Annotated in this window: 58 protein-coding genes, 6 tRNA genes and 1 other RNA gene (2 of these 65 cut by a window edge); 37 read left to right on the plus strand and 28 right to left on the minus strand. The window is 72.5% G+C overall.

The genetic code is table 11. The features are described 5' to 3' along the window. Both SGUI_RS12575 and SGUI_RS12580 read right to left on the minus strand, forming a co-directional pair. Positions 1-1,788, minus strand: partial view of an acyl-CoA dehydrogenase gene (locus SGUI_RS12575; protein ID WP_066640828.1) — the 5' portion only. It extends 114 nt beyond the left edge of the window; 1,788 of the gene's 1,902 nt are visible here — the first part of the coding sequence; it begins with the start codon at positions 1,786-1,788; the stop codon falls past the left edge of the window. 259 nt (positions 1,789-2,047) lie between these two features. Beyond that, positions 2,048-3,097, minus strand: a complete 1,050-nt coding sequence (locus SGUI_RS12580) for a glycerate kinase (protein ID WP_066640829.1) — start codon at positions 3,095-3,097, stop codon at positions 2,048-2,050. A 59-nt stretch (positions 3,098-3,156) separates the two neighbouring features. Here SGUI_RS12580 and SGUI_RS12585 point away from each other — a divergent pair, with 59 nt between their 5' ends. The 10 genes from SGUI_RS12585 to SGUI_RS12630 all read left to right on the plus strand — a co-directional run bounded on the left by SGUI_RS12585 (position 3,157) and on the right by SGUI_RS12630 (position 13,484). After that, complete coding sequence (locus SGUI_RS12585; RefSeq protein WP_066640830.1) at positions 3,157-4,746, plus strand: ABC transporter substrate-binding protein; 1,590 nt, start codon at positions 3,157-3,159, stop codon at positions 4,744-4,746. A 69-nt stretch (positions 4,747-4,815) separates the two neighbouring features. Next, positions 4,816-5,766 carry an ABC transporter permease gene (locus SGUI_RS12590; RefSeq protein ID WP_066640831.1) on the plus strand — a complete coding sequence of 317 codons (951 nt, stop codon included), beginning with the start codon at positions 4,816-4,818 and terminating at the stop codon, positions 5,764-5,766. Beyond that, positions 5,763-6,644, plus strand: coding sequence for an ABC transporter permease (locus tag SGUI_RS12595; RefSeq protein WP_191090906.1), 882 nt, complete (start codon positions 5,763-5,765; stop codon positions 6,642-6,644). The genes SGUI_RS12590 and SGUI_RS12595 overlap by 4 nt, the downstream gene beginning before the upstream one ends. A 71-nt stretch (positions 6,645-6,715) precedes the next feature. Beyond that, the gene (locus SGUI_RS12600; protein ID WP_066640833.1) at positions 6,716-6,964 is read left to right on the plus strand and encodes a hypothetical protein; all 249 of its coding nucleotides are present in this window, start codon (positions 6,716-6,718) and stop codon (positions 6,962-6,964) included. Beyond that, positions 6,957-7,307, plus strand: coding sequence for a type II toxin-antitoxin system PemK/MazF family toxin (locus SGUI_RS12605; protein WP_066640835.1), 351 nt, complete (start codon positions 6,957-6,959; stop codon positions 7,305-7,307). The genes SGUI_RS12600 and SGUI_RS12605 overlap by 8 nt, the downstream gene beginning before the upstream one ends. A 71-nt stretch (positions 7,308-7,378) precedes the next feature. Then, positions 7,379-8,413, plus strand: a complete 1,035-nt coding sequence (locus SGUI_RS18355) for an ABC transporter ATP-binding protein (RefSeq protein WP_066640837.1) — start codon at positions 7,379-7,381, stop codon at positions 8,411-8,413. Further along, positions 8,406-9,254 carry an ATP-binding cassette domain-containing protein gene (locus SGUI_RS18360; protein ID WP_066640840.1) on the plus strand — a complete coding sequence of 283 codons (849 nt, stop codon included), beginning with the start codon at positions 8,406-8,408 and terminating at the stop codon, positions 9,252-9,254. The genes SGUI_RS18355 and SGUI_RS18360 overlap by 8 nt, the downstream gene beginning before the upstream one ends. Before the next feature lie 167 nt (positions 9,255-9,421). Further along, positions 9,422-10,993: a Re/Si-specific NAD(P)(+) transhydrogenase subunit alpha gene (locus SGUI_RS12620; protein WP_066640845.1), complete on the plus strand. Its 1,572-nt coding sequence runs from the start codon at positions 9,422-9,424 to the stop codon at positions 10,991-10,993. After that, positions 10,990-12,393, plus strand: a complete 1,404-nt coding sequence (gene pntB / locus SGUI_RS12625) for a Re/Si-specific NAD(P)(+) transhydrogenase subunit beta (RefSeq protein ID WP_066640848.1) — start codon at positions 10,990-10,992, stop codon at positions 12,391-12,393. The genes SGUI_RS12620 and pntB overlap by 4 nt, the downstream gene beginning before the upstream one ends. A 5-nt stretch (positions 12,394-12,398) precedes the next feature. Further along, entirely contained in the window at positions 12,399-13,484 is a 1,086-nt protein-coding gene (locus SGUI_RS12630; RefSeq protein ID WP_066640850.1) for a P1 family peptidase, read from the plus strand. A gap of 42 nt (positions 13,485-13,526) precedes the next feature. Here the strand turns inward: SGUI_RS12630 and SGUI_RS12635 are convergent, their stop codons facing one another. Further along, positions 13,527-14,081 (minus strand): TetR/AcrR family transcriptional regulator, encoded by a 555-nt coding sequence (locus tag SGUI_RS12635; RefSeq protein WP_191090907.1) that lies wholly within the window; start codon positions 14,079-14,081, stop codon positions 13,527-13,529. Between the two features lie 52 nt (positions 14,082-14,133). Here SGUI_RS12635 and SGUI_RS12640 point away from each other — a divergent pair, with 52 nt between their 5' ends. After that, entirely contained in the window at positions 14,134-15,333 is a 1,200-nt protein-coding gene (locus SGUI_RS12640) for a DUF418 domain-containing protein (protein WP_066640853.1), read from the plus strand. Continuing rightward, entirely contained in the window at positions 15,323-16,189 is an 867-nt protein-coding gene (gene purU, locus SGUI_RS12645) for a formyltetrahydrofolate deformylase (RefSeq protein ID WP_066640855.1), read from the plus strand. The genes SGUI_RS12640 and purU overlap by 11 nt, the downstream gene beginning before the upstream one ends. A 60-nt stretch (positions 16,190-16,249) precedes the next feature. On the opposite strand, the gene SGUI_RS12650 is transcribed toward purU, so the two are convergent. Next, positions 16,250-17,020 (minus strand): SDR family NAD(P)-dependent oxidoreductase, encoded by a 771-nt coding sequence (locus tag SGUI_RS12650; RefSeq protein WP_066640857.1) that lies wholly within the window; start codon positions 17,018-17,020, stop codon positions 16,250-16,252. Beyond that, a complete protein-coding gene (locus SGUI_RS12655; RefSeq protein ID WP_066640858.1) occupies positions 17,017-18,654 on the minus strand; it encodes an AMP-binding protein in 1,638 nt (545 codons plus the stop codon). Before SGUI_RS12655 ends, SGUI_RS12650 begins: the two co-directional genes overlap by 4 nt. A 64-nt stretch (positions 18,655-18,718) precedes the next feature. Between SGUI_RS12655 and SGUI_RS12660 the strand changes: the two genes are divergently transcribed. Continuing rightward, positions 18,719-20,041 carry an aminotransferase class III-fold pyridoxal phosphate-dependent enzyme gene (locus SGUI_RS12660; protein WP_066640860.1) on the plus strand — a complete coding sequence of 441 codons (1,323 nt, stop codon included), beginning with the start codon at positions 18,719-18,721 and terminating at the stop codon, positions 20,039-20,041. Positions 20,042-20,065: 24 nt separating this feature from the next. Next, positions 20,066-20,431, plus strand: coding sequence for a divalent-cation tolerance protein CutA (gene cutA / locus SGUI_RS12665; RefSeq protein WP_066640862.1), 366 nt, complete (start codon positions 20,066-20,068; stop codon positions 20,429-20,431). A gap of 13 nt (positions 20,432-20,444) precedes the next feature. Here cutA and SGUI_RS12670 read toward each other — a convergent pair. After that, positions 20,445-20,515, minus strand: a tRNA-Gly gene (locus SGUI_RS12670). An 81-nt stretch (positions 20,516-20,596) separates the two neighbouring features. Here SGUI_RS12670 and dcd point away from each other — a divergent pair. Continuing rightward, a complete protein-coding gene (gene dcd, locus SGUI_RS12675; RefSeq protein WP_066640864.1) occupies positions 20,597-21,178 on the plus strand; it encodes a dCTP deaminase in 582 nt (193 codons plus the stop codon). 4 nt (positions 21,179-21,182) lie between these two features. On the opposite strand, the gene SGUI_RS12680 is transcribed toward dcd, so the two are convergent. Then, positions 21,183-23,504 (minus strand): (Fe-S)-binding protein, encoded by a 2,322-nt coding sequence (locus SGUI_RS12680; RefSeq protein ID WP_066640866.1) that lies wholly within the window; start codon positions 23,502-23,504, stop codon positions 21,183-21,185. A gap of 79 nt (positions 23,505-23,583) precedes the next feature. On the opposite strand from SGUI_RS12680, the gene cysK reads away from it, so the two are divergent. After that, positions 23,584-24,570: a cysteine synthase A gene (gene cysK / locus SGUI_RS12685; protein WP_066640868.1), complete on the plus strand. Its 987-nt coding sequence runs from the start codon at positions 23,584-23,586 to the stop codon at positions 24,568-24,570. 2 nt (positions 24,571-24,572) lie between these two features. Beyond that, positions 24,573-25,196, plus strand: coding sequence for a serine O-acetyltransferase EpsC (epsC, locus tag SGUI_RS12690; RefSeq protein WP_066640872.1), 624 nt, complete (start codon positions 24,573-24,575; stop codon positions 25,194-25,196). A gap of 88 nt (positions 25,197-25,284) precedes the next feature. Here the strand turns inward: epsC and SGUI_RS12695 are convergent, their stop codons facing one another. The 4 genes from SGUI_RS12695 to SGUI_RS12710 all read right to left on the minus strand — a co-directional run bounded on the left by SGUI_RS12695 (position 25,285) and on the right by SGUI_RS12710 (position 26,547). Continuing rightward, complete coding sequence (locus tag SGUI_RS12695) at positions 25,285-25,632, minus strand: YtxH domain-containing protein (protein ID WP_066640873.1); 348 nt, start codon at positions 25,630-25,632, stop codon at positions 25,285-25,287. Positions 25,633-25,726: 94 nt separating this feature from the next. After that, entirely contained in the window at positions 25,727-26,116 is a 390-nt protein-coding gene (locus tag SGUI_RS12700; RefSeq protein ID WP_066640874.1) for a type II toxin-antitoxin system VapC family toxin, read from the minus strand. 3 nt (positions 26,117-26,119) lie between these two features. Next, positions 26,120-26,383, minus strand: a complete 264-nt coding sequence (locus SGUI_RS12705; RefSeq protein WP_066640876.1) for a ribbon-helix-helix domain-containing protein — start codon at positions 26,381-26,383, stop codon at positions 26,120-26,122. An 81-nt stretch (positions 26,384-26,464) separates the two neighbouring features. Then, a tRNA-Ser gene (locus SGUI_RS12710) sits at positions 26,465-26,547 on the minus strand. A gap of 210 nt (positions 26,548-26,757) precedes the next feature. On the opposite strand from SGUI_RS12710, the gene SGUI_RS12715 reads away from it, so the two are divergent. Next, positions 26,758-26,961, plus strand: coding sequence for a cold-shock protein (locus tag SGUI_RS12715; RefSeq protein ID WP_066640880.1), 204 nt, complete (start codon positions 26,758-26,760; stop codon positions 26,959-26,961). 100 nt (positions 26,962-27,061) lie between these two features. Here the strand turns inward: SGUI_RS12715 and SGUI_RS12720 are convergent, their stop codons facing one another. Next, positions 27,062-28,660 carry an LCP family protein gene (locus tag SGUI_RS12720; RefSeq protein WP_066640882.1) on the minus strand — a complete coding sequence of 533 codons (1,599 nt, stop codon included), beginning with the start codon at positions 28,658-28,660 and terminating at the stop codon, positions 27,062-27,064. Between the two features lie 116 nt (positions 28,661-28,776). Here SGUI_RS12720 and SGUI_RS12725 point away from each other — a divergent pair. Then, positions 28,777-28,868 (plus strand) — tRNA-Ser (locus SGUI_RS12725). Between the two features lie 61 nt (positions 28,869-28,929). Here the strand turns inward: SGUI_RS12725 and SGUI_RS12730 are convergent. Further along, positions 28,930-29,145 (minus strand): hypothetical protein, encoded by a 216-nt coding sequence (locus tag SGUI_RS12730; RefSeq protein WP_066640883.1) that lies wholly within the window; start codon positions 29,143-29,145, stop codon positions 28,930-28,932. Between the two features lie 125 nt (positions 29,146-29,270). On the opposite strand from SGUI_RS12730, the gene SGUI_RS12735 reads away from it, so the two are divergent. Next, a tRNA-Arg gene (locus SGUI_RS12735) sits at positions 29,271-29,343 on the plus strand. A 79-nt stretch (positions 29,344-29,422) separates the two neighbouring features. Here the strand turns inward: SGUI_RS12735 and SGUI_RS12740 are convergent. Further along, positions 29,423-30,385: a 2-hydroxyacid dehydrogenase gene (locus SGUI_RS12740; RefSeq protein ID WP_066640888.1), complete on the minus strand. Its 963-nt coding sequence runs from the start codon at positions 30,383-30,385 to the stop codon at positions 29,423-29,425. Beyond that, positions 30,382-31,581: a pyridoxal phosphate-dependent aminotransferase gene (locus SGUI_RS12745; RefSeq protein WP_066640890.1), complete on the minus strand. Its 1,200-nt coding sequence runs from the start codon at positions 31,579-31,581 to the stop codon at positions 30,382-30,384. Before SGUI_RS12745 ends, SGUI_RS12740 begins: the two co-directional genes overlap by 4 nt. A gap of 143 nt (positions 31,582-31,724) precedes the next feature. Here SGUI_RS12745 and SGUI_RS12750 point away from each other — a divergent pair, with 143 nt between their 5' ends. The 3 genes from SGUI_RS12750 (at position 31,725) to SGUI_RS12760 (ending at position 34,358) form a co-directional block, all read left to right on the plus strand. Then, positions 31,725-33,131: a sugar porter family MFS transporter gene (locus SGUI_RS12750; RefSeq protein ID WP_066640892.1), complete on the plus strand. Its 1,407-nt coding sequence runs from the start codon at positions 31,725-31,727 to the stop codon at positions 33,129-33,131. A 209-nt stretch (positions 33,132-33,340) separates the two neighbouring features. Continuing rightward, positions 33,341-33,544 (plus strand): type IV toxin-antitoxin system AbiEi family antitoxin domain-containing protein, encoded by a 204-nt coding sequence (locus SGUI_RS12755; protein WP_066640894.1) that lies wholly within the window; start codon positions 33,341-33,343, stop codon positions 33,542-33,544. A 49-nt stretch (positions 33,545-33,593) separates the two neighbouring features. Beyond that, positions 33,594-34,358 (plus strand): hypothetical protein, encoded by a 765-nt coding sequence (locus tag SGUI_RS12760; protein WP_066640896.1) that lies wholly within the window; start codon positions 33,594-33,596, stop codon positions 34,356-34,358. 52 nt (positions 34,359-34,410) lie between these two features. Here the strand turns inward: SGUI_RS12760 and SGUI_RS12765 are convergent, their stop codons facing one another. Continuing rightward, positions 34,411-35,319 carry an alpha/beta hydrolase gene (locus tag SGUI_RS12765; RefSeq protein WP_066640898.1) on the minus strand — a complete coding sequence of 303 codons (909 nt, stop codon included), beginning with the start codon at positions 35,317-35,319 and terminating at the stop codon, positions 34,411-34,413. A 23-nt stretch (positions 35,320-35,342) separates the two neighbouring features. Continuing rightward, the gene (gene def, locus SGUI_RS12770) at positions 35,343-35,909 is read right to left on the minus strand and encodes a peptide deformylase (RefSeq protein WP_066640900.1); all 567 of its coding nucleotides are present in this window, start codon (positions 35,907-35,909) and stop codon (positions 35,343-35,345) included. A gap of 49 nt (positions 35,910-35,958) precedes the next feature. On the opposite strand from def, the gene SGUI_RS12775 reads away from it, so the two are divergent. Beyond that, a complete protein-coding gene (locus SGUI_RS12775; protein WP_066640901.1) occupies positions 35,959-36,582 on the plus strand; it encodes a YgjV family protein in 624 nt (207 codons plus the stop codon). A gap of 12 nt (positions 36,583-36,594) precedes the next feature. Here SGUI_RS12775 and SGUI_RS17525 read toward each other — a convergent pair whose 3' ends face one another. The 4 genes from SGUI_RS17525 to upp all read right to left on the minus strand — a co-directional run bounded on the left by SGUI_RS17525 (position 36,595) and on the right by upp (position 39,669). Continuing rightward, the gene (locus SGUI_RS17525; protein WP_066640903.1) at positions 36,595-37,332 is read right to left on the minus strand and encodes a PH domain-containing protein; all 738 of its coding nucleotides are present in this window, start codon (positions 37,330-37,332) and stop codon (positions 36,595-36,597) included. Between the two features lie 16 nt (positions 37,333-37,348). After that, complete coding sequence (locus SGUI_RS17740) at positions 37,349-37,519, minus strand: hypothetical protein (protein WP_191090909.1); 171 nt, start codon at positions 37,517-37,519, stop codon at positions 37,349-37,351. Positions 37,520-37,833: 314 nt separating this feature from the next. After that, on the minus strand, positions 37,834-39,027 hold the full coding sequence (locus SGUI_RS12785; RefSeq protein WP_066640905.1) for an aminotransferase class I/II-fold pyridoxal phosphate-dependent enzyme: 1,194 nt from the start codon (positions 39,025-39,027) through the stop codon (positions 37,834-37,836). A gap of 3 nt (positions 39,028-39,030) precedes the next feature. Further along, on the minus strand, positions 39,031-39,669 hold the full coding sequence (upp, locus tag SGUI_RS12790) for a uracil phosphoribosyltransferase (RefSeq protein WP_066640907.1): 639 nt from the start codon (positions 39,667-39,669) through the stop codon (positions 39,031-39,033). A 110-nt stretch (positions 39,670-39,779) separates the two neighbouring features. Here upp and SGUI_RS12795 point away from each other — a divergent pair, with 110 nt between their 5' ends. Together SGUI_RS12795 and SGUI_RS12800 are read left to right on the plus strand one after the other, a co-directional pair. Continuing rightward, positions 39,780-40,211: a nucleoside deaminase gene (locus tag SGUI_RS12795; protein ID WP_066640909.1), complete on the plus strand. Its 432-nt coding sequence runs from the start codon at positions 39,780-39,782 to the stop codon at positions 40,209-40,211. A gap of 48 nt (positions 40,212-40,259) precedes the next feature. Then, positions 40,260-40,346: transfer RNA gene (locus SGUI_RS12800), tRNA-Ser, on the plus strand. 9 nt (positions 40,347-40,355) lie between these two features. Here SGUI_RS12800 and SGUI_RS12805 read toward each other — a convergent pair. The 5 genes from SGUI_RS12805 to SGUI_RS12825 form a co-directional block, all read right to left on the minus strand. Beyond that, complete coding sequence (locus SGUI_RS12805; protein ID WP_066640910.1) at positions 40,356-41,885, minus strand: serine hydrolase domain-containing protein; 1,530 nt, start codon at positions 41,883-41,885, stop codon at positions 40,356-40,358. Positions 41,886-41,989: 104 nt separating this feature from the next. After that, positions 41,990-42,409: a DUF4190 domain-containing protein gene (locus tag SGUI_RS17745; protein WP_083190681.1), complete on the minus strand. Its 420-nt coding sequence runs from the start codon at positions 42,407-42,409 to the stop codon at positions 41,990-41,992. 52 nt (positions 42,410-42,461) lie between these two features. Then, a complete protein-coding gene (locus SGUI_RS12815) occupies positions 42,462-42,938 on the minus strand; it encodes an SRPBCC family protein (protein ID WP_066640911.1) in 477 nt (158 codons plus the stop codon). After that, complete coding sequence (locus SGUI_RS12820; RefSeq protein WP_157621841.1) at positions 42,935-43,456, minus strand: LytR C-terminal domain-containing protein; 522 nt, start codon at positions 43,454-43,456, stop codon at positions 42,935-42,937. Before SGUI_RS12820 ends, SGUI_RS12815 begins: the two co-directional genes overlap by 4 nt. Before the next feature lie 27 nt (positions 43,457-43,483). Continuing rightward, positions 43,484-43,795 (minus strand): type II toxin-antitoxin system VapB family antitoxin, encoded by a 312-nt coding sequence (locus tag SGUI_RS12825; RefSeq protein WP_066640917.1) that lies wholly within the window; start codon positions 43,793-43,795, stop codon positions 43,484-43,486. A 24-nt stretch (positions 43,796-43,819) separates the two neighbouring features. Here SGUI_RS12825 and SGUI_RS12830 point away from each other — a divergent pair, with 24 nt between their 5' ends. Then, complete coding sequence (locus tag SGUI_RS12830; protein ID WP_066640921.1) at positions 43,820-45,397, plus strand: helicase HerA-like domain-containing protein; 1,578 nt, start codon at positions 43,820-43,822, stop codon at positions 45,395-45,397. An 84-nt stretch (positions 45,398-45,481) separates the two neighbouring features. Here SGUI_RS12830 and SGUI_RS12835 read toward each other — a convergent pair. Beyond that, a tRNA-Ser gene (locus SGUI_RS12835) sits at positions 45,482-45,566 on the minus strand. A gap of 84 nt (positions 45,567-45,650) precedes the next feature. On the opposite strand from SGUI_RS12835, the gene ffs reads away from it, so the two are divergent. The 4 genes from ffs (at position 45,651) to SGUI_RS12855 (ending at position 48,268) form a co-directional block, all read left to right on the plus strand. Further along, positions 45,651-45,747: signal recognition particle sRNA small type (gene ffs, locus SGUI_RS12840), an RNA gene on the plus strand. A 71-nt stretch (positions 45,748-45,818) separates the two neighbouring features. After that, a complete protein-coding gene (locus SGUI_RS12845; protein WP_066640922.1) occupies positions 45,819-47,066 on the plus strand; it encodes an arginine deiminase in 1,248 nt (415 codons plus the stop codon). Beyond that, positions 47,066-47,425, plus strand: coding sequence for a sterol carrier family protein (locus SGUI_RS12850; protein WP_066640924.1), 360 nt, complete (start codon positions 47,066-47,068; stop codon positions 47,423-47,425). Before SGUI_RS12845 ends, SGUI_RS12850 begins: the two co-directional genes overlap by 1 nt. Before the next feature lie 15 nt (positions 47,426-47,440). Next, positions 47,441-48,268 carry a class II glutamine amidotransferase gene (locus SGUI_RS12855; protein ID WP_191090910.1) on the plus strand — a complete coding sequence of 276 codons (828 nt, stop codon included), beginning with the start codon at positions 47,441-47,443 and terminating at the stop codon, positions 48,266-48,268. A 23-nt stretch (positions 48,269-48,291) separates the two neighbouring features. On the opposite strand, the gene SGUI_RS12860 is transcribed toward SGUI_RS12855, so the two are convergent. Beyond that, positions 48,292-48,888 carry a winged helix-turn-helix domain-containing protein gene (locus SGUI_RS12860; protein WP_066640930.1) on the minus strand — a complete coding sequence of 199 codons (597 nt, stop codon included), beginning with the start codon at positions 48,886-48,888 and terminating at the stop codon, positions 48,292-48,294. 67 nt (positions 48,889-48,955) lie between these two features. On the opposite strand from SGUI_RS12860, the gene SGUI_RS12865 reads away from it, so the two are divergent. The 6 genes from SGUI_RS12865 to purF all read left to right on the plus strand — a co-directional run. Further along, positions 48,956-50,227 carry an MFS transporter gene (locus tag SGUI_RS12865; protein ID WP_066640932.1) on the plus strand — a complete coding sequence of 424 codons (1,272 nt, stop codon included), beginning with the start codon at positions 48,956-48,958 and terminating at the stop codon, positions 50,225-50,227. Positions 50,228-50,258: 31 nt separating this feature from the next. Further along, positions 50,259-51,119 (plus strand): LLM class flavin-dependent oxidoreductase, encoded by an 861-nt coding sequence (locus SGUI_RS12870; RefSeq protein WP_066640934.1) that lies wholly within the window; start codon positions 50,259-50,261, stop codon positions 51,117-51,119. Positions 51,120-51,251: 132 nt separating this feature from the next. After that, positions 51,252-52,682 (plus strand): cell wall-binding repeat-containing protein, encoded by a 1,431-nt coding sequence (locus SGUI_RS12875; RefSeq protein ID WP_066640938.1) that lies wholly within the window; start codon positions 51,252-51,254, stop codon positions 52,680-52,682. 80 nt (positions 52,683-52,762) lie between these two features. Continuing rightward, positions 52,763-53,017: a hypothetical protein gene (locus SGUI_RS12880; RefSeq protein ID WP_066640940.1), complete on the plus strand. Its 255-nt coding sequence runs from the start codon at positions 52,763-52,765 to the stop codon at positions 53,015-53,017. Positions 53,018-53,021: 4 nt separating this feature from the next. Next, entirely contained in the window at positions 53,022-53,237 is a 216-nt protein-coding gene (locus SGUI_RS12885) for a hypothetical protein (protein ID WP_066640942.1), read from the plus strand. Positions 53,238-53,297: 60 nt separating this feature from the next. After that, positions 53,298-53,494, plus strand: partial view of an amidophosphoribosyltransferase gene (gene purF, locus SGUI_RS12890; RefSeq protein WP_066640948.1) — the 5' end (the start) only. The gene runs 1,384 nt beyond the window's last position; only the first 197 of its 1,581 coding nucleotides appear in the window; its start codon is at positions 53,298-53,300; its stop codon lies off the right edge, out of view.

Raw genomic sequence — 53,494 nt, forward strand, 5'->3', positions numbered from 1 at the left:
GGCGGCCGCGACCTTGCCCTGCAGGTAGGCACGGCCGTCGTCGTCGGCGGCGCTCACCCCGCTGACCCCGCGCTCCCCGGAGTCGAGCAGCCGCTTGGCCACCTCCGCCTCGCGCAGCAGCAGCCACCCGATGAGCAGGTCACCGGTCGCGAGCAGGAACCTGGTGGTGGACAGGCCGACGGCATACACCGCCTCTGGGCGGGTCTGGCTCTCGACCGCCTTGGCGGTGAGGAACTCCACCATGCCGTTGATCTCGCCGAGGCCTCGCAGCACCGCACCGCGGACGTCGTCGAGCCCGTCGTCCACCTGCCCGGACGCGGTCTGCTGCACCTGCGCGGCGACGTGGCCCAGCGCCTGCCCGCGGTCGCGCAGGATCTTGCGGAAGAAGAAGTCCTGGCCCTGGATCGCGGTGGTGCCCTCGTAGAGGCTGTCGATCTTGGCGTCGCGGACGTACTGCTCGATGGGGTAGTCCTGCAGGAAGCCCGAGCCGCCCAGGGTCTGCAGCGACTCGGTGCCGAGCAGCGTGAAGGCGCGCTCGCTGCCGCAGCCCTTGACCAGCGGCAGCAGCAGGTCGTTGACCTTGGCGGCCAGGGCGACGTCGGGGCCGTCGCCGGTGTCGGGGTCGATGCCCCGGTCCTGCGCGGCGTGCACCTGGTCCTGGACGCTCGCGGTGTAGAGCATGAGCGCCCGCAGGCCCTCGGCATACGCCTTCTGGAGGAGGAGCGATCGGCGCACGTCGGGGTGCGCGGTGATCGTCACCCGGGGTGCGTTCTTGTCCGCCATCTGGGTGAGGTCGGCGCCCTGGACCCGGTCCTTGGCGTAACCGAGCGCCGCCTGGTAGCCGGCCGAGAGGGCGGCGATCGCCTTGGTGCCGACGAGCATCCGGGCATACTCGATGACCCGGAACATCTGCGCGATGCCGTCGTGGACCTCGCCCAGCAGCCAGCCGACGGCGGGGCGCGCGTCGTCCTCGCCGAGCGCGACCTCGCACGTGGTGGACACCTTGAGGCCCATCTTGTGCTCGATCGCGGTGATCTCGACGCCGTTCTCCTCGCCGAGCTCGCCGGTCTCGAGGTCGGTGACGTGGCGCTGGGGGACGATGAAGAGGGACAGGCCCTTGGTGCCCGGGCCGGCGCCCTCGGGGCGGGCGAGGACGAAGTGGACGACGTTGTCGTAGAACGGGGCGATGCCGCTGGTGATGAAGCGCTTGGTGCCGGTGAGGTGCCAGCTGCCGTCGCCCGCCTTGACCGCCTTGGTGCGGCCCGCGCCGACGTCGCTGCCGGCGTCGGGCTCGGTGAGCATCATCGTCGCGCCCCAGGCGTGGTCGACCATGAGCTGGGCGAGCTGCTGCTGCTCGGGGGTGCCGAGGCGGAAGAGGACGTTGGAGAAGGTGTAGCCGGCGGCGAACATCTTCACCGCCGGGTTGGCACCGAGGACGAGCTCGGACAGGGCCCAGGTGAGGCTCGGGGGAGCGGGGGTGCCGCCCAGGCCCTCCTCGATCTCCAGGCGCCACCACTCGTTGTCGACCCAGGTCTGGTAGCTGCGGACGAAGCTCTCCGGCATGCTCACCGTGCCAGCGGCCCGGTCGAGCACGGGCGGGGTGCGGTCGGACTCGGTGTAGGACTCGGCGAGCGGGCCTTCGGCGAGCTCGGCGACCGCGTGCAGCGCCTCCCGCGCGGTCTCGACGTCGACCTCCTCGTAGGGGGCCTTTCCCAGGACCTCCTGGCGGCCCAGGACGTCGAGCAGGACGAACTCCGCGTCCCGGACGTTGCTGCGGTAGTGGCCCACGCTGGCTCTCCTCAAGTATGCGGTACTAGCAGTACGCTGTAACTGCCGCCAGTCTATACCGCCCTCGAACCCCCCACCCCGACCCTTCCGCCGTCCCCTCCCCGACCGGCCGCGCACTTTGCTCGGACCGGCCGCGCACTTTGGCTCGACTGGCCGCGCACTTTGCGTCGACCGACCGCGCACTTTGCATCCTGGACTGCAAACCGTGCGGTCGGTGCGCGCAAACCGTGCGGCCGGTGCGCGCAAACCGTGCGGTCGGTCAGGAGAGGGTGGAGAGCTGCTCGGCGACGGCGCGCTCGATGCAGGTGGCGGTGTCGTTCCACGACGCGCTGGCGCCGTAGGTCGCCGAGAGGTCGACGACGCGCAGCCCGGTGAGCCGCGCCGCGGGGGCGTCCTCGCGCACGACGCCGGCGACGACGACGACGGGTATGCCGTCCGGCTCGGCCTCGTCGACGACACCGCCGACGACCTTGCCGTTGAACGACTCGGCGTCCAGGGCGCCCTCGCCGGTGACGACGGCGTCGGCACGGGAGATCGCCTCGGCCAGCCCGACCTGCTCGGCGACGAGCCGCAGCCCGGGCACCAGAGACCCGCCGAGCACGAGCACGCCACCCCCGAGCCCGCCGGCCGCGCCCGCCCCGGCGGTGGCCGAGACGTCGACGCCGAACTCCTCGAGGTAAATGCCCTGCAGCTCGAAGAGCCGCCCGGTGAGCTCGACGACCTGGTCGCCGCTGGCCCCCTTCTGCGGGCCGAAGACCTGCGCCGCCTCGACGAAGGCGGTCTGCACGTCGCACGCGGCAAGCAGCTCGACACCGCGCTCCGCAGGGGTCCGCCCGTCGAGCCCGGCACGCGCGGCCTCCACCGCGCCCAGCCCGCCGTCGCTCATCGCCGAGCCCCCGAGCCCGACGACCACCCGCGTGGCCCCGTCCCGCACGGCCTGCGCGATGAGCTCCCCGGTGCCGGCGCTGGTCGCGCCGACCGGGTCGTTGCCCTCCTTGCCCCCGGCCAGCACCAGCCCGCTCGCGGAGGCCGACTCGATGACGGCCACGCCGTCGTCCCCGAGCCGCCACTGCGCCTCGACCGGCGTCCCGAGCGGCCCGGTCACGGTGCTCGTCCGGTTGGCGCCGCCGAAGGCGTCGAGCATCCCCTCACCGCCGTCGGCCATGGGCATACCGATGACGTCCCAGCCCGCGCCCTCCGCCCCGGCGCGCGCCGCCTCGACCACCTCGGGCGCGGTCAGGGACCCGCGGAACTTGTCCGGCGCGATCAGCACGAGCGGGCGGGCGGGGGTGTCGGCGGCGGTGCTCACAGACCTGACCCTAGGGCAAGGATTGGCGCGGTCGCGCACGCATGCACGATGATGACGGCATGACGACGTCAAGGAAGACTCGCCCGCTCCTCGCGGCCCTCGCCGCGACCGCGCTGCTCGCGGGCTGCAACGCCGGGGCCGGCACCAGCACGGACGACGGCTCGCAGGAGCCGGGCGACTCCGCCGGTGCGGAGGACGGCGGCGAGGACACCGCGGCCGCCCCCGAGCCCGGCGGCTCGGACGAGACGGTGCGCGTCGGCCTGGTCGCCGAACCCGCCAGCCTGGACTTCACGACCACCGACGGCGCGGCGATCCCGCAGCTGCTCCTGGACAACGTCTACGAGACGCTCGTGACCGTCGACGTCGAGACCGGCGAGATCGTGCCCGCGCTCGCCACCGAGTGGGAGGTGAGCGAGGACCGGACGACCTACACCTTCACGCTCGAGGACGGCGTCACCTTCTCCGACGGCAGCGAGTTCACCGCCGAGGACGCCGCCTTCTCCCTCGACCGGGTCTCCTCCGACGCCTGGACGATCAGCCTGAAGTCGCAGCTCGACGTCGTCGAGTCGGTCGAGGCGGTCGACGACACGACGCTGGAGGTCACGCTCTCGCGCCCCTCCAACTCCTTCCTGTATGCCCTCACCACCCGGGTCGGCGCGATGTTCGACACCGAGGCGGTCGACAACCTCGCCGAGCAGGCGATCGGCACCGGCCCCTACACCTTCGAGAACTGGGACCGCGGCTCGCAGATCACCCTCGAGCGCAACCCCGACTACCACGGCGACGCGCCCTACTTCCAGACCGTGGAGATGCGCTACTTCGACGACGCCAACGCGCTCAACAACGCGATGCTCACCGACGCCATCGACGTCGTGTCCACCGTGCAGGCGCCGGAGTCGCTGGCCGAGTTCGAGGGCGGCGACTTCCAGATCGTCGAGGGCACGACCAACGGCGAGGTCGTGCTGTCGATGAACCAGCAGGAGGGCAACCCGCTGGCCGACCCGGACCTGCGCGAGGCCGTCCGCTACGCCATCGACCACCAGAGCCTCATGGACACCTGCTGGGCCGGCCGCGGCGAGCTCATCGGCTCGATGGTCCCGCCCACCGACCCCTGGTACGAGGACCGCACCGGCGACTACCCCTTCGACCCGGAGGAGGCGCAGCGGCTCATCTCCGAGGCCGGCGCCGAGGGCACCGAGCTGCGCCTGCGCATACCCTCCCTGCCGTATGCCGTCTCCTGCGGCACCGTCGTCGAGTCCATGCTCGAGGACGCCGGGCTGCAGGTGACGATCGACGAGCTGGAGTTCCCCGCGGCCTGGCTGGAGACGGTCTTCACCAACAAGGACTTCGACATGTCGATAGTGGCGCACGTCGAGCCGCGCGACATGGCCAACGTCTTCGGGAGCCCGGACTACTACACGACCTACGGCACCGAGGAGATCCAGACGCTCTTCGAGGAGGCCGACACCGGCACCGAGGAGGAGCAGGTCGCCAAGCTGCAGGAGGCCGCAGCCGTCATCAGCGAGGACGCCGCCGCGGACTTCCTCTTCCTGCTGCCCAACCTCATGGTCGCCGACCCGGACATCACCGGGCTGCCGACCAACGCGATCAAGGAGTCCTTCGACCTCGGCGACCTCGCCCGCGGCTGACGGCGCACCCAGGTCCGGGTATGCCTGTCGGCACGTCCGCGGGCCGGCCACCCTCTAGGGTGCTGAGCCATGCTCCTGCGTCTGCTGCACCGCGCGATGGTCTTCGTGCTCAGCGTGCTTGCGGCGTCGGTGCTGGTCTTCGCCTTCATGCGGGTCCTGCCGGGCGACCCGGCCCGTGTCGCGCTGGGCATCAACGCCTCGGACGAGGCGGTCGCGCGGCTGCGTGAGCAGTTCGGGCTGGACCGGCCGGTGGTGGTGCAGTACCTCGACTGGATGCGCGGCCTGGTCACCCTCGACCCGGGCATCGAGTTCATCTCCAAGGCCGCCATCGGCCCGCAGATCGCCGACCGGCTGCAGGTCACCCTCATCCTCGTCGTCACCTCGATGCTCCTCGCCGTGGTCGTCGCCGTGCCCGTCGGTATCTGGATGGCGGTGCGGCACCGGCACGTCGACGGCCTGGTGATGTCGGCGCTGTCCCAGGTAGGGGTCGCGATCCCCGCCTTCCTCGCCGGCATCGTGCTCATCTCGGTCTTCGCCGTCCGGCTGCGCTGGGTGCCCAGCGGCGGCTGGGTCGTGCCGGCGCAGGACCCGCTCGGCTTCCTGCGCGCCCTCGCGCTGCCGGCCATCTCCCTCGCCATGGTGCAGGCCGCGGTGCTCGCACGGTATGTCCGCTCCGCCGTCCTCGACGTGCTGCGGGAGGACTACCTGCGCACCGCCCGGGCCAAGGGGCTGCGCCCGGTGCAGGCGCTGTGGCGACACGGGCTGCGCAACGCCGCGGTGCCGGTGGTCACCGTGCTCGGCCTGCAGCTCGCGACCCTGCTCATCGGCGCGGTCGTCATCGAGCAGGTCTTCGTCATCCCGGGCCTGGGGTCGCTGCTGCTGGACTCGGTCGCCGACCGCGAGCTCCTGACCGTGCAGACCGTCGTCATGGTCCTCGTGGTGGCCACGCTGCTCATCAACTTCCTCGTCGACGCGCTCTACCTCGTCATCGACCCACGGCTGCGGACGGGGTCGCGATGAGCGAGATCCAGGGCGCGGCCGCGCAGGGGCTCGAGGGGCAGGCCCCTGCCGGCGGCTCGGGCGGGCGCCGGCTCAACCCCTCGCTGCTCCTCGGCGGGGGTCTCGTCGCCGTGGTCGTCGTGCTCGCGCTCGTCTCCTACGTCTGGACGCCGTACGCGCCGATGCGGGTCCTCCCGGTCGAGGCCTACCAGACGCCCAACGCCGAGCACTGGCTCGGCACCGACCGCTACCGCCGCGACGTCTTCACCCAGATCCTCGTCGGGGCACGCACGACCCTGTATGTCGGTTTCGTCGCCGTCGGCGTCGCGGCGCTCGTCGGGGTGCCGCTCGGGATCCTCGCGGCCATGTCGCCCGGCTGGCTCGGCCAGCTCGTGATGCGCTCCAACGACGTGCTGCTGGCCTTTCCCGCGCTGCTGCTGGCGATCATGTTCGCCGCGCTCTACGGCGGTTCGACGCGGGTGGCGATGATCGCCATCGGCATCGCGACGATCCCGGCCTTCGCCCGCATCACCCGCTCCGGCGCGCTCGGGGTGATGAAGACCGAGTACGTCGTCGCCGCCCGGGCCGCGGGTCGCTCGCCGCTGGGGATCGCGGTGCGCCACGTCATACCCAACGTGGCGGGGCTCGTCATCGTGCAGGCGTCGGTGTCCTTCGCCATCGCGATCCTCGCCGAGGCGGCGCTGGCCTACCTCGGCCTGGGCACGCCGACCGGCCAGGCGAGCTGGGGGCGGATGCTCTACGAGGCGCAGACGACGTTGCGCACGGCGCCGCACCTGGCGCTCATCCCGGGCGCGGCGATCGCGCTGTCGGTGCTCGGCTTCAACCTCTTTGGCGACGGGCTGCGGGACTGGCTGGACCCGAAGCTGGAGGGCCGGTGAGCGTCCCAGGGCAGCTGCCGCGCGCTCGGACCTCGTTGCGCGCGGGAGTGACGCGTCGTCATACTGCTGGTATGACGATGCTGACCACCATCAAGGTGCCGGCTCAGGTGCGGGACCGGCTCAAGGCCCAGGCCGGCGAGGCGGGCATAACGCTGGGCCAGTACCTCGCGGACCTGGCTGCCCGGGGCGAGCGGGAGGAGCGCTTCCGACGGCTCAAGTCGCAGATCGCCGCCACCCGTCCCGCGGACCGTGCGTCCTGGGAGCAGGAGACGTCCGCGTGGGAGCGTGCCGAGCTCGGTGACGCGGCGAGGCATGACTGATCCCGGAGCGGTGCTCGCGCCGGGCCAGGTGTGCTGGGCCTGGCTCGATCCCGCCGTCGGTCGGGAGCAGGGAGGACGGCGGCCCGTCGTCGTCGTGAGCGGGAGCGACTACCTCGACGTCGTGGACAGCCTGGTGGTGGTCGTGCCAGTCACGGGCGTCGACCGCGGCTGGGACAACCATGTCGCGGTCTCGGCTGCTGGGGTGTCCGGGTGGGCGATGACCGAACAGCCACGGACGCTGTCGCGCCACCGTCTCGACGGGGTGGTCGGACCGGTGGAGGCGGAGGCCCTCGTCGCGATCCGGGCCTGGCTCGCCGATTTCCTGGAGCTGGCGGTCCGATGAGCGCCCCTGCACCGGAGTTCGACCGTGGGAAACGTCGCCATGGCGACGATTCGAGAGGTCGAAAAGGGGGTATGCCCGGCGACCGCACCGTGCTGGCCGTGGACGGGCTCGACGTGGGGACGCGGCATACCCCGCTGCTGCACGACGTCTCCTTCTCCATCGAGCGGGGCGAGCGGGTCGGGCTCATCGGGGAGTCGGGGTCCGGCAAGTCGCTCACCGCGCTCGCGGTCATGGGCCTGCTCGGGGAGGGGCTGCGCGCCAGCGGCGACGTGCGGCTGTCCGGGCGCACGCCGGCGACCCGCAACCTGCTCGACATCGGTGAGCGGGAGATGGCCGGGCTGCGCGGCGACGCGATGTCGATGGTCTTCCAGGAGCCGATGACGGCGCTCAACCCGACGATGCGGGTGGGGGCGCAGGTGGCCGAGGTCATGCGGATCCACGGCACCCGTGGCAAGGGCGCGGCCCGCGAGCGCGTGGTCGAGCTGCTCGACCAGGTGGGGCTGCCGGACCCGGCGCACCTGGCCCGGTCCTACCCGCACGAGCTCTCCGGCGGCCAGCGGCAGCGGGTCGTGCTCGCGATCGCCCTGGCCAACGACCCGGCCCTGCTCATCTGCGACGAGCCGACGACGGCGCTCGATGTCACGGTGCAGGCGACGGTGCTCGACCTCGTGGTCCGCGGGGTCGAGGAGCGGGACGCCGCGATGCTCTTCATCACCCACGACCTCGCCGTCGTCGCGACGGTGTGCGAGCGGGTGCTCGTCATGTACGGCGGGCGCATCGTCGAGGCCGGGCCGGTCGGCGAGGTCTTCGGCGACCCGCGGCACCGCTACACGCAGGGGCTCATCGGGGCCTCCGACCTGGCGGGCGCGGAAGGGCGTCGGGCGCGGGCCACGCTGCCGACGATCCCCGGCACCGTGCCGGCGGCAGGGCGCTTCCCCGACGGCTGCGTCTTCCGCAGCCGCTGCGACCACGCGACCGACCTGTGCGAGGCGCTGCCGCCGTGGACGCCGCGCGGCGAGCACGCGGCCGGGGACCGGGCATACGGCTTCGCCTGCCACCACCCCGCGGGCGAGAGCACCGCCGAGAAGGAGGGGAGCCGTGGTTGACTCCGAGACCCCCGCCGTCGAGCTCCGCGGGGTGTGCCGTGACTTCCGCCGCCCGCGCACGTCGCTGCGCGAGGCGCCCCCGGTCGTCCGCGCGGTGCGCGACGTCACCCTGACCATCGGGCAGGGCGAGCGCTTCGGGATCGTCGGCGAGTCCGGGTCGGGCAAGTCGACGCTGCTGCGGCTGATCTGCGGGCTGGACCGGCCGACGTCGGGAGAGGTGCTGGTCGAGGGGCGCCCGGTCGGCGACCAGCCGGCCCGGCGCCTCGGGTGGCTGCGGGAGAAGCTGCAGCTGGTCTTCCAGGACCCCATGAGCAGCCTCGACCCCCGGATGCGGGTGCGCGACATCGTCGCCGAGCCGCTGGTGGCGCAGGGCATCGGCGGCGACCGCGGGCAGCGGGTGCGCGAGCTGCTGGAGCGGGTCGGGCTCGACCCGGAGGCGGCGGACCGCTACCCGCACCAGTTCTCCGGCGGGCAGCGGCAGCGGATCTCCGTCGCCCGCGCGCTCGCGCCGGACCCGGACATCCTCGTCGCCGACGAGCCGGTGTCGGCACTGGACGTGTCGGTCCGCGCCCAGGTGCTCAACCTCGTCGACGAGGTGGTCGACGGGCTGGACCTCACGCTCGTCTTCGTCAGCCACGACCTGTCCGTGGTGCGCCACGTGTGCGACCGGGTCGCGGTGATGCAGGACGGGCAGGTCGTCGAGGTGGGGGAGACCGAGCAGCTCTTCGCCGAGCCGCAGCACGCATACACCCGGTCGTTGCTGGCCGCCATCCCCGACCTGCACGCGGCGCTGGACGGCCGCACCGCGCAGGACCTCGCGCGCGGCGCCTCGCGCGACTGACCCGGGAGTGCGGTCACCAAGCTGCAACCTCCATCGCCCTACAGCGTGATGGAGGTTGCAGGAAGGTGACCGCACTCCGGGGTGGGGCGGGGTCGGCTGCGCCCCTGTCGGTATGCCGGGCTAGGGTCGGTCTCGCTTCGAGGCTCGAGGACGAGAGGGGAGCAAGGGTGCGGATCGGCATACCGCGGCAGGCGCGGGAGACCCAGGCGATCGTCGCCGCCACGCCCAGCACGGTGGCCACGCTGCGCAAGCGGGGGCACACGGTGCTGGTCGAGAAGGGCGCGGGGGAGCGGGCGTCCTACCCCGACGTGGCCTACCGCGACGCGGGCGCCACCCTCGTCGACCCGGGCGGGCTCACCGAGGTCGACCTGCTGGCCGCCGTGGACCCGCCGACCCCGGCCGAGGTCGCGGCCCTGCCGCCCGGCATCACGATCGCCTCGCTGCTGGCCCCCGCCCGCTCGCCCGACCTCCTCCGGGCGCTCGCCGACCAGGGCGTGACGGCCCTCGCCATGGACGCCGTGCCGCGCATCTCCCGCGCGCAGAGCCTCGATGTGCTCAGCTCGATGGCCAATCTCTCCGGCTACCGCGCGGTCATCGAGGCGGCGCACGACTACGGCGGCATGCTCGCCGGCCAGGTCACCGCGGCCGGCACCACGCCGCCGGCCACCGTCTTCGTCGTCGGCGCCGGGGTCGCCGGGCTGGCCGCGATCGGTGCGGCGCAGTCGCTCGGGGCGCAGGTGCGCGCCTTCGACGTGCGGCCGGAGGTCGCCGAGCAGGTCGAGTCGATGGGCGCGACCTTCGTCCGGCTGGACGTCGACACCAGCAGCGGCCGCAGCGACGGGTATGCCGGCGAGCTCACCGAGGACGCCGAGCGCGCCACCTCCGAGCTCTACGCCCAGGAGGCCATCACCGCGGACATCGTCATCACCACCGCGCTCATCCCGGGCCGCCCAGCCCCGCGCCTCATCGACGCCGGGACCGTCGCCGCGATGCGCCCCGGGTCGGTCGTCGTCGACCTCGCGGCGGCCAACGGCGGCAACGTCGAGGGCACCCGGGCCGACGAGCGGGTCGTCACCGACTCCGGGGTCGTGCTGCTGGGCTGGACCGACCTCGCGGGGAGGATGCCGGCCCAGGCCAGCCAGCTCTACGGCACCAACATGGTCAACCTCGTCGGACTGCTCTCCGGGGAGCCGGAGGACGACAGCGCCGGCGGCCCCCCGCTCGTGCTCGACCTGGACGACCAGGTGCTGCGCGCGATGACCGTGGCCCACGACGGCGAGGTCCTCTGGCCGCCGCCGCAGGTCTCGGTGAGCGCCGCCCCGACGCCCGCCGCGGCGGTGACGCCCGAGGTCGACCCGGCGCACGGGCATACCGAGGCGCGCCCACCGGACCCGCGCCGTCGGCGAGCGGTGCTCCTCGCCCTCGCGGTGCTGGCGGCCCTCGGCGCCGCCTTCGCGCCGGACGAGCTGCGCATGCACCTCACCGTCTTCGCGCTCGCCGTGATCGCGGGCTACTACGTCATCTCGCACGTCACCCACGCCCTGCACACGCCGCTCATGTCCGTGACCAACGCGATCAGCGGCATCATCTGCGTCGGCGCGATCCTGCAGGTCGGCAGCGAAAGCACCTGGGTCACCGCGCTCGCGCTGATCGGCATCACCGTGGCCTCGATCAACATCTTCGGCGGCTTCACCGTCACGCACCGGATGCTCGGGATGTTCCGGAGGGCGGAGTCGTGACGCTCACCTCGGCGGTCGACGCCGCCTACCTCGTCGCCGCGCTGCTCTTCCTCGGCGCCCTCGCCGGGCTGTCCCGGCACGAGTCGGCGCGCCGCGGCAACCTGCTCGGTATCACCGGCATGACGCTCGCGCTGGTCGCGACGGTGGCGCTCGCGGTGAGCACCGCGCAGCGCGGGGCGCTCACCACCCTCCTGCTCATCGCGGCGGCGATGTCGCTGGGAGCGGTCATCGGCACCTGGCGGGCGCGTCGCGTCGAGATGACCGGTATGCCCGAGCTCGTCGCGATCCTGCACAGCTTCGTGGGCGTCGCGGCGGTGCTCGTGGGCGTCAACACCTTCCTCGGCGAGGGGTATGCCGGTGCCGCCGGCGTCAGCCAGCGCATCGAGATCGCGGCCGGGGTCTTCATCGGCGCGGTCACCTTCACCGGGTCGGTCGTGGCCTGGGCCAAGCTCTCGGCCCGGATGAAGAGCTCCCCGCTCATGCTGCCGCGGCGCCACCTGCTCAACCTGCTCGTCGTGCTGGCGAGCCTGGCGGTGTCGGTGTGGTTCGTCGTGGCCTCGAGCCTGCTGCCGCTGCTCCTGCTCACCGCCCTGGCGCTGCTGCTCGGCGCGCACCTCGTCGCCTCCATCGGTGGCGGGGACATGCCGGTCGTCGTCTCGATGCTCAACTCCTACAGCGGCTGGGCGGCGGCGGCCGCGGGCTTCATGCTCGGAAACGACCTGCTCATCATCACCGGGGCGCTGGTCGGCAGCTCGGGCGCGATCCTGTCCTACATCATGTGCAAGGCCATGAACCGCTCCTTCGTCTCGGTCATCGCCGGGGGCTTCGGCGCCGACCCGGTGGGGCCGGCGGGGGACGGCGAGGACCAGGGGACCCACCGCGAGGTCAGCGCGGAGGGTGTCGCCGAGCTGCTGCGGCGGGCCCGGTCGGTCGTCATCACCCCCGGCTACGGCATGGCGGTCGCGCACGCCCAGCACCCGGTCGCCCGGCTGGTCGAGCGCCTCGGCGAGCTCGGCGTGGACGTCCGCTTCGGCATACACCCCGTCGCCGGGCGGCTCCCGGGTCACATGAACGTCCTGCTGGCCGAGGCCCGCGTGCCCTACGACATCGTGCTCGGCATGGACGAGATCAACGACGACCTCGCCTCGACCGACGTCGTCCTCGTCATCGGCGCCAACGACACGGTCAACCCGGCGGCCATCGAGCAGCCGGGCAGCCCCATCGCGGGGATGCCGGTGCTCGAGGTGTGGAACGCCTCCGACGTCGTGGTCTTCAAGCGCTCGATGGCCACCGGCTACGCCGGCGTGCAGAACCCGCTCTTCTTCCGCGACAACACGCAGATGATCTTCGGCGACGCCAAGGACAAGGTGGAGGAGATCCTCACCGCGCTGGCAGGCTGAGGCGTATGCACCCCGCCGCCGGACCCACCAACTCCCTGCTTGACGTCGCCGGGCTGGCGGTGGGCCACCACCAGCGGGTCGGCGGCGGCTTCCTCACCGGCACCACGGTCGTGCTGTGCCCGCCCGAGGGCGCGGTGGGCGGCGCGGACGTGCGCGGCGGGGCGCCGGGCACCCGGGAGACGGACCTGCTCGACCCCCGCAACCTCGTCGAGCGGGTCCACGCGGTGGTCCTGTCCGGAGGGTCGGCCTTCGGCCTGGCCGCGGCTGACGGCGTCATGCGCGAGCTGTATGCCCGTGCCCGCGGCTTCCCCATGGGCGGCCCCGGCGAGGTCGTCCCCATCGTGCCGGCGGCGGTGTGCTTCGACCTCGGGCGGGGCGGCGACTTCGGCGCCTTCCCGGACGCCTCCTTCGGCAGCGAGGCGCTGGCCGCCGCCGAGGCGGACGAGCACGGCCACGGGCCGGCCCAGGGCAACGTCGGGGCGGGCACCGGCACCCAGGTCGGAGGGCTGCGCGGCGGCCTCGGTACCGCGAGCCTCGCCCTGCCCGACGGCTCGACGGTCGCGGCGCTCGTCGTCGTCAACGCCGTCGGGTCCGCGGTCGACCTCGGCACCGGCGAGCTGTGGGGCGCCCGCCAGCTGCTCGACGACGACCTGCGGGGCATACCCGGCTGGTCGGAGGGTCGGCGACCCGCCCGCCCCGACCCGGCGGAGCTGGAGGCGGCGCTGACCGCCGCCCAGGAGGCCAACGCGACGAGCAGCGTCCCGCGCTCGCCGGCGACGACGATCGGCGTGGTCGCCACCGACGCGTCCCTCACGCCCGCGCAGTGCTCGCGGCTGGCGACGAGCGGGCACGACGGCATGGCGCGGGCGGTCAACCCGATCCACACGATGTTCGACGGCGACGCGCTCTTCGGGCTGTCCACGGCCACGCGGCCCGAGCCGGACGCCGCCGGTCTCCACGCCCTGCTGCACGGCGCGGGGGAGGTGGTGACCCGCGCGATGGTCCGCGGGCTGCTCGCCGCCAAGACCGTCACCACCTCGGCCGGCACCTGGCGCGGCTACCGCGACGCCTTCCCCAGCGCGGCCGGCTGAGCGTCGGGCGGCACGCGCCGTCGCCCGCGCCCCGACCGCCGGCTACCCCAGCCCGTCCAGCGCCGCGTCCACCAGAGCGCCTGCACGGCCGGCCGGCATCCGGCCGGGCTCGGCCGCCCGGGCGATTGCCAGCCCGTCCACGAGGGCCAGGAGCAGCGCGGCCCGCTCCCGGGCGGAGGACTCCCCGGCGCCGACCGCCTCCACGAGCTCGGCGAGGAAGGTCTCGAGCTGCTGCCAGCTCGCGGCATACTCGGCGCCGATCCCGGGGTCGACCGCCGCCCGGGCCGCGAAGGCCGCCCAGACGCGGGCCGGTCGCGAGTCCTCCTCGTGCGCGCAGGCGAGCACGAGCAGCGCCTCCCGCAGGGCTTCACGAGGCTCGGCCGCCCGCTCCAGGCGGCCCCGGATCTCCTCCTGGAAGCCCGCGGCGACGCGGTCCATCGCCGCGAGCAGCAGGTCGGCCTTGGTGGAGAAGTGGTGCTGCACGGCGCCGACCGAGACCTCGGCCGCCGCGGCGACGGTGCGCACGCTCGTCGCCTCGAGGCCGCGGGTGGCGACGACGTCCAGCGCGGCGTCCAGGATGCGGGGGCTGGCGCCCATGGTCGGTCTCCTTCCGTGCGGACAGTACGACCGTATGGTAACGTCCTGACGCATGGACAATACGAACGTATTGGAGGTGGGGGCCGGCTCCGCGCGCTCCACCCGCATCGCGGCGCTCGACGTCGTCCGGGGCGTCGCCATCCTCGGCACGCTGTGGACCAACATCTGGCTGTTCACGCACACCCACGGCCTGGCCGGCTACCTCCTCGACCCGGTGACCGCCGACACGCCGGGCTGGGCGGCGACGACGCAGGACCTGCTGTCCGCGCTCAGCCAGGGCAAGTTCCTGGCGCTGCTGTCGATGATGTTCGGCATGGGGCTGGCGATCCAGCAGTCGGCGGCCGCGCGGCGCGGTCGACGCTGGCCGGGCCTCTACCTCTGGCGCGCGGCGCTGCTCTTCCTCGACGGGGCGGTCAACTACCTGCTCATCGCCGAGTTCGACGTGCTCATGGGGTATGCCGTGACCGCCGCCCTCGTCTCCTGGATGCTGCTCACGAGCGACCGGGTGCAGCGGTGGCTCGTCGCCGGTTTCGCGGCGGCCCACGTGCTGCTCGTCGCGGGGGTCTCGGCGCTCGCCCTCGCCTACCAGGACCAGCTCGCGACGGGCTCGTGGACCGGCCCCAACCCGTATGCCGACGGCAGCTTCGTCGAGCTCGTCCGGTTCCGGGTGGACCAGTTCGTCACCTTCCGGGCCGAGCCGGTCTGCATCCTCCTCGGGACGATCGCGATGTTCCTGCTCGGCGCGCGTCTCTTCCGGGCCGGTGTCCTCGGCCCCGAGGGCGGGGCGCTGCGGCGTCGGCTGCTGGTGCTCGGTGCCCTCGCCCTGCCGGTCGACCTCACGCTCGGGACGGTGGGCGGCGTCGGCGGGCTCCTCCTCGAGCGCTATGTCGTCGCGCCGCTCGTCGCCCTGGGTCTGCTGGCCCTGCTCGCCGAGCTGTGCCTGCGACGGGGCACCGACGGCTGGCTCTCGAGGCGCCTGCAGGAGGTCGGCCGCACCGCGCTGAGCTGCTACCTCCTGCAGAACCTGCTCGGCGGCGCCCTCTTCTACGGGTGGGGGCTGGGGCTCGCGGCCGGGCTCGGCGCGTGGCGTCTCCCCGCCACGCTGCTCGGGTATGCCGTCATCGTGCTCGCCGTCTGCGTCTTCGCCCACCTGTGGCTGCGTCGCTTCCCGGTCGGGCCGGTGGAGTGGCTCTGGAAGCGGGCCGGAGACCTCGGTGGCGCGACGCCTAGACTTGCCCGTCGTGAGCCCTGAGAAGAACCGCGACTTCGTGCTGACCCTGTCGTGCCCCGACCGCAAGGGCATCGTCCATGCGGTCTCGCGCACCCTGCTGGAGCACGACCTGTCCTTCACCGACAGCCAGCAGTTCGCCGACCCGAGCAGCGGGGAGTACCACCTGCGGATCGAGGCGCACGCGGACGGGGACCCCATCGGGGTCGAGGAGCTGCGGGAGGCGCTGACGCCGGTGGCCGCGGAGCTGGAGGGGCAGTGGCAGGTGCACGACCGCGCCGAGCCGCACCGGCTGCTCGTCATGGTGAGCCGCATGGGGCACTGCCTCAACGACCTGCTCTTCCGGGCGCGCACCGGTCAGCTGCCGGTGACGATCCCCGCCATCGTGTCCAACCACGAGGACTTCCGCAGTCTGGCGGAGTGGCACGAGATCCCGTTCCACCACGTGCCGATCACCGCCGACACCAAGCCGGAGGCCGAGGCGCAGCTGCGCGGGATCGTCGACGACCACGACGTGGACACCATCGCGCTGGCCCGCTACATGCAGGTGCTCTCACCGGACCTGTGCCGCGACTACTCCGGGCGGATCATCAACATCCACCACTCGTTGCTGCCGAGCTTCAAGGGCGCCAAGCCCTACACCCAGGCGCACGACCGGGGCGTCAAGGTCATCGGCGCGACGGCGCACTACGTCACCGCGGACCTCGACGAGGGCCCGATCATCGAGCAGGACTTCCGCCGGGTCGACCACCGGCTCACGCCCGCCCAGCTGGCGCAGCAGGGCCAGGAGGTCGAGGCGGCGGCCTTCTCCCGGGCGATCCGGTGGCACGCCGAGCACCGGGTCGTGCTCCGCGGCGGCCGGACCATCGTCTTCAACTGACGACGGGAGCCGCGAGGCCAGGTGCGGCTGGACCGATCCTCCCGGTGACAGGGGTATGCCTCAGGCCGGCGGCGTGAAGCGCCCGTCGATCGCGGTCCAGCCGCCGTCCACCATGACCTGGCTGCCGGTGACGAAGCTCGCGGCGTCGGAGGCGAGCCAGCACGTCGCCCCGACCATCTCCTCGGGCCGGGCCCAGCGCCCGAGCGCCGACTTCTGCGCATACGCCCGGTCCCACTCCTCGTCGTCCCGGATCTGCTGCGTCAGGGGTGTCGCCACCACCCCGGGCGCGACCGCGTTGATGCGCACCCCGGCCGGCCCCAGCTCGGAGGCCCACGTCCGCACCAGCTGCATCACCCCGGCCTTCGTGGCGGCATACACCCCCTGCCCGGGCTCGACGGTGACGGCGCGGATCGACGTCAGGGCCACGATCGACCCGCGTCCCCGCTCGACCATCCGCGGCGCGAACGCCCGCACCGCGTCGAAGGTGCCGCGCAGGTTGAGGCCGACGACGCGGTCGAACTCCTCGGCGCTGTAGTCGAGCAGCCGCTTGCGCACGTTCATCGCCGCGGTCAGCACGAGCACGTCCACGTCGCCGAGCTCCTCCGCCCGGGCACCGACGTCCGCCGCGTCGAGCACGTCGACGGGGTATGCCGCGCCTCCCGGTGCGCGGGCCAGCGCCGCCTCCGCGACCGCGGGGTCCTTGTCGAGGCAGCTCACCCGGGCGCCCTGGGCGGCGAGCCCGGCCACGATCTCGGCGCCGATCCCGCCGCAGCCGATGACGACGGCGTGCCGGCCGTCGAGGCGGAACATCTGGGAGTAGTCGAGGCTCATGGGGATCCCTCGCTGAGGATCTGCTCGCCGCGCTCGCGCAGCTCGACCTTGCGCACCTTGCCGGTCACCGTCATGGGGAACTCGTCGATCACCTGGACGTGCCGCGGGATCTTGTAGTGCGCCAACGAGCCGGTGCAGAACTCCTTGACCGCCTCGGCGGTGAGCGGCTCCGCCCCCTCGCGCAGCCGGACCCAGGCCATGAGCTCCTCGCCGTACCTCTCGTCCGGCACCCCGACGACCTGGGCGTCGACGACGTCGGGGTGGGTGTAGAGGAACTCCTCGACCTCGCGCGGGTAGATGTTCTCCCCGCCCCGGATCACCAGGTCCTTGATGCGGCCGGTGATCTCGACATACCCCTCCTCGTCCATGACCCCGATGTCGCCGGTCGACATCCAGCCGTCCTGCAGCACCTCGTCGGTCTGCTCGGGCGCCTCCCAGTAGCCCAGCATCACCGAGTAGCCCTTGGTGCAGAACTCTCCGGGCTCCCCTCGCTGCAGCACCTCCCGGGTCGCCGGGTCCACGACCCGGACCTCGAGGTGGGGGCCGACGCGACCGACGGTGCCGACCTTCTTCTCGAACGGGTCCGAGGTGGCGGTCTGCGTCGACACCGGCGAGGTCTCGGTCATGCCGTAGCAGATCGTCATCTCCCGGACCCCGGCGTCGATGAGCCGGCGCATGACCGAGGCGGGGCACAGCGACCCGGCCATGATCCCGGTCCGGACGGTGGCGAGGTCGTCGACGGAGAAGTCGTCGTCGGTGTCGATGAGCTGCAGCTCGGCGATGAACATCGTGGGCACGCCGTAGAGCGAGGTGCACTGCTCGTCCCGCACCGCGCGCAGCGTCGCCGCGGGGTCGAAGCCCGCGGCCGGGATGACCATGGAGGCGCCGTGCGTTACCGCCGCCAGGTTGCCCATGACCATGCCGAAGCAGTGGTAGAAGGGCACCGGGATGCAGATGACGTCCTGCTCGGTGTAGCGGCAGCCCTCCCCGACGAAGTAGCCGTTGTTGAGGATGTTGCGGTGCGACAGGGTCGCGCCCTTGGGGAAGCCGGTCGTGCCGGAGGTGTACTGGATGTTGATCGGCTGGTCGGGGGTGAGCGTCGCCTGCAGCTCCTCGAGCCGGGCCGGGCTGACCTGGTGCGCCCCGGCGACGAAGTCCTCCCAGACCCCGCCCCCGATGACGAGGGTCTGCACCAGCTCGGGGCACTCCTCGCGCACCTGCTCCACCATGTCCGGGTAGCTCGACCCCTTGAACTCCTGGGCGACGACGACGGTGCTCACCCCGGCCTGCCGCAGCACGTAGGCGAGCTCGTGGGACCGGTATGCCGGGTTGATGGTCACGAGGATCGCGCCGATCTTCGCGGTCGCCAGCTGCACGAGGGTCCACTCCGCGCAGTTGGGCGCCCAGACCCCGACCCGGTCACCGCTGCGCACCCCGGAGGCGATGAAGGCCCGGGCGAGCAGGTTCACGTCGCTGCGCAGCTCGGCATACGTCCACCGGCGGCCGGTCGCCACCTCCACCAGCGCCTCGCGGACGCCGTGCTCCTGCGCGGTGGCGTCGAGCGCCTCGCCGATGGTCTGCTCCAGCAACGGGGGGTCGGTCACGCCGGTGTCGTGCGCCAGTGCCTCGGACATGACCCCATCCTGCCCCTCGTCGCGCACCCGCACCAGCCCCGCCCCGTCCCCTACAGTGCGGCGTATGACGATCACCCCCGACCCCGCCCGCGAGGCGCGCATCAAGGAGCTCTCGCGAGCGCACGTCCTGACCTCCTGGTCGGCGCAGGCCGCGATCGACCCGCTGCCGCTGGCCGGGGGAGAGGGCGCCTACTTCTGGGACCACCAGGGCCGCCGGTTCCTCGACTTCACCTCCCAGCTGGTCAACGTCAACATCGGCTACCAGCACCCGCGCCTGTCGGCCGCAGTCGCCGAGGCGGCCGGGCGGCTCACCACGGTCGCGCCCGCCTTCGCCGAGGAGAACCGGGCGCGGGCCGCGGAGGCGATCGCCGGGCTGGCGCCGGAGGGGATGAACAAGGTCTTCTTCACCAACGGCGGGGCCGAGGCCAACGAGAACGCGCTGCGGATGGCCCGCGCGCACACCGGCCGGCACAAGATCCTCGCGGCCTACCGCAGCTACCACGGCGCGACCGCGGGCGCGATCACCCTCACCGGGGAGCCGCGCCGGTGGGGCGCCGAGCCGGGTATGCCGGGGGTCGTGCACTTCTGGGGGCCGCACCTCTACCGCAGCGAGTTCCACGCGAGCACGCCGCAGGAGGAGGGCGAGCGGGCCCTGGCCCACCTGCGGCACACCGTCGAGGCGGAGGGGCCGCAGCAGGTCGCGGCGGTGATCCTGGAGACGGTGGTCGGCTCCAACGGCGTCCTCGTGCCGCCGCCGGGCTACCTCGAGGGGGTCCGGGAGCTGTGCGACGAGCTCGGCATCCTGCTCGTCCTGGACGAGGTGATGTGCGGCTTCGGGCGCACCGGCGCGTGGTTCGCCCTCGACCACTGGGGGGTGCGCCCGGACCTGGTGACCTTCGCCAAGGGGGTCAACTCCGGCTACGTCCCGCTCGGCGGGGTCATCGTCTCCGACGCGGTGGCGGCGACCTTCGACGAGCGGCCCCTCCCCGGCGGCCTGACCTACTCCGGGCACGCGCTGGCGACCGCCTCGGCGCTCGCCGCCATCGAGATCATGCGCGAGGAGGGTGTCGTGGAGCACGCGGCGCAGGTGGGGGAGCGCAGCCTCGGCCCGGCCGCGACCGCGCTGCTCGGCGCGAACCCGCTGGTGGGGGACGTGCGCGGGCTCGGCGTCTTCTGGGCGGTCGAGCTGGTCGCGGACCAGACCTCGCGTCAACCCGCCAGTGGTGAGACGATGAGAGCAGTGCAGGCGGGCTGTGTGAGGCGGGGGATGTGGCCGCTGATCGTCGCCAACCGTGTGCATCTCGTGCCGCCGTGCGTCATCAGTCACGAGGACGCCGATCGTGGCGTCGCGATCCTCGCGGATGCGCTGGCGGACGCGATCCCGTGAGCCCCGTGACGAGACGAGCAGAAGATGAAGGAACGACCACAGCTGATCGAGGTGAGGATCAGCGTGCCGACGAAGGAGTCGGCGAAGAACATCGCCGAGGAGCTGGTCGGCCGCCGCCTGGCCGGGTGCGTGCAGGTCCTCGGACCCATGACCTCGGTCTACAGCTGGCGCCAGCAGGTGCACGAGAGCCAGGAGTGGCTGCTGCTGGCCAAGACGACGGAACGGCACTTCGAGGACCTGCTCGAGGCGACCCGGTCGATGCACGGCTACGAGGTGCCCGAGGTGCTGGCCGTGCCGGTCAACTACGCCCTGGGTGAGTACGTCGACTGGATCACCGACCACCTGCAGGGGCGCGACGACGCCGGTCGCGAGGTCGGCCCGGCCGGGTGAGCCGGGGTGAGGGAGCGGGCGACGAGAATCGAACTCGCGTATTCAGCTTGGGAAGCTGATGTTCTACCATTGAACTACGCCCGCAGCGCCCCCGATCACGAGGGCGCAGCCATGATAACCATCGCTGCTGGCGCTCACCAAAGTCACCCCGGTTAGGGTGTCTGCGTGCTGCTCTCAGATCGCGACATCCTCGCCGCCGTCGACGCCGGGAGGGTCCAGCTCGACCCCTGGGACCCGCAGATGGTCCAGCCCTCGAGCGTGGACATCCGGCTGGACCGCTACTTCCGGCTCTTCGACAACCACAAGTACGCCGTCATCGACCCGGCGCAGGAGCAGCCCGACCTGACGCGGCTGGTCGAGGTGGAGCCGGAGGAGACCTTCGTGCTGCACCCGGGCGAGTTCGTCCTCGGCTCGACCTACGAGGAGGTCAGCCTCCCGGACGACATCGCCGCCCGGGTCGAGGGCAAATCCTCCCTGGGACGGCTCGGTCTGCTCACCCACGCCACCGCCGGCTTCGTGGACCCGGGCTTCACCGGGCACGTGACGCTGGAGCTGTCCAACGTCGCGACCCTGCCGATCGTGCTGCACCCCGGGATGAAGATCGGCCAGCTGTGCTTCTTCCGGCTGAGCTCGGCCTCCGAGCACCCCTACGGCAGCTCGGCCAAGGGCAGCCACTACCAGGGCCAGCGGGGGCCGACCGCGAGCCGCTCGTGGTCCAACTTCTCCCGGGTCGACGTGCGGCGCTGAGGCCCTAGGAGACGGGCTCGCTCTCCGCCTCCTCGGCGGGCTCCGGGGTCTCGCCGCGGCGGACCGCGGCCAGCAGCATCTGGGCCACGTCGACGACCTCGACGTCCTCGCCGGCCCCCTCGGCCTGCTTCTGGGTGAGGCCGTCGGAGAGCATCACCCGGCAGAACGGGCAGCCGATCGCGATCCGGTCCGCGCCGGTGCCCAGCGCCTCCTCGGTCCGGTTGAGGTTGATCCGGGTCCCGAGCTTCTCCTCCATCCACATGCGGGCGCCGCCGGCGCCGCAGCAGAACGACTTCTCCGCGTGCCGCGGCATCTCCGTGAGCTCGACCCCCGGCAGCGCGCCGAGCAGCTCCCGGGGCGGGGCATACACCTGGTTGTGCCGGCCGAGGTAGCACGGGTCGTGGTAGGTGACGGTCCCGGCGGTCGAGGCGACGCCGGAGGTGTCGGCGGAGTCGGGGCGCGAGACCGGGGTGAGGCGCTTCTCGCGGACCAGCCGGTTGAGCAGCTGGGTGTGGTGGACGACCTCGAAGCGGCCGCCGACCTGGGGGTACTCGTTCTTCAGCGTGTTGAAGCAGTGGGCGCACGTGACGACGATGCGGGTGGCCTCGACCTCGTTGAGCACCTCGACGTTCTGCATCGCGAGCATCTGGAAGAGGAACTCGTTGCCGCTGCGGCGCGCCGGGTCCCCGGTGCAGCTCTCACCGTCGCCGAGGACGGCGAAGCTCACCCCGGCGGTGTGCAGCAGCTCCGCCACGGCGCGGGTGGTCTTCTTGGCGCGGTCCTCGAAGGCGCCGGCGCAGCCGACCCAGAAGAGGTAGTCCATCTCCGCGAGGTTCTCCAGGTCCTCGCCGACGACGGGGATGTCGAAGTCGAGGTCCTTGGCCCAGTCCATCCGCAGCCGGGCGTTCATGCCCCACGGGTTGCCCTTGTTCTCGAGGTTCTTGAAGAGCCCGCCCAGCTCGTGCGGGAAGGCCGACTCGATGAGGTTCTGGTAGCGGCGCATGTCGACGATGGCGTCGACGTGCTCGATGTCGACCGGGCACTGCTCCACGCAGGCGCCGCAGGTCGTGCACGACCACAGGACGTCCGGGTCGATGACGCCGCCGCCGTCCGGGACGGTGGGGTCGCCCTCGGTCTCGCCGACCAGCGGCCGCTGGGCCGCGACGACGGCGCCGGTGGGTATGCCGTGCAGCTCCTCCGGGAGGTTCTCGGCGTCCGCGCCGCCGGCGGCCTCCAGCGCCTGGGCCGCGGCGTCGCGGTGCTCCTGCCCGGCGAGCAGCCAGGGCGCGACGGCGTGGTGCTGGTCGCGCAGGTTCTTCACGAGCATCTTGGGCGACAGCGGCTTGTCCGTGTGCCAGGCCGGGCACTGCTCCTGGCAGCGGCCGCACTCGGTGCAGGTGGAGAAGTCGAGCAGGCCCTTCCAGGTGAAGTCCTCGACCTTGCCGACGCCGAGCGCGGCGTCCTCGTCGAGCTCCTCGATGTTCTCGAAGTCCACCGGCTCACCGCCGACCGCGATCGGCTGCACCGCGCCCAGCGAGGTGGCTCCGTCGGGGTGGCGCCGGAACCAGATGTTGAAGAAGGCCAGGAAGCGGTGCCAGGCGACGCCCATCGTGGGGGTGCGGGCGATGATGATCATCCAGGCCATCGAGATGAGGATCTTGGCGAGGGCGACCGCGATGATCGCGCCCTCCAGGGTGCCGGCGGACAGCCCGTCGAGCGGGGCACCGAGCCAGGCGGTCAGCGGGAAGTGCAGCGCCGTGGCCCAGGCCTCCCCGGTGACCCGGCCCAGGGCATACTCCAGGGCGCGCAGCGCGACGATGCAGACGCCGACGCCGAGGATGACCAGCTCGACGACATAGGCCTGCCAGAAGGTGGACCCCCAGAAGCGGGACCGGCGGCCCAGGCTGCGCGGGTGCTGCCGCTGGCGCACGACGATGAGCCCGGCGATGCCGACGACGGCGCCCCAGCCGAAGAGCTCGGTCAGCCACTCGTAGGGCCAGAAGTGGCCGATGAGTGGCAGCACGAAGTGCGGGTCGACGAGCTGGCCGTAGGCGGTGACGAGGGTGAGGAAGAGCAGGCCGAAGGAGACCATGACGACCCAGTGCGCGACGGCGACCCAGGGCTTGCGCGCCATCCGGGTGTGGCCGAGCACCTCGCGGAGCATGGTGACCGTGCGCACGCCCGGGGCGTCGGTGCGCTGCGCGGGCTGCCCCAGCCGGAACTGCGCGACGAAGCCGGCGATGGTGCGCACGAACAGGGCGACCGCGGCCAGGGTCACCAGGGCCGCGACGACGATGGCGAGGACCTGCAGCACTCCGAACGACATGACCGAAGCCTAGACGTCGGCTCCGACATCGTGCCGTCTGGTGCGCGCCGCCCGCGATGGAATAACGTGGTGTTGCTCGATGTATAACTTTTCGAGAGCACAGACGGCCCCGACGAAAGGCACCCCTCCCGTGCGCGTTCACGACGACATCACCCAGGCCATCGGCGGCACGCCGCTGGTGCGGCTCAACCGCCTCGCCGACGGACTTCCCGAGGGGACCCAGGTCCTGCTCAAGATGGAGTCCCAGAACCCGGCGGCCTCCGTCAAGGACCGTATCGGTGCCTCGATCATCGACGCCGCCGTCGAGGCCGGCGAGCTCCAGCCCGGCGGCACCATCGTCGAGGGCACCTCGGGCAACACCGGCATCGCGCTCGCGATGGTCGGCGCCGCCCGCGGCTACAAGGTCGTGCTCGCCATGCCGGAGACCATGAGCCTCGAGCGCCGGGCGCTGCTGCGCGCCTACGGCGCCGAGCTGGTGCTCACGCCCGGGCCCGAGGGCATGAAGGGTGCCGTCGCCAAGGCCGACGAGATCGCCGAGGAGCGGGGTGCCGTGCGCGCCCGGCAGTTCGCCAACCCGGCCAACATCAAGGTCCACTACGAGACGACCGGCCCGGAGATCTGGGCCGACACCGACGGGACCGTCGACATCTTCGTCGCCGGCGTCGGCACCGGCGGCACGATCACCGGCGCCGGGCGCTACCTGCGTGAGCAGAAGCCCGACATCGGCCTCGTGGTCGTCGAGCCGGCCGACAGCCCGATCCTCACCGGTGGCCAGCCCGGCCCGCACAAGATCCAGGGCCTCGGCGCCAACTTCGTGCCGGAGATCCTCGACACCGAGCTCTACGACGAGGTCGTCGACGTCCAGCTCGACGACTCGCTGCGCGTGGCCCGCTCCCTGGCCACCGAGGAGGGCGTGCTCGCGGGCATCTCCTCCGGCGCCAACGTCTGGGGCGCGCTCGAGGTCGCCAAGCGGCCGGAGAACGCGGGCAAGACCATCGTGGTCGTCATCCCCTCCTTCGGCGAGCGCTACCTGTCCACCGTGCTCTTCGAGGACTTGCGGGACTGAGCATGGCCCTGCGGATCGACCACCAGGCCCGTCGTGGGGTGGACGCCCTGCGCCGGGCGGCCGCCTCGGTGCGCGACGACCTCGACGCCGCCGTCGCCCGGGACCCGGCCACGAGCAGCCGGGTCGAGATGGCCCTGGCCAGCCCCGGCCTGCACGCCCTGTGGGTGCACCGGGCGAGCCACGCCATGTGGGGCGCCGGGCTGCGGCTGCCGGCCCGACTGCTGTCGCAGGCGGCGCGCTCGGCGACCGGCGTGGAGATCCACCCCGGCGCCAGCATCGGCCGGCGCTTCTTCATCGACCACGGCATGGGCGTGGTCATCGGGGAGACCGCCGAGATCGGCGACGACGTCATGCTCTACCACGGCGTCACGCTCGGCGGCCGTTCGCTGGACCCGACGATCAAGCGGCACCCGACGCTGGGCGACGGCGTGACCGTGGGGGCGGGCGCCAAGATCCTCGGCGACATCGTCGTCGGCCACGGTGCCCAGGTGGGCGCCAACGCCGTGGTGACCAAGGAGGTCCCCTCCATGGCCGTCGCGACCGGCATCCCCGCGTCGGTGCGGCGCCCGGAGGCCGGTCTGGACCCGGAGCAGGCGCTCTACGACGACCCGGCGCTCTGGATCTGACCAGGGACGGGCATACCCAGGACTGAGCGGGTATGACGAAGGCCCACCTCCGTGGCGGAGGTGGGCCTTCGTCGTGGTCGGGCCGGCGTCAGGGCAGCTTCTCGCCACCCGGGCCGAAGCCGGTCGCGTCGACCGTGGCCTCGCCGTCGCCGTCGAGGCTGCCGGTCGGGTTCTCGTAGGTGCCGTCGGCGTCGGTGCTCTCGTGCCCGGTGACCTTGGCCTTGACCTCGTCGGCCGTGGCCTTGGCCTGGTCGCTCACCTTCTGGCCGAGCTCGGGCGCCTTGGCCTTGACCTGCTCGACGGTCTCCTGGACCTTCGGGTTGCCCCAGGCCTTGCTGGCCTGGTCGGCGATCTGGTCGTAACGCTCGCGTCCGGCGCGGGCACCGAGGACGTAACCTGCGGCGGCACCGACGAGCAGCAGCAGCTTGTTGCGCATCGTTGACTCCTTCGTGATGGGTCGTGCGTTCGTCCCCGACCTTACAGGCGCACCGGCCCTGGGGCGTTCCCATCCGACGACGGGGGAGCGGACCTCACGGGATGGCTCTCACTCCCAGGGACTGCGCGGCCTCCGCGAGACGATGGTCGAAGGTGAGCATCTCCTCGGCGCCCAGCGTGACAGCAGCGGCCAGGTGAATGGCGTCGAGGGAGCGGATCTGGGATGGGCCGATGCGTCGGGCGCGGTCGAGGACGGGGGAGCTCAGAGGGTGTCGGGCGATGCCGGAGCAGGCGAGGTCGACCAGGTCATCCACCTGCCCGACCTCGGCACGCAGCAGGGCGCGGGACACTTCCAGCCAGGCCAGCTCCGACGAGACGACGACGTCCTCCACGGCGTGGCGTTGCGCGATGACGTCGCGGACGACATCGGACGCGACCTCGGCGAAGACCCGTTTGAGCAGTGCACTGGAGTCGACGTAGAGCAACGGCTACACCCGGTCGTCCCGGTCGAGGAGGTCGAGCAAGGTCTCCCCGTCCGGGAGCTTCAACGGGGGCGCCGGATTCTGGAACGGGGTCGGCGGCTCGACGACTCCCTGCCTGAGGACTGCCTGCAGCGGAGTCTCGCTCGACGTCAGCCCGAGCTTCTCTGCGATGGCCTGCCGGACCAGGGCCTGCTGCGACTGCCCGAGACGCTCTGCCTCATCCCGCAGTGCCGCAGCGAGGTCATCGGGGAGCCGAAGGTTGGTTGCCATGTCTGATGGTACCAACGAGCAGGATGACGTGGTACCGGATGACCAGGCTCCGGCGTCGCTCTTCGGGACCTTCCCGATCGGCGGAGGGTGTGGGATTCGAACCCACGGAGGTCTCCCTCGGGCGCTTTCAAGGCGCCTGCACTAGGCCACTATGCGAACCCTCCAGGCCCGGGGCGGCCCTGGACCGGACCGCGCCTGGCGCCGCCCATCATCGCACGGCGGCGCGATGCCACCTCCGGGCCGTGCGACTGATAGCGTGGTGTCTTGGTTGGCGTTGTATCTTCTCGCGAGTGAGCTGGGGGGTTCACCACCACCACCGTCCGCGCCCTGCGGGCGGTTGCACATGCTCAAGCACAGCAGAAAGAAGATCGCCCATGGCACAGGGAACCGTGAAGTGGTTCAACGCGGAGAAGGGCTTCGGCTTCATCGCTCAGGATGGCGGTGGCCCCGACGTGTTCGTCCACTACTCGGCCATCGAGACCAACGGCTACCGGACGCTCGAGGAGGCCCAGCGGGTCGAGTTCGACGTCACGCAGAGCCCGAAGGGCCCGCAGGCGGACGCCGTCCGCCCGCTCTGAGGTAGCCGCTCCTAGAGCTTCCGCGAAGGCCCCCGTCACCAGCAGGTGGCGGGGGCCTTCCGCATACCCAGGCGCCGTCGTGGCGACCGGGGCGCGTCGCTCAGTTGCAGACGGCCCCGACGTCCTCGAGGTCGTCCGAGGGCTCCTCCGAGGTCGCCGCCGCGTCGTCCTCCTGCGGTGCCTCCGTCGTCTCCTCGGCGTCCTCCGGGGCGCTCGTCGCGGTCGCCTCGTCCTCCGCGGGCGGCTCCGGCGCCGGCTGCGGGTGGATCGCGTCGTAGACGCGGGCCCGGATCTGGGAGTAGTTGGGGTCCACGGTGTCGATGTTGGCGCCGGTGAACGGCAGGCTGCTCATGGTGGCGCCCTGCACCTTGAGCACCAGCGCGGCCCACTCGTCGAGGTCCTCCTGCGGTATGTCGGTGACCACGTTGTCGCCGACGGCGCCGATGATCTGGGGGTAGCGCTGCACCATCGTCATCGGGTTCACCTGGTCCACGACGGCCGCGACCATGCAGCGCTGGCGCCGCATCCGGGAGAAGTCGTCGGAGGTGACGCGTGAGCGCGAGTAGGCGAGCGCGTCCGGTCCGTCGAGGCGCTGCGAGCCGGCCTCGAGCCACGTGTAGTCCGAGCTCTCGTCCAGCTGCAGCTTGCCGTTGGCGTCGGTGAAGGTGCGCCCGCCGATCGGGATCGGCTCCTGCACGTTGACGAGCACCCCGCCCATGGCGTCCACGAGGTCGGCGAAGCCCTCCATGTTGACGATCACCGTGTGGTGGATCGGTATTCCCAGGATCCCGGAGAGCACCTCGCGGGTCGCGGTCTGCCCGGGCGTCGGGTCGTCGGCATACCAGTCCGGGTGCTCCTCGGCGGTGAGCTCCGCCTCGGTCCAGATGCTGTTCATGAGGCACTGATCGCCGCAGTCGTAGACCGGGCCGTAGACCTCGTGGAGCGGGTTGTCCCGCGGGATCGGGATCGCCTGGAGGTTGCGGGGGATGGAGAACAGCACGCTGTCGCCGGTGGTGGTGTCGATGCTGGCGACGATCATCGTGTCCGTGCGGGTGCCCTCGCGGGCGTCCGCGGCGTCGGACCCGAGCAGCAGGACGTTGACCCGGGGCTGGTCCTTCCACGGGTCGTCGGGGTCGTCCCCGACCACGGAGGTGGGCGTGGAGCCGCCGCCGCCCCCGCCGACGGTGCCGCTGGAGCTGAAGACCTTGTCGACCGCGTCCACGTGGGCGTCGATGTAGCGCACCCCGAAGACCGCCGGGGCCGTGACGGCCAGGCACAGGACAGCGGTGAGCGTGATGAGGGCGGCCCGGCCGCCGGAGGTGGCCCGTCGTGGCGCGGAGGCCAGGGCGGTCAGGGCGATGGCCCCCACCCAGACCAGGGTCCCGAGCACGAGGAGCACCGCGATCGCGCGCAGGCGACCGGTGTCGGCGGCGGTCTGCAGCGCGGTCGTCGTGAGGCCGTTGGTGAGGGCATACCCGCCGACGACGAGGAGCGCGAGCACGGCCAGCGCGAGGACGACCAGACCCAGGCGGCGTCGCGGGGTGCCGAGGAGCCCGGAGCCGGGCAGGATCGCGCTCAGCGTCGTGAGGCTGAGCGCGCGCCGCAGGCTGTGGCCCGAGCCGGACTGCCGCGGGACCCGCTGCGAGGACGACTCGGGTGCACCGGAGCCGCGCTCGGGGGTTCCACGGGTGTCGGACATGCGGCGGGCCTTTCGGGTCGGATCGAACGATACTCTCTACCAGTCCAGGCTGGTCACGGGCTGGGAGAGGCCTGTTTGGTCGTGCCCGAGGTGGCAGGTAGCCTGATCCACGCCGTGGAGGTGTCGCCTAGTCTGGTCTATGGCGCCCGCCTGCTAAGCGGGTTTCGGGTTTATAGCCCGATCGAGGGTTCAAATCCCTCCACCTCCGCCGACGTCCGCACACGGACGCAGACCCCCGGACCGCCTGGTCCGGGGGTTTTCCGTCACCCTCAGGAGACGTCCTCGGGCTCGTCCTCCGAGGTCTCGTCGGGCTTCTCCTTGGTGTCCTGCGCCTCGGCGGCCTCGTCCGAGCCCGACGCGCGCAGCTTCTGGTCCAGGTCCTCGACCTTGGCCTCGATGTCGCCGTTGCCCGGTGGCAGCGGCTCCTCCGCCAGCATGGGCTCCTCGTCGCGGGCCCGGGGCTCCTCGCCAGGGGTGATGCTCATCGGTGCGCTTCCTCCTCGATCCGGGAAGGTCAGCCTCCCACTCCGCGGCGCCGAGCACCAGCGCGGGTGTGCCCGGGTCGGATTAGGAGCCGCCCGCGGCGATCCGTTAGAGTTGTCGATCGCCAGCGCCCGTAGCTCAACGGATAGAGCATCTGACTACGGATCAGAAGGTTAGGGGTTCGAATCCCTTCGGGCGCGCTCTGGTTGAGACAGACGAGAAGGCCCCCACCGTGCGCGGTGGGGGCCTTCCTCGTGTCGTCGGCAGGTATGCCCTCGCTCACCGGATGGGGGAGGGCGGCTCCTCGCCGGCGAGGACGGCCACGGCGTTGTCGGCGGCGAGCGTCGCCATCGCGGTGCGGGTCTCGATCGTCGCCGAGCCCAGGTGCGGCACGAGGACGGCGTTCTCGCACTCCAGCAGGCCGGGGTGGACCTCCGGCTCGTCCTCGAAGACGTCCAGGCCGGCGCCGGCGATCTGCCCGCTCTGCAGCGCCTCGACCAGGGCGGCCTCGTCGATGACCGGCCCGCGGGCGGTGTTGACGACGTAGGCGCTCGGCTTCATCGCCGCGAACTCCTCCGAGCCGAGCAGGTGGTGCGTGGCCGGGGAGTAGGGGCAGTGCAGGCTGAGCACGTCGGACTCCGCGAGCAGCGTGTCCAGGTCGACGCGGTGCGCGCCGAGCTCCAGCTCCAGGTCGCGCGGTGCCTGCGAGCGGGAGGAGTAGATGACGTTCATCCCGAAGGCCCGTGCCCGCCGGGCGGTCGCCGCCCCGATCCCGCCGAGCCCCACGACGCCGAGGGTCTTGCGCTGCAGCCCCGACCCGAGCAGGTAGAACATCCCCCACTGCCAGGGGGTGCCGCTGCGGATGATGCGCTCGCCCTCGCCCAGCCGGCGCGTCGCCATGAGGATGAGCCCCATCGCGATGTCGCCCGTCGCCTCGGTGAGCACCCCCGGGGTGTTGGTCGCCACGACGCCGCGCTCCCGGCATACCTCGACGTCGACGTTGTTGTAGCCGACCGCGACGTTGGCCACGACCTGCAGCTGGTCGCCGGCGGCGTCGAGCAGCTCGGCGTCGACCTTCTCGGTGAGCAGGGTGAGCAGCGCGTCCGCGCCCCGCACCTGCTCGAGCAGCTGCTCGCGGGGCTGCTGGTCCTCGCTGTCCCAGACGTCGACCTCGTGCCCGGCGCGGCGCAGGATGTCCAGACCCGGCTTGGGGATGCGACCCGTGACGACGACCCGGCTCATGCGTGGCTCCCGATCCAGTCGCGCAGGTCACCCAGGCCGCGCCGGATCTTGTCCTCCGAGAGTCCGGAGTAGGCGAAGCGGATGTAGCTGCGGTCCTCGCCCGGCTGCGGGCGGCCGAAGTGGTTGCGGGTGCAGAAGCTCACGCCCGTCGCGTGCAGCGCCTGCTGCGCGAAGTCCGCGAGACCGTCCGCGCCGACCAGGCCGATCGCCTCGGTGACGTCCGGGAAGAGGTAGAACGTCGAGCGCGGGGTCTCCACGGACATACCGGGGGTGCTGTTGACGATCTCGCAGGCCGCGTCACGCCGCCCGCGCAGGGTGTCGAGCATGTCGGCGACCGGCTGCTGGGTCCCCTGCAGCGCCGCGATCCCCGCCCACTGCACGTAGTGCGTGGTGCACGACTCGTCGTTGGTGTTCATCGTGGAGAAGACCCTGCCGAGCTCGGTCGGCGCGACCGCGCAGCCGAGGCGGGAGCCGGTCATCGCGAACTTTTTGGAGAAGGTGTAGAGGATGCAGGTGCGCTCCGCCATGCCCGGGAGGCTCGCGATCGAGGTCGACCCGCCCTCGTAGCGCATCTCGAAGTAGGCCTCGTCGGAGAGCACCCACAGGTCGTGCTCCTGCGCGAGCGCGGCGATCGCCTCCCGCTCGGCGTCGGTCGACTCGGCCGAGATGGGGTTCTGCAGGTCGTTGTAGATGATCGCGACGGTGCGGTCGGTGATCGCGTCGCGCACCTGGTCCAGGTCGATCGCGAAGCCGTCGTCGGTCGGGAGGTAGCGGTAGGCCTTGCCCACGCCCCCGAGGTACTCGATCTGGCTCTCGTAGATCGGGAAACCGGGGTTGGGGTAGAGCACCTCGTCGCCCGGGTTCATCACCGCCTGGAGGAACTTGGTGATCACCGGCTTGCCGCCGGTCATGACGGTCACGTGCTCGGGGCCGAAGGTCATGCCGCGGCGCGAGCCGATGTCCTCGGCCAGGGCCGCCCGCAGCTCGGGTATGCCCGGTCCCGGGCAGTAGCCGGTCTTCCCGTCCGCGATGGCGGAGTTCATGGCCTCGACGATGTGGTCGGCCAGGGGGAAGTCGAGGTCCCCGAGGTGGAACGGGAAGACCTCGTTGCCCCGGGACTTCCAGTCCGCGGCGGCGGCTGCCACCGCGAACGCGGTCTCGGTGCCGAGGTTGTCGAGTCTGCTGGCGAGGCGCATACCCACGTCCTTGTGTGTCGGGCCGGTGACGGCGTCCGGCGGAGCGGGACCACGGTATCGCGCGTCCGGTGGTGCGAGTGGCTGTCGGGGTGCAGACTGAGCGCTGACGCTGCGTCAACGGGGTGCGGCAGAGAGGCGGGCCCATGTCGCAGCAACCACAGGTCCAGGTCGGAGAACGCGACTACTACCTCGGCAAGGCGATCCTGCTCGCCTCGGTCGCGGCGCTGGGAGGCTTCCTCTTCGGCTTCGACACCGCGGTCATCAACGGCGCGGTCAACGCCATGCGGGACGACTTCGGGATGGGGGCGACGCTGACCGGCTTCGTCGTCAGCTCGGCCCTGCTGGGCTGCATGGTCGGTGCGTATGTCGCCGGTCGCCTCGCGGAGCGGCTGGGCCGCATCCGGGTCATGATGCTGGCCTCGGCGCTGTTCACCATCTCGGCCATCGGCTCGGGATTCGCCTTCGGGCCGGCGGACATGATCCTCTGGCGCGTCGTCGGCGGCATCGGGGTCGGCATGGCCTCGGTCATCGCCCCGGCCTACATCGCCGAGATCGCGCCGGCCTCCATCCGCGGGCGGCTGGGCTCGCTGCAGCAGCTGGCGATCGTCACCGGCATCTTCATCGCGCTGCTGTCCGACTACTTCCTCGCCGGCGTCGCCGGCGGCTCGGCCGAGGCGCTGTGGGGCAGCACCGCGTGGCGCTGGATGTTCTGGGCGGAGATCATCCCGGCGGTCGCCTACGGCGTGCTGGCCACGACCATCCCCGAGTCGCCGCGCTACCTCGTGACCCTGGGCAAGGTCGACGAGGCACGCGAGGTGCTCGGCCGGGTCATGATGCGGGGCATCACCGAGCGGATCACCGAGATCCAGCGGACCGTGCGCCGCGAGGCCAAGGCGTCCCTGAACGACCTCATGAAGTCCAGCGGCGGGCTGCTCCCGATCGTCTGGATCGGGATCGGGCTGTCGGTCTTCCAGCAGTTCGTCGGGATCAACGTCATCTTCTACTACTCCTCGACGCTGTGGCAGGCGGTCGGCTTCACCGAGGAGGACGCGCTCACCCAGACCGTCATCACCTCGGTGACCAACATCGTCGTCACCATCGTCGCGATCGCGCTCATCGACAAGATCGGTCGCCGGGTGCTGCTCATGATCGGCTCGGCGGGCATGTTCGTGACCCTGGGCACCATGGCGTGGATCTTCGCGAACGCGCCGGTCGTCGACGGCTCGCCCTCGCTCGGGGACACCAACGGCATCATCGCGCTCATCGCGGCCAACGGCTTCGTCGTCTTCTTCGGTATGTCGTGGGGCCCGGCCGTCTGGGTGCTCCTCGGCGAGATGTTCAACAACCGCATCCGGGCCACGGCGCTCGGCGTGGCGGCCGCGGCCCAGTGGCTGGCCAACTTCGCCATCTCCACGAGCTTCCCGCGGATGGCCGAGCTGGGCCTGGGCTTCGCCTACGGCTTCTACACCCTCTTCGCGCTGCTGAGCTTCTTCTTCGTCATGAAGTTCGTGCCGGAGACCAACGGCCGCGAGCTGGAGGACATGGACTGACTCAGCGGGCCGGCGCGTGTGTCGCGCCCGCTGGACCGACCCATACCCAGAAGGTGTTCCTCTGCCGTGATGCATCACCGCAGAGGAACACCTTCTGCGTATGGGTGGGGCCGGGTCCGCCGTCCACATCCCCGGGCGAGGGGCGTCGGCGTCCACAGATCCGTGCCGGGGGCTGGCCGCCGCCCCGCTCCCGCCGCAGGATCGCCGGCATGGACGACCTGCCACGCCTCGCCGCCTTCCTCGCCGTCCACGACGGTGCCCTCACCGCGGCCGAGGCGCGCCGCCTCGGCCTCGGCCCGAACGACCTGCGGCGCCTCGTCTCCGACGACGTGCTGCGGCGCGTCGCGCGCGGCGCTACGCCGAGCCGTCGGAGGACCGGGCGACCGAGGCGAGGAGGTCGGTCGTCGCGGTGACCCGGTCCCGGCCGGGAACCGCCGCGAGCCACCAGAGCGCGGCCCTGCGATGGGGGTTCCCGGTCCTGGCCGGCGCCCTGACGCGGGTTCACCTGACCCGGACCTCGGGCACCGCAACCACGGCACCTTCACGATCCACGCCTGCCCGGAGCGCCCGGACGCCTTCGGGCTCGTGGGGCGGCTCCCGGTCGTGACCCCGGCGCTCGCGGCGGTCGGCACCGCTCTCGAGGCTGGTGTGGACGCCGGGGTCTGCGTCGCCGACGCCGCGCTGCGGGCCTACCGGGCCAGCAGGCAGGAGATGCTGGACTGGGTCGAGTCGATGCGTCGCTCCCCCCACCTCTCGGCGGCCCGCCACGTCGTCGGCCAGGCCAGCCCGACCGCGGAGTCGGCCGCCGAGTCCAAGGCCAGGATCCGGCTGCTCGCGCTCGGCTACCGGGTCGTCCCGCAGGTGGTCCTCCGCGAGCAGGACGGTGCCTTCGTGGCGCGCGTCGACTTCCTGCTCCCCGATCTGGGCGTCGTCGTCGAGGTCGACGGCGCGCTGAAGTATGCCGGTGCCGAGGGCCGGGCCGCCCTGGTGGAGGAGAAGCGTCGCGAGGACGGCATACGGCGCCTCGGCTACGGCGTGGCCCGTCTCGTCTGGGCCGACCTCGACGACCTGGCCCGCATCCGGGAGCTCGTGGAGCGCGCCGCGCGCACCGTGACGCGCGCTCCGGAGCGCGTGTCGGTCACCGTGGCAGCTCACCAGCGCCGGACCGGGGCGGTGTGGGACGGCCTGCTGCTGCACTCCTACGCAGATGTCGTTCCTCGGGCGTGATGCATCACCGCAGAGGAACACCTTCTGCGTAGGAGTGAGGCCGGGGGATGGCTCAGCGGGACGAGATGCTGTCGAGGACGCGGACCACCTCGGCCCAGGCACCGGTGCCGACATCGATGAGGTTGAAGTGGCCGCCGGTCACCTCGATCTGCTCGGCCTTGGCGCCGGCCTCACGCGCAGCGGTGACGTAGGCCTCGGACTGGCTGATCGGCACCTGCCCGTCGTCGGGGGCGTGCAGGGCCCAGAGTGGTGCGTCGAGCGGCACCTGCCGGATCGGGTCGACGAGGTCGTAGAGAGGGTCGTCGGGCGTCGCGGCGAGGAAGTCCTCGACCGCGCCCCCGCCCAGGCGTTCCTCGTATGCCGTGCCCAGGTCGAGCACGCCGGCCTGCGACACGACGTGGGTCACCTCGACGTCCCCGGACCACTGGCCGGTCCGCAGCCGGCCGGCGGCCCAGGCCGCGAGCTGGCCACCGGCGCTGTGCCCGAGGGTGACGACCGGGCCGTCGACGTCCACGAGCTCCAGCGCCGCGTGGACGTCGTCGAAGGTCTGGGGGAAGCCGCCGCCGTCACCGACCCGCCGGTACTCCACGTTGAGCGTGGTCCACCCCTGTGCGGTGAGGTCCTCGGCCAGCGGGGTGCCCAGGTCGGCGCCGTAGGCCGCCCGCCAGAAGCCGCCGTGGAGCACGACGACGGTGCCGCGGCTCGGGCCCGTGGGCACCCGCCGCTCGACCCATTGCGACTCCTCCTCGCCGTAGGTGATCCGCTCCATCCCAGCTGTCACCTCGTCGCCGCCCGTGCTCATGCCGTTCTCCTCACCGGTCTGCTCCGTCGGATCATCCGGACCGCCCGACGACGCATCCGGTGCGTCCGGTGCGTCGACCGGGCCCGAGCAGGCCGACAGCACACCCGTGCCGGCGAGCGCGAGCAGCGTCCGCCGGTCGAGGGTCGTGGGCCTGTGCATACCCGGTCCGTGCTCGGGTGCGCTCAGACCTCGTCGGCGGTCGTGGCCGACGGGTCCCACTTGACGATGCCGTCCGCCGCCCAGCCGCGGTCCTTGACCGCCTCGCGGGCCTCGGCCTTGACCGGCCCGGTGAGCTTGTCGAGGTAGAGGTAGCCGTCGAGGTGGTCGGTCTCGTGCTGCAGGCAACGCGCCAGCAACCCCTCGCCCTCGACGACGACCTCCCGGCCGTCGAGGTCGGTGCCGGTGACCCGCGCCCGCGGGTGCCGCGCGAGGGGGAACCACTCGCCGGGGACCGACAGGCAGCCCTCGCCGTCCTCCTCGTCCAGCGGCGCCGGTGTTCCCAGCCGCTCCAGCGCCGGGTTGACGACGACGCCTCGGGCGTTGTCCTCACCGGGCACGGGGCAGTCGTAGACGAAGAGCCGCAGCCGGACCCCGACCTGGTTGGCGGCGAGCCCCACGCCCTCCGCCGCGGCCATGGTGTCGAACATGTCGTCGACGAGCGTGCGCACCTCGTCGGTGATCTCGCGCACCTTCTTCGTCGGCGCGTGCAGGGCCTTGTGGCCGATGACGGTGATGGGTCGGACTGCCATGGCAGCAGATTCTAGGTATGCCGCGGCACCGCCCCCTACCCTGCCTGTCATGAACTGGATCGAGATCGTCGGCTGGGTCGGCTCGACCATCCTCGTCGTGTCGCTGCTGCAGACCCGGGTGCTCCGGCTGCGGTGGATCAACCTCGTGGGCTGCGTCGTCCTCATCGGCTACAACGCGGTCATCGAGGTCTGGCCGATGGTGGGGCTCAACGTCGTGCTGGCCCTCATCAACATCGTGTACCTGTGGCGGATGCTGCGGACGCGGCACGACGAGGCGAGCTACACGGTCCTCGAGGTGGAGCCGGACGACACCTACCTGGAGCACGTCCTGGCGGTCCACGCCGAGGACATCGCCCAGCACAACCCGGGCTTCCGCCACGACCCCGCCGCCGAGCGCTCGGCCTTCCTCGTGCTGCGCGGTGACGAGACCGTGGGTGTCGTGCTGGCGCGGGACGCGGGGGAGGGTACCGCCGAGGTCGTCCTGGACTGGGTCACGCCGAGCCACCGCGACTTCTCGCCGGGGGAGTTCGTCTACCGCCGCTCCGGGCTCTTCGCCCGTCGCGGCTTCACGCAGGTGCTCTCGCCGGAGGGTATGCGCCAGCCCTACTACGAGCGGATCGGCTTCCGCCCGGTGGGCTCACGGTGGGTGCTGGACGTGCCGCAGCACGCCTGAGCCGCGAGGCGCTCAGCGCAGGGGCGTGGGGTCCGGGTCGACGGCGACGCGACGGCGGGTCGCCGCCCGGCCGCCCCGCGCCTCCTCGTCGACCCAGTCCCAGTCGCGGGGCAGGTCGCGGCGGTCCACCGGCTCCCAGCGGCTGTCGGTGCCGCGCGACCGAGTGACGCGCCCCTGCGGGCCGGTCGGGTCGGCATACCGGTCGTCATGGTCGTCCCGGCGCTCCTCGTCCTCACCGGGGTCCCGGTTGTCGCGGCCGAAGATCGTCTCGCACATCGCCTGGTACTTCTCGTCCGGCTCCGGGATGTAGTCGATGTGGCTCAGCGCCTGGTCCTGGCCCGCCGATTCCATGACGAACCGGCCGTAGCCGAGCATCCGCCCCAGGATGGTGCGGTCGTAGCTCATGTCGGTCACCTTGACCAGCGGCATCATGGCGACCCGTTGGGTGATGAGCCCGTAGGTCTTGAGCAGCCGACGGTCGGTCGCGATGAACCACTCGCAGCGCCACTCCAGGACCTGCCAGGCCGCCCAGGCGATCACGACCGCGAGGACGCAGAGGGCCACGCCGGTCGCGGCGGGGTCGGTGACCGAGGCGGCGACCCAGAGGGTGAGGAAGAGGCCGACGACGACGGCCGCGGCCGGGCGGACCATCTTGGCCCAGTGCCAGCGGGTGGAGACCACGACCTGCTCGTCGGCCAGCAGGTAGCGCTTGGCGACGCGCCGGCTGACCTGCGGCGGGGCGGCAGGCATACCGTGCCCTCGGGCGTCAGGTCCCCATCAGCTGGTTGAAGAACCGGCCGATGTTGAGGAAGCCCTGGCTGATGATGTCCCAGACGGCGCGCACGATGTCGGCGGCGCGGTCGGGGTTGGTGATCACCGCGTAGATGAGGAAGCCCCAGAAGAGCCAGTGCAGGACCTTCTTGACCGCGGACGGCATGTCAGGTGCCTTTCGCTGGACGGGGAGGGAGCTGTGGGGCTGCGCAGGTGGACACGGAACTGTTGCCAGTGTGGCAGATGTGACGAGGTATGCCGATTCTCGCCCCCGCGCGCGTGTCGCCCACCCACCGGCATACCCGGGCTCCCGCGCCGGCATACGCGGGCGTCAGCGGTGAGGATCGGTCCTCCTGTACCGATCCTCCACGCCAGGACCCCGTTTCCCGGGGAGGATCGGTGCACCAGCACCGATCCTCCCCACGGGGGAAGGGCCAGGGGAGGGGGCGGGTCAGGGCAGGTCAGGTCAGCGCGCTCAGGTCAGGGCGACTGCAGCAGGGGCGAGGCGGCCATGCGGTCCAGGGCCTCCTCGACCTCGGTCGTCGAGCCGGCGAAGCTGAGCCGGACCTTGCGGTGCCCCTCGACCGTGTCGAAGTCCACGCCCGGGGTGAGCGCGACCCCGCAGTCGTCCAGCAGGTCGCGGCACCAGGCCACGGAGTCCTGCGTGAGGTGCCCGATGTCGCACCACGCGTAGAAGGCACCGTCCGGCGGCGCGTAGTCGCGCAGCCCGAGCTCGGGAAGGCGGCGCAGCAGCAGCTCGCGGTTGGCGGCATACCGCTCCCGGTGCCCGTCGAGCTCGCCCCGCGCGTCCGGTCCGAGCGCCGCGATCGCCGCGTGCTGCCCGATCGCGGGCGGGCAGATGTTGAGGTTGCCGGTGAGCACCTCGAGCGGCCTGCGCAGCGACGGGGGCGCGAGCAGCCAGCCGACGCGCCACCCGGTCATGGAGAAGTACTTGCTCACCGAGCCCACGACGACACCCGCGCGCGAGGTCGCCCAGGCGCTCGTCGTCGCCCGCCCGTAGCTCAGCCCGTGGTAGATCTCGTCGCTGACGAGCAGCGTGCCGTGCTCCTCGCACCACCGGGCCAGGTCGGCGAGCACGTCGGGGTCGATCACCGTGCCGGTCGGGTTCGCCGGCGAGGCCACGATCAGCCCGGCGGGCGGCTGCGGCAGCGCCTCGAGCATCGCCACCGTCGGCTGGAATCGGGTGTCGGGGCCGCAGTCGAGCTCGAGCACCTCGCAGCCGAGGGCGGCCAGGCTGTTGCGGTATGCCGGGTAGCCGGGCCGCGTCATCGCCACCTGGTCGCCGGTGTCGAAGGCGGCGAGGAAGAGCGCGGTGAAGGCGCCCGAGCTCCCGGGGAAGACGATGACGTCCTCCGGGGACACCTCGATCCCCGAGGTCTCCCGGTGGTGCGCGGCGATCGCCTCGCGCAGCGGCAGGATGCCGGAGGACTCGGTGTAGCCCAGCACGTCGGAGTCCAGGACCCCGATCGCGGCCTCGCGCGCCACGGCCGGGGCGGGCGTCGAGGGCTGCCCGGCGCAGAGCATGAGCACGTCGCCGTGGCTGCGCTGCCGCGCCGCGGCGGCCTTGAGCACCTCCATGACGTGGAACGGCTCGACGGCCGAGCGCGCCGAGACGCGCGCCGCCCGCGGCTGCGCGGACTGCTCGGGAGGCATACCTCAGACGATGCCGTAGAGGCGGTCGCCCGCGTCGCCGAGGCCGGGCACGATGTAGCCCTGCTCGTTGAGCCGCTCGTCGATCGCGCCGGTGACGAGGGTGATCGGCGGCTCGACGTCGGCGAGCCCGGCCTGGACCTTCTCGATGCCCTCGGGTGCGGACAGCAGGGTGATCGCGGTGATGTCGTCCGCGCCGCGCTCGACGAGGTAGCGGATGGCGGCGATGAGGGTGCCGCCGGTCGCCAGCATCGGGTCGAGCACGTAGCACTGCCGCTTGGACAGGTCGTCCGGCAGGCGGTTGGCGTAGGTGCGGGCCTCGAGCGTCTCCTCGTTGCGCACCATGCCGAGGAAGCCAACCTCGGCGGTCGGCAGCATCCGCATCATCCCGTCGAGCATCCCGAGCCCGGCCCGCAGGATCGGCACGACGAGCGGCTTCGGCGACGCCAGGTGGATGCCGGTCGTCGGCGCGACCGGGGTCTCGATCTCGAAGGGGGAGACGCGCACCTCGCGGGTGGCCTCGTAGGCGAGCAGCGTGACCAGCTCGTCGGCGAGCCGCCGGAACGTCGGGGTGTCGGTCCGCTTGTCCCGCAGGTAGGTCAGCTTGTGGGCGATGAGCGGGTGGTCGGCGAGGTGGACGCGCATACGCCAGACTCTAGGACGTGAACCCTGGTCCCAGCACCTCCTCCGCAGGTCCCTCGGGCGCGGGCGCGGCTGCGGCTGCGTCGTGGGGACTGACGCGGTATGCCGAGTGGGTGCGGCTCGCGATCGCCGAGGCGCAGCGGGTGGCCGCCTCAGGCGACGTGCCGATCGGCGCGCTCGTCGTCGACGACGCGGGGGCCGTCCTCGGCCGCGGCCACAACGTGCGTGAGGCAGAGCACGACCCGACCGGGCACGCGGAGATGGTGGCCCTGCGCGAGGCGGGGCGAGCCCGCTCGTCCTGGCGGCTCGACGGGTGCAGCCTGGTCGTGACCCTGGAGCCGTGCGCGATGTGCGCCGGCGCGGCCGTCCTGGCGCGGGTCGACCGCATCGTCTTCGGCGCGTGGGACGACAAGGCGGGGGCCTGCGGGTCGGTGTGGGACCTGCCCCGCGACCGGCGGGCGCTGCACCGGGCCGAGGTCGTCGGAGGCGTGCTCGAGGGGGAGTGCGCCGGCCTGCTGACCGGCTTCTTCGGGCCCCGGCGGTGACCGCGCGGATTTTGGGTGCCCCCCCGCCCGTCGGGTAGCCTCCTGCGTGGTGGCGTGTCCGAGCGGCCTAAGGAGCACGCCTCGAAAGCGTGTGAGGGCGCAAGTCCTCCGTGGGTTCAAATCCCACCGCCACCGCCCATCCCCTCAGGGGACCGAACGGGTCGATCCGCGCAGGCGGATCGGCCCGTTCGTGCGTGCGCGGGGCGCTCCGGTCAGGGAGACGAGCCGCGCGAGGAGCACCAGCAGGGCCGTGAGACCGGTGAGCGCGATGAGCAGGACGGGCTCGGGAAGCAGGCCGGCTCCCCAGGACCAGGCGGTGGGAACCCCCATGGGGCTGCCGTAGGCATACCGTGCGAGCAGGTTGGGCAGCACGACGCACAGCGCCCCCAGGGCGGCGGGGCCGAGCAGACCGGCGACGCGGGAGGCGACCCGGTGGCGCCGGTCCGGCCACGACCTCGAGCGGACGAGCCCGACGGCGCCGGCGAGGACGACGAGCACCATGAGGACCGCCGAGACGGTCGCGGGTCGGATCAGGGACTGGTCGGGCAGCGTGCCGGTCCCGCCGGCCGCGTCGGCGGCCAGCGCCCGCGCGAGCGGCCCGGGTGCGCCGACGGTGTCCGCCAGGACGACCGCCGCGTCGCCGGTGGGCCGGCCGTCCGGCGCCCGGACGATCGACAGGTGCGAGGTCCAGGTGACCATCGCGCCGTCGTGCTCCAGGAAGCCGAACCCGTCCTGCTCCGCGAAGGACCACCCCAGGCCGTAGCCGCCGACGCCCTCCGTGCCGGGCTGCGCGGTGTGCAGCTCGCGCAGGTCCTCCGGGCTCAGGAGGCGCTCGCCGCCGGGTGCGCGGCCGTCCCCGGCCTGGAACCGGGCCCACCGGGCGAGGTCGTCGGCGGTGCTCACCATCCCGCCGGACCCGAGGCAGGTGTCGTGCGGCTCGGGGAAGGGCACCACCCGCCCGAAGACCGCGGTGTGTCCGGTCCCCACCCCCTCGACCTCGCCGGCGCAGTCGGGCACCGAGGTCGTCGCCCGCATCCCCAGCGGACCGAGCAGCTCGGCCTGGAGTACCGCGTCGAAGGGGTGTCCGGTCGCTCGCTCGACCGCGACAGCGGCGAGGGCATACCCGGTGTTGGAGTAGACGTGCCGGGTGCCGGGGTCGCTGCCCAGCGTCTCCTCGCGCAGGTCGGCGAGCAGCACCTCGGGGTCGGTCCAGCCGGGCTGCCCCAGGTCACGGGTGCTGCCGTCGCCGAGCCCGCTCGTGTGCGCGAGCAGCATCCGGAGGGTGATCCGCCCGGCCCGGTCGTCGGCCATCGTGAACTCGGGGAGGGTGGCGGTCAGCGGGGCGTCGAGGTCGAGCTCGCCGCGTCCGGCGAGCCGCATCACCACGGCCGCGGTGAACGACTTGGACAGGGAGGCGATGCGGAAGCGCGTGCCGCCGTCGACATCAGCCCCCTGCTCGTCCTGGCCGTAGCCGCTGACCTCGACCGTCCCGTCGTCGACGACCGCGACGGCGAGGGCGGAGGCCGGTGAGCGGTCGAGGTATGCCTGCACCAGGCCCCGTGCCTCGTCCTGCGCCCCCGAGGCGGGTCGGGCACCTCCGACGGCCACCGTGACCAGGGCGAGGACCAGCAGGAGGAGCAAGAGGCGCACGACGAGGGCGGGTCGCGTGGTCATACCCGGACGCTAGTGAGGGGCGGGCGCGGCATCGCCCGGGCCAGCACCCGAGCGGTCCGGGGGTTGACCCCCGCACGACCGCCCGGCATGAGGGTCGCCCGGGGTCAGGCGAGGCCCGAGGCGATGATGATGAGGATGACGGTCCACAGGAAGCCGAGCACGAGCATGCCCGTGCCGACGATGCCGAGGATCCGGGCCGCGGTGAGCTGCCCGTAGTTGGTCACGGCGTAGGGGGAGGCCTGCGACTCGCGGATCGCAGAGCGGGCCATGACCCAGGCGATCGGACCCAGGATCGCCAGCCCGCAGCAGCTGAGGATGCCGAGCACGAGCGCGGCGGTGCCGCTCGGGTGGTTGTTCTGCCCGACCGGACCCCACGGGGCGCCGGGGGCGACGGCATACGGGTGGCTCGCCGTCGGCCGCCCGGGCGGGATCGGCCGCTCGGTCGGTGTCGGCTCGGCGTAGGGGTCCTGCGGCTCGACCCCACCACCCGCGCGCGGTGTCGGCGGGGGCTCGAAGCGGAACATGGTCCCGAGCCTACGCCCTCGCCGGCCCCGCAGACCGTGTCCACAGGCGCCGTCAGGAGCGCAGCGCCTCCGCAGCGGCCGCGATGTCGGCCAGCTCGGTGCGCAGCGCCTTCTCGGTCATCTTCTGGCCCAGCGGGCCGACGACGCGCAGCGCCAGCCGCTGCAGCGCGTTGGGGTCGGAGGTGCTGGCGCTGAACCGGATCGACAGCTGGGTCGCGGCCCCGTCGTCCTCGGGCTCCAGGGTGAGGGCGGTGCGGAAGACCGTGTTGCCCGAGCGGGCCTCGGTCACCGTCCGGCGCTCCGGGTCGTTGTCGACCACCCACATCTCCTGGGTGTCCGAGGCGCCCATCATCCGCCGCGTCTCGCGCCAGCCGGTGCCGACGGCATACGGGCCGAGGGTGAGGACGTGCAGGTCGGTGACCTGCGACAACCGCTCCTGCGCGTGCTCGAGGTCGGTGACGACCTCCCACACGGCGGCAGGCGGCGCCTCGACCCGGCGGCCGACCGAGACCTCGTGCGCGTCGCTCATCCGTCCTCCCCCGTCTCCTCGGCGTCCTCGGCGGCGGGCAGGTCCTCCCAGGCCTCGCCGAGGATGAGGTCTACGCTGGCGTCCTCCCGCTCGTCCTGGACCAGCTCGACCTCCTGGGGGAGCGCGTCGGCGAGCAGCTGCGCCGCCTCGGCGCCGGAGGGTCCGTGCAGGATCTGCCCCGGTCCCTCGATGCTGGCGTCGGCGTTGTCGACCCCGTCCACGGTGAAGCCCCGCGCGGTGAGCCCGTCGCTGGCGCGGCCCGCGAGCCCCGCCCGCCCGGTGGAGTTGAAGACGTTGACGACAACGTCCTCCGCGGCCAGCGTGGGGGTCGGGGCAGCGACCGTCTGCTCGCTCTGGTCCGCCTCGCCCCCACCGAGGCCGAACCAGCCCTGCATGGTCGCCATGGCGATCACCAGGGCCAGCGCGAGCACGCCGAGCAGACCGACGATGACCATGGCTGCCCGGCGCCGCGCCCGGCGGGCGGCGGTGGACATACCAGCCGTGCGCACGTATCCCACGCCGAGGCTCCTTCCGACCGCAGCAGGCTAGCGACTCGCCGCGGTGTCCAGGTCGAGGACACGCCCGTGGACCGCGGGGCGGCCCTGCAGCGCGGCCCGCAGCGCACGGTGCAGGCCGTCCTCGAGGTAGAGCACGTCGCGCCACTTCACGACGTGGCAGAAGATGTCGCCGTAGAAGGTGGAGTCGGCCGACAGCAGCGCCCGCAGGTCCAGCTCGGCGCGGGTCGTGACGAGCTCGTCCAGCCGCAGCATCCGGGGCGGCAGGTGGGACCAGTCGCCGGGCTCGTCCAGGCCGTGGGAGGGGTAGGGCCGCTCCTCGCCCACGCCCTTGAAGATCATGCGGTGCAGTCTAAAGTCAGCCGTGTGAGCGAGCAGAGCAGCAGCCAGGTCGACCTCCTGCGTGAGGGCTACACCTTCACCGACCCGAGCATCGTCCTCGGCGGGGCCGTCCCGGCGGACGGCGAGGCCGTGGCGAGCGAGGCGGTCGTCCGGCTCCCGCTGGCCTCGATGAACCGCCACGGCCTCGTGGCCGGCGCCACCGGCACCGGCAAGACGGTCACGCTGCAGGTGCTCGCCGAGCAGCTCTCCGACGCCGGGGTGCCGGTCTTCCTCGCCGACATCAAGGGCGACCTCACCGGGCTGGCCACGGCGGCCGAGGGCGGGGGCAAGGTCGAGGAGCGGATGGGCGAGCTCGCCCAGGAGTGGGAGGGCGCGGCATACCCGGTCGAGCTGCTCAACCTCGGCGGGCACGGGACCGGTACGCCGGTGCGCGCCACCATCACCGCCTTCGGCCCCACGCTGCTGTCGAAGGTGCTGCGGCTCAACAAGACCCAGGAGTCCAGCCTCGGGCTCGTCTTCTACTGGGCCGACCAGCAGGGGCTCGCGCTGCTCGACCTCAAGGACCTCATCGCGGTCATCCAGCACCTCGTCTCGGAGGAGGGCAAGGAGGACCTCAAGGGGCTCGGGGGCCTCGCGAGCTCCACCGCGGGCGTCATCCTGCGCGAGCTCATCGCGCTGTCCGCGGCCGGGGGCGACGTCTTCTTCGGCGAGCCGGAGTTCGAGACCGCCGACCTGCTGCGCACCACCGCCGACGGCGAGGGCGTCATCTCGCTGCTGGAGCTGCCGGGCGTCCAGGACAAGCCGGTGCTCTTCTCCACCTTCCTCATGTGGCTGCTGGCCGAGCTCTTCCAGGACCTGCCCGAGGTCGGCAACCCGGACAAGCCCAAGCTCGTCTTCTTCTTCGACGAGGCGCACCTGCTCTTCGACGACGCCTCCGACGCCTTCCTCGACTCGGTCGAGCAGGCGGTCCGGCTCATCCGCTCCAAGGGCGTCGGCGTCTTCTTCGTCACCCAGACGCCCAAGGACGTCCCCGACTCGGTGCTCGCCCAGCTCGGCAACCGGGTCCAGCACGCGCTGCGCGCGCACACCCCGAACGACGCCAAGGCGCTCAAGGCGACCGTGTCCACCTTCCCCACCAGCGACTACGACCTCGAGGAGGTCCTCACCTCGCTGCGCACGGGGGAGGCGGTGGTGACGGTGCTCTCCGAGAAGGGGGCGCCGACACCGGTGGCGCGCACCATGCTTCGCGCGCCGCAGGCACGGATCGGCCCCTCCGACGAGGAGGTCGTGCGGGCGGCGGTGGCCGGTTCCGCGCTGGCGAGCAAGTATGCCGAGGCGCTCGACCGCGAGTCCGCCTACGAGCTGCTGTCGGCCAGGATGGAGGCGGCCACCAAGGCGGCGCAGGAGGCGCAGGCCGCGGAGGAGGCCGCGGCGGCGGAGAAGTCGCAGGAGCGCACGCGCGGCGGCCGGTCCCGCAAGGAGGACAAGGGGATGGTCGAGCAGGTCGTGTCCTCGACCGCCTTCCGGTCGATGCTGCGCTCTGCCGGCACCGTCATCGGCCGCGAGATCAGCCGCTCCATCTTCGGCACCCGGCGCCGCTGAGGGCATACCGCGGACCTGCCACGACGCAGAACGCCCCCGGACCGATGGTCCGGGGGCGTTCGAGGTCCTCGGCGAGGACGCGGGCGGAGGATGGGGGATTTGAACCCCCGAGGGTTTTATCCCAACACGATTTCCAATCGTGCGCACTAGGCCGCTATGCGAATCCTCCGCCGACGAGGATAGCCGAGAGCCGTCGGGCCGCCCAAACCCGTACGCGGCTTGGAGTGCCTGCGGCCAGCGCCTAGACTGGAGCGTGGACCCCTCGTGCGGTGGTACCTCGGTGAACTCCCCCAGGGCAGGAATGCAGCAAGGGCAGCCGAGCTCTTCCAGGTGCGCGAGGGGTTCTTCATGCCCGGCTCGCGGCCCGGGACCGTCCGGGCCGCGTGGCAGGATGTCCGCACCCCCTGCGAAAGGACGCGCCATGCCCCTCCACGTCGGCTCCGAGATCGGTCGGCTGCGTCAGGTCGTCGTGCACCGGCCCGGGCTGGAGATGCACCGTCTCACGCCGGAGAACAAGCACCGCTACCTCTTCGACGAGATCCTCTGGGTGGAGAAGGCGCAGGAGGAGCACGACTACTTCGTCCAGGTCATGCGCGAGCGCGGCGTGACCGTGCACCACTTCGACGCGCTGCTGCGCGAGGCGCTCGCGGTGCCGGAGGCCCGGGCGCACGTCCTCGGCCACAGCCTGGACGAGCGGCACGTCGGACCGCAGGCGGCCGAGGAGCTGCGTGCCATGTTCGACGACATGGACGACGCCGAGCTCGCGACCCACCTCATCGGCGGCATCACCAAGGCCGAGGTGATGGAGCGGATCGGGGCGCCGCACTCGCTGGTCGTCGACCAGTTCGGGACGCACGACTCGGTGCTCGCGCCGCTGCCCAACCACCTCTTCACCCGCGACACCTCGGCCTGGGCCTACTCCGGCGTCGCGGTGAACTCGATGCACAAGAAGGCGCGCCGCCGCGAGACGGTCCACTACGACGCGATCTACCGCTACCACCCGATGTTCGCGGAGGCGGGGATGCAGTGGTGGAGCCACGGGGTCGACGACGGTCCCGCCACCGCCGAGGGCGGCGACATCCTCGTGCCGGGCCACGGCATGGTGCTCGTCGGGCTGTCCGAGCGGACGACGGCGATGGGGGTCGAGCGCCTGGCCCGCCGGCTGCTCGCCTCGGGGCAGGCGGAGCGGGTGGTCGCCCTCGACATGCCCAAGGCCCGCGCCGTCATGCACCTGGACACCGTCATGACGATGGTCGACGAGCGGACCTTCACCCGCTACCTCGGCCTGCCCGACCTCACCTCGTGGACCATCACGGCCGCCGACGGCGAGCAGGGCGTCGACCCCGCCGACCTGCACCTGGCGATCGAGCGGCACGAGCCGGAGCAGATGGAGCAGGTCATCGCGCGCGGCCTGGGCCTGGACGGGCTCCGGGTGCTCGCGGCCGACCAGGACCCGCGCGCCGCGGCCCGCGAGCAGTGGGACGACGGCTGCAACGTCCTCGCGCTCGAGCCGGGCGTCGTCGTCGGCTACCGCCGCAACCAGGTCACCAACGCCTACCTGCGCGAGCAGGGGGTCGAGGTCATCGAGATCGACGGCTCCGAGCTGGGCCGGGGGCGTGGCGGCCCGCGCTGCATGTCCTGCCCGATCGAGCGCGACCCCCTCGGCTGATGCCGGCGCGGCGCCGGGTGGACCCCGCGGCCGGTGAGCAGGCGCTCGCGGCGTGGGAGGCGGGGGAGGAGCTGGGTCGCGGGGTGCTCGCGACCGCGGTGCGCTACACGGTCGAGGAGCTCGCGACGCGCGCGCCCGGGAGGTCGGTGGAGGTGCGGATCCCCCCGTATGCCGCCGCCCAGGTCATCGAGGGCCCGCGCCACACCCGCGGCACCCCGACCAACGTGGTCGAGACCGACCCGCAGACCTGGCTCTCGCTGGTGACGGGTCGGACCACCTGGGCCGAGGCGGTCGCGAGCGGCGCGGTCCGGGCCTCCGGCCAGCGGGCCGACCTCACGGCATACCTGCCGCTACGCTGAGCCGAGGAGGACACCATGTGCCGGTGGATGGCGTGGTCGGGGCAGCCGCTCCCGGTGGACGAGCTGCTGTTCAAGACCCAGCACGGTCTGGTCGACCAGAGCCTGCACTCCAACTTGGGCCCCACGACGACCAACGGGGACGGCTTCGGCCTGGGGTGGTACGGCTTCCCACGCGGACCGGCGCTCTACCGCAGCGTGTCCCCGGCCTGGTCCGACCCCAACCTGGCGCGCCTGGCGCCGCACCTGGAGTCCCCGCTCTTCCTCGCGCACGTGCGTGCCAGCACCGGGACCGACGTGCAGGAGACCAACTGCCACCCCTTCCAGCACGGCCGGTGGTTCTTCGTGCACAACGGGCACATCGCCGAGTTCGACCGCCTGCGCCGGGACCTCGTGCTGGCGGTCGCCCCCGAGCTGTTCCCCGAGATCGCCGGGTCGACCGACTCCGAGGTGATGTTCTTCCTGGCCCTGACGTTCGGCCTCGAGAGCGACCCGGTCGGGGCGCTGGAGCGCACGATCGGCCTCGTCGAGCAGACCGCGCGGGACCACGGTGTCGACCGCGCGGTGCAGGCGAGCATCGGGGTCAGCGACGGGGAGACCGTCTGGGCGGTGCGCCACTCGACCGAGCACCGTTCGCGCTCGCTCTTCGTCTCGGCCGACGCGCACGCCCTGCGCCGCCTGCACCCGGACAACCCGCGCCTGCAGAAGCTCCAGGACGGCGACCGGCTCGTCGTCTCCGAGCCCTTCTCCGACCTGCCGGGAGCCTGGCACGAGATCCCCGAGGCCTCGGTCCTCACCGTCCACCCGGGCGGCGGTCTGGACGTCGCGGACTTCCGTCCGAGCTGAGCGGGCAGGGCCTAGGACCCGCCCTACTCCTCGGGCGGCAGCGGGAAGAGCAGCTGGTAGAGCTTGACCCGCCGGGTCCCGTCCTCCCCGTCCCGCGTGCGGCGCTCCTTGGCCCGCTCCAGGTGCTCGGCCGTCGCGGCGGCGATGGCCTCGCCGAGGGCGTCCGCCTCCTCGACGGTCAGCATGGCGGTCGCCTCGTTGGAGGTGGCGACCCCGGCCCATGCCTCGTCCTCGGTCTCCATCCGGGCGACCCACTCCTGCACCCGGGCGTTGCGCATCTCCATCTGGTGGAGCACGACCGTCTGGGCGGCGGTGCGGGCGGCGGCATCCTGCCCGGCCGCGTCCCGGCCGAAGGAGAAGCCGACGCTGGTCCACCAGCGCTCCCGCGCCGACCCGCGTGCGGTGTCCTCCTCGACGAGCCCGTGCCGCTCGAGCTGGCGCAGGTGGTAGCTGGTCTGCCCGGTGTTCTCCCCCATGGCCCTGGCGAGCATGGAGGCGGTGGCCGCGCCGTGGTCCTTGAGGTAGTCGTACATCTGCAGCCGCAGGGGGTGGGCGAACGCCTTGAGGGTGGCCGCGTCGACGGCACGGGCGTGGTGTGGGGAGGGCTTGCGCGCGGGCATGGTCCAGAAATACCTTTGCAGAGATTACTTTGCACAACATCTTCTGCACCCAGGATAGGGGACTGCCATGACGGCATCCACGGCCACGCCGCCGCTCGGACGATCGTTCGGCGCCCACCTCGGGGCGGTCGGTCTGGCGAACCTCGCCGACGGCGTCGTCCAGATCGGGGTCCCCCTGCTGGCCGTGACCCTCACCAGGTCACCGCTGCTCATGGGTGTGCTGACGGCCGCGGTATGGCTGCCGTGGCTGGTCTGCGGCATCCCCGCCGGCGTGCTGGTCGACCGGTGGGACCGGCGACGCACGATAGTGGTCGCCCTCGGCGTCCGGGCCACCCTCCTTTGCGCGGCCGGGTTCCTGGCGCTGTCCGACCGGCTGACCATCTGGGTGCTCGTCGGCCTGGCGCTCGGCTACGGCGTCACCGAGGTCTTCGCCGACCTCGCCGCCGCCGCGCAGGTGCCGGCCCTGGTCGGTCGAGCGGCCGGCCCGCTGCGCCGCGCCAACTCCCGCCTCCTCGCGGTGGAGCAGGTGTGCAACGGCTTCGTCGGCCCGCCGCTCGCGGGGGTGCTGGTCGCGCTCGGGGCGGCGTGGCTCGTCGGCACCTCCGCGCTCGTCGTGGTGGGCGCCGTGCTGGTGCTCGCCCTCGGGCTGCGCGGGAGGTATGCCCCGGTCGTCCCGCAGGTCGAGAGCGTGGGCTCGCGGTGGTCCGAGCTGACCTCCGGCATGCGCACCCTGTGGACCCACCCGGTCCTGCGTCCCCTGGCCATCGCGGCCGGTCTGTGGAACTTCGCCTCGACCGCCCTCAGCGCGGTGCTCGTCCTGTGGCTCGTCGGCCCGGAGTCGGTGGGTGGGCTGTCGCCCCAGCTGTTCTCCCTCGCCATGGTGGCGCTCCCGGTCGGCGCCCTGCTCGGCAGCATGGTGGCGAGCCGGGTCATCGAGCGCTTCTCGGAGATGTCCGTCCTCGTCGTCTGCTGGGGCCTCAACGCCGTCTTCAACCTCCCACTGCTCCTGTGGCCCTCGGTCTGGGGGCTGGCCCTCTTCCTGCTCGCCGCCGGCCCGCTCGGGGTCATCGGCAACGTCGTCTCCGGCTCCCTCCGTCCCCGCCTGGTGGCGGGGCACCAGCTGGGTCGGGTCGGCGGGGCCTCCCGGGTGCTCGTCTTCGGGGCCATGCCCCTCGGCGCCCTGGTGGGCGGGCAGGTCGCGGCGCTCTTCGGCATACCGGTCGTGCTGCTCGGCGTCCCCGTCGTCATGCTGGTCGCGACCGCTCTGGTCGCCGTCGGCGTCCCGCAGGCGATGGTGGACGCGCACGAGCTGACCCCGGAGCCGGAGCCCGTCGGCTGAGGTATGCCCACGCAGGCGTTAGCGTCCCTCCATGAGGATCGGCGTCTGCATCCTGCCCGAGTACCCCTGGCGGGAGGCCGAGCCGCTGTGGCGGCAGGTCGAGGACTGGGGCTTCGAGCACGCGTGGACCTACGACCACCTCGTCTGGGCGGGGTTACCGCAGGCGCCGTGGCACTCCACCGTCGCCACCCTCGCGGCGGCCGCCGTCGTCACGGAGCGGGTGCGGCTGGGCACCTTCGTGGCGTCCCCGAACTTCCGGCACCCCGCGCTGCTCGCCAAGGACGTCACCACCCTGGACGACCTCAGCGCGGGCCGGGTTCTGCTCGGGCTGGGGGCCGGTGGCGACCTGGACAGCCGCCTGCTCGGTGCCAGGCATACCCGGGGCGAGCGCACCGCCCGCTTCGAGGAGTTCGTTCCGCTGCTGGACCGGCTGCTGACCGAGGACGACGTCGAGGTCGAGGGCGAGTTCTTCACGGTCGGCGGGGCGGGGGCCCGCCCGCGCTGCGTCCAGCAGCCCCGTGTCCCCTTCGTGGTCGCCGCCAACGGCCCCCGCAGCATGCGCCTCGCGGTCGCGCACGGCGCCGGCTGGCTCACCACCGGCCCTCCCGGCGCCGCCGAGGACGGCCTGGACGCCTGGTGGCGCGGGGTGCGTGAGCTCTCCGCCCGGGTGGAGGAGCTCGAGGCCGAGACGGGGCGCGCCCGGCCGCTGGACCGCTACCTGTCCCTCGACGCCGGGTCGCCGGCGCTCGGCAGCCTCGACGAGGTCCAGGACCGGATCGGTCGGGCGCAGGAGGCCGGGTTCACCGACGTCGTCGTGCACTGGCCGCGCCCCGACCCGCCCTACCAGGCCGACGTGCGCGTCCTGGAGCAGCTCGCCGCCTCCCGCTCCTGACCCGGGTCGCGCCCGCCCTGCCGATGTATCCCGGCAGGGCGGGCGTGCTCTGCACCGGCGACGCCCGAGCGGAGGCGAGGGGCCTCCCGGTGTCACCGGTCAGAGCTGACCGGACCACGAAGGAGAGCACCCATGTCCACCACTCCACCGGTCCACCGCAGGGCGGGGGTCGCGGCCGGCGCCGCGCTCGCCCTCGGGGTGACCGCCCTGGCCGGTGCCGTACCGGCCTTCGCCGCGACGCTCGACGACTACGAGATCGCCGGCGTGCAGTTCGTCAACGACGACTGCAGCCGCAACGAGTACGCCATCGACGCCACCGTGACCGGCACCACCGATGACATCGCCGGTTTCGACCGGGTCGAGTTCCAGGTCTGGGACGACGGCACCCTGAAGGACAGCCGCACCCTCGAGGTCGCGGTGGGGACCACCCGTGACCTGCACGCCTTCCTGTCCTTCGTCGGGCTCTACGGCGACGGCGCACCGGGCGTCGGCATCGTCATCAACGACGTCGACGCCGACGGCAACTACGTCAGCGGCCTCATGACCGAGGACCCGTTCTTCCCCGAGGACGTCGACGGCCCGTGCGCCTTCGACGTGGAGCGGATCGGCGGCCCGACCCGCATCGAGACCGCGGCGATGCTCTCGGAGCAGAAGTTCGTCATGGCCGACAGCGTCGTCATCGCGACGGCGAAGGCATACCCGGACGCGCTGACGGCCGCCCCGTGGGCCGCCCAGATGGGCGCTCCGCTGCTGCTCACCAACCCCGGCGGGCTGCCCACCGCGACCGTGGACGAGCTGACCCGGCTCGTGCCGGAGCACGTCTACGTCGTCGGCGGGAGCACGGCGGTGACGGACCAGGTCCTCCTCGACGTCGAGGCCGCCGTCCCCGCCGCCACCGTGGAGCGGGTGTCCGGCGCCGACCGCTACGGCACCGCCGGCGCGATCGCCCAACGCGTCGTGCAGGACAGCTCGGCCGAGCTCTTCGTCGCCTCCGGGCAGGACTTCCCGGACGCGCTCGTCCTCAGCGCGCTCGCCGCGCGTCACCAGGCGCCGCTCGTCCTCGTCAAGCACGACGAGGTGCCGCCCGCCACGGACGCGGCGGTCGGTGCGCTGTCCTTCGACGACGTCTACGCCGCCGGCGGCACGACGGTGCTCACCGACGACGTGCTTGACGCCGTGTCCGGCGGTATGCCGTGGACCCGCTACAGCGGGGCCGACCGCTACGTGACCGCCGAGAAGGTGCTCGAGCAGTTCCCGGCCGAGGGCAAGGTGCTCGTCGCCACCGGACAGGACTTCCCGGACAGCCTCACCGCGGTCCCGGTCGCGGCCCGGACGGGCGCCGGCGTGGCGCTCACCCGGCCGGACGCCGTGCCCGCGGGGGTGCTGGACGAGGTCGAGCGGCTGGTCACCGGCTTCTCGTTCCCGCTCATCACCATCGTCGGCGGCGAGGTGGCGGTGCACGACACCGTCGAGACCCAGCTGCTCGGGCTGGTCGGCGGTCTCGCCGACCCCACCGAGCGGTCGGACGGCGGGCAGACCGGGGCCAACATCCCCCAGGAGTGAGCCCGCGGGTCCCGTGACCGACGCGGCGCGGCAGCCACCCGGCTGCCGCGCCGTGCGGCGTCCTGGCGGATACTGGACGGATGGCCCCCGACCAGACCCCGGACGAACCCTCGCGCGCCCCCGTGCACCGGCGCCCGCAGCTCAGCCGCTTCCTCGTCGCCGGGGCGGTGCTGGGTCTGGTCGTGGGGGTGGTCGTCTCGCTGAGCCGCCCGGATGCGCCGGGGAGCAGCTCGGGGCAACAGGCCATCCTCCTGGGCGCCACCGGCGCGATCTTCTTCGGGCTCCTCGCCGCGATCGTCTACCTCGTCGTCGACCGCGGCAGCGGCCGCCGCTGAGCCCATGGCCTCCCGACCTCCCCGCCTGCCGCGCTTCCTCGGCACCGGTGCCGCCGTGGGGATCGTCGTGGCGCTGCTGGTGGCCCTCATCGGTCGGGACGTGCCCTACGTCAACGGGCTGGAGGAATACCTCATCTTCGCCGTGATCGGCGCCGGCGCAGGCGTGGCCGTCGGCGCCCTGGCCTTCCTCGTCGCGGACCGCCCCCGCCTCGGGTCCTGAGGGCGGTTCCGCCCGATCGGGGCGGTGCGTGGGGGCGCCCGGCTGTGGGACCATGGCGACGTGGCTCGCGCTGACGGACGACTCTCGCACGACCTGCTTCCCGAGGAGCGCCTGCCCCAGGACGCCTGCGGGGTCTTCGGGGTGTGGGCGCCGGGCGAGGAGGTCGCCAAGCTCACCTACTTCGGCCTCTACGCCCTGCAGCACCGCGGACAGGAGGCGGCCGGGATCGCGACGAGCGACGGCCAGCGGCTCGTGGT

Source organism: Serinicoccus hydrothermalis, from assembly GCF_001685415.1.
GTDB lineage: Bacteria > Actinomycetota > Actinomycetes > Actinomycetales > Dermatophilaceae > Ornithinicoccus > Ornithinicoccus hydrothermalis.

Bases quoted from the DNA above. Each gene is read 5' to 3' on its own strand.
- SGUI_RS12585 (WP_066640830.1), top strand. From the start codon at position 3,157: ATGACGACGTCAAGGAAGACTCGCCCGCTCCTCGCGGCCCTCGCCGCG.
- SGUI_RS12590 (WP_066640831.1), top strand. From the start codon at position 4,816: ATGCTCCTGCGTCTGCTGCACCGCGCGATGGTCTTCGTGCTCAGCGTG.
- SGUI_RS12595 (WP_191090906.1), top strand. From the start codon at position 5,763: ATGAGCGAGATCCAGGGCGCGGCCGCGCAGGGGCTCGAGGGGCAGGCC.
- SGUI_RS12600 (WP_066640833.1), top strand. From the start codon at position 6,716: ATGACGATGCTGACCACCATCAAGGTGCCGGCTCAGGTGCGGGACCGG.
- SGUI_RS12605 (WP_066640835.1), top strand. From the start codon at position 6,957: ATGACTGATCCCGGAGCGGTGCTCGCGCCGGGCCAGGTGTGCTGGGCC.
- SGUI_RS18355 (WP_066640837.1), top strand. From the start codon at position 7,379: ATGCCCGGCGACCGCACCGTGCTGGCCGTGGACGGGCTCGACGTGGGG.
- SGUI_RS12630 (WP_066640850.1), top strand. From the start codon at position 12,399: ATGCACCCCGCCGCCGGACCCACCAACTCCCTGCTTGACGTCGCCGGG.
- SGUI_RS12635 (WP_191090907.1), bottom strand. From the start codon at position 14,081: ATGGGCGCCAGCCCCCGCATCCTGGACGCCGCGCTGGACGTCGTCGCC.
- SGUI_RS12640 (WP_066640853.1), top strand. From the start codon at position 14,134: ATGGACAATACGAACGTATTGGAGGTGGGGGCCGGCTCCGCGCGCTCC.
- SGUI_RS12650 (WP_066640857.1), bottom strand. From the start codon at position 17,020: ATGAGCCTCGACTACTCCCAGATGTTCCGCCTCGACGGCCGGCACGCC.
- SGUI_RS12655 (WP_066640858.1), bottom strand. From the start codon at position 18,654: ATGTCCGAGGCACTGGCGCACGACACCGGCGTGACCGACCCCCCGTTG.
- SGUI_RS12660 (WP_066640860.1), top strand. From the start codon at position 18,719: ATGACGATCACCCCCGACCCCGCCCGCGAGGCGCGCATCAAGGAGCTC.
- cutA (WP_066640862.1), top strand. From the start codon at position 20,066: ATGAAGGAACGACCACAGCTGATCGAGGTGAGGATCAGCGTGCCGACG.
- SGUI_RS12680 (WP_066640866.1), bottom strand. From the start codon at position 23,504: ATGTCGTTCGGAGTGCTGCAGGTCCTCGCCATCGTCGTCGCGGCCCTG.
- cysK (WP_066640868.1), top strand. From the start codon at position 23,584: ATGTATAACTTTTCGAGAGCACAGACGGCCCCGACGAAAGGCACCCCT.
- epsC (WP_066640872.1), top strand. From the start codon at position 24,573: ATGGCCCTGCGGATCGACCACCAGGCCCGTCGTGGGGTGGACGCCCTG.
- SGUI_RS12695 (WP_066640873.1), bottom strand. From the start codon at position 25,632: ATGCGCAACAAGCTGCTGCTGCTCGTCGGTGCCGCCGCAGGTTACGTC.
- SGUI_RS12705 (WP_066640876.1), bottom strand. From the start codon at position 26,383: ATGGCAACCAACCTTCGGCTCCCCGATGACCTCGCTGCGGCACTGCGG.
- SGUI_RS12715 (WP_066640880.1), top strand. From the start codon at position 26,758: ATGGCACAGGGAACCGTGAAGTGGTTCAACGCGGAGAAGGGCTTCGGC.
- SGUI_RS12720 (WP_066640882.1), bottom strand. From the start codon at position 28,660: ATGTCCGACACCCGTGGAACCCCCGAGCGCGGCTCCGGTGCACCCGAG.
- SGUI_RS12730 (WP_066640883.1), bottom strand. From the start codon at position 29,145: ATGAGCATCACCCCTGGCGAGGAGCCCCGGGCCCGCGACGAGGAGCCC.
- SGUI_RS12740 (WP_066640888.1), bottom strand. From the start codon at position 30,385: ATGAGCCGGGTCGTCGTCACGGGTCGCATCCCCAAGCCGGGTCTGGAC.
- SGUI_RS12745 (WP_066640890.1), bottom strand. From the start codon at position 31,581: ATGCGCCTCGCCAGCAGACTCGACAACCTCGGCACCGAGACCGCGTTC.
- SGUI_RS12750 (WP_066640892.1), top strand. From the start codon at position 31,725: ATGTCGCAGCAACCACAGGTCCAGGTCGGAGAACGCGACTACTACCTC.
- SGUI_RS12755 (WP_066640894.1), top strand. From the start codon at position 33,341: ATGGACGACCTGCCACGCCTCGCCGCCTTCCTCGCCGTCCACGACGGT.
- SGUI_RS12760 (WP_066640896.1), top strand. From the start codon at position 33,594: ATGGGGGTTCCCGGTCCTGGCCGGCGCCCTGACGCGGGTTCACCTGAC.
- SGUI_RS12765 (WP_066640898.1), bottom strand. From the start codon at position 35,319: ATGCACAGGCCCACGACCCTCGACCGGCGGACGCTGCTCGCGCTCGCC.
- def (WP_066640900.1), bottom strand. From the start codon at position 35,909: ATGGCAGTCCGACCCATCACCGTCATCGGCCACAAGGCCCTGCACGCG.
- SGUI_RS12775 (WP_066640901.1), top strand. From the start codon at position 35,959: ATGAACTGGATCGAGATCGTCGGCTGGGTCGGCTCGACCATCCTCGTC.
- SGUI_RS17525 (WP_066640903.1), bottom strand. From the start codon at position 37,332: ATGCCTGCCGCCCCGCCGCAGGTCAGCCGGCGCGTCGCCAAGCGCTAC.
- SGUI_RS17740 (WP_191090909.1), bottom strand. From the start codon at position 37,519: ATGCCGTCCGCGGTCAAGAAGGTCCTGCACTGGCTCTTCTGGGGCTTC.
- SGUI_RS12785 (WP_066640905.1), bottom strand. From the start codon at position 39,027: ATGCCTCCCGAGCAGTCCGCGCAGCCGCGGGCGGCGCGCGTCTCGGCG.
- upp (WP_066640907.1), bottom strand. From the start codon at position 39,669: ATGCGCGTCCACCTCGCCGACCACCCGCTCATCGCCCACAAGCTGACC.
- SGUI_RS12805 (WP_066640910.1), bottom strand. From the start codon at position 41,885: ATGACCACGCGACCCGCCCTCGTCGTGCGCCTCTTGCTCCTCCTGCTG.
- SGUI_RS17745 (WP_083190681.1), bottom strand. From the start codon at position 42,409: ATGTTCCGCTTCGAGCCCCCGCCGACACCGCGCGCGGGTGGTGGGGTC.
- SGUI_RS12815 (WP_066640911.1), bottom strand. From the start codon at position 42,938: ATGAGCGACGCGCACGAGGTCTCGGTCGGCCGCCGGGTCGAGGCGCCG.
- SGUI_RS12825 (WP_066640917.1), bottom strand. From the start codon at position 43,795: ATGATCTTCAAGGGCGTGGGCGAGGAGCGGCCCTACCCCTCCCACGGC.
- SGUI_RS12845 (WP_066640922.1), top strand. From the start codon at position 45,819: ATGCCCCTCCACGTCGGCTCCGAGATCGGTCGGCTGCGTCAGGTCGTC.
- SGUI_RS12850 (WP_066640924.1), top strand. From the start codon at position 47,066: ATGCCGGCGCGGCGCCGGGTGGACCCCGCGGCCGGTGAGCAGGCGCTC.
- SGUI_RS12855 (WP_191090910.1), top strand. From the start codon at position 47,441: ATGTGCCGGTGGATGGCGTGGTCGGGGCAGCCGCTCCCGGTGGACGAG.
- SGUI_RS12860 (WP_066640930.1), bottom strand. From the start codon at position 48,888: ATGCCCGCGCGCAAGCCCTCCCCACACCACGCCCGTGCCGTCGACGCG.
- SGUI_RS12865 (WP_066640932.1), top strand. From the start codon at position 48,956: ATGACGGCATCCACGGCCACGCCGCCGCTCGGACGATCGTTCGGCGCC.
- SGUI_RS12870 (WP_066640934.1), top strand. From the start codon at position 50,259: ATGAGGATCGGCGTCTGCATCCTGCCCGAGTACCCCTGGCGGGAGGCC.
- SGUI_RS12875 (WP_066640938.1), top strand. From the start codon at position 51,252: ATGTCCACCACTCCACCGGTCCACCGCAGGGCGGGGGTCGCGGCCGGC.
- SGUI_RS12880 (WP_066640940.1), top strand. From the start codon at position 52,763: ATGGCCCCCGACCAGACCCCGGACGAACCCTCGCGCGCCCCCGTGCAC.
- SGUI_RS12885 (WP_066640942.1), top strand. From the start codon at position 53,022: ATGGCCTCCCGACCTCCCCGCCTGCCGCGCTTCCTCGGCACCGGTGCC.